52 protein-coding genes and 1 pseudogene are annotated in these 57182 nt (G+C 57.6%); 21 read left to right on the top strand and 32 right to left on the bottom strand.

All coding sequences use genetic code 11. From position 1 onward, the window contains the following. From AC3WN7_RS11570 to AC3WN7_RS11550, 5 genes and pseudogenes are all read right to left on the bottom strand, one after another. A partial coding sequence (locus AC3WN7_RS11570; RefSeq protein ID WP_492575280.1) for an anti-sigma factor occupies positions 1 to 231 on the bottom strand: 231 nt, incomplete at its 3' end. Next, entirely contained in the window at positions 231 to 713 is a 483-nt protein-coding gene (locus AC3WN7_RS11565) for an RNA polymerase sigma factor (protein WP_310650742.1), read from the bottom strand. The genes AC3WN7_RS11565 and AC3WN7_RS11570, both read right to left, overlap by 1 nt. A 66-nt stretch (positions 714 to 779) precedes the next feature. Beyond that, positions 780 to 1316 (bottom strand): tetratricopeptide repeat protein, encoded by a 537-nt coding sequence (locus AC3WN7_RS11560; RefSeq protein WP_102673757.1) that lies wholly within the window; start codon positions 1314 to 1316, stop codon positions 780 to 782. 261 nt (positions 1317 to 1577) lie between these two features. After that, positions 1578 to 2531 (bottom strand): D-2-hydroxyacid dehydrogenase family protein, encoded by a 954-nt coding sequence (locus AC3WN7_RS11555; protein ID WP_102673758.1) that lies wholly within the window; start codon positions 2529 to 2531, stop codon positions 1578 to 1580. A gap of 13 nt (positions 2532 to 2544) precedes the next feature. Further along, positions 2545 to 2826 (bottom strand): annotated as a pseudogene (locus AC3WN7_RS11550) (alpha/beta fold hydrolase); the annotation flags it as partial. Positions 2827 to 2899: 73 nt separating this feature from the next. Between AC3WN7_RS11550 and AC3WN7_RS11545 the strand changes: the two are divergent. From AC3WN7_RS11545 to AC3WN7_RS11535, 3 genes are all read left to right on the top strand, one after another. Further along, the gene (locus AC3WN7_RS11545) at positions 2900 to 4519 is read left to right on the top strand and encodes a recombinase family protein (protein ID WP_102673759.1); all 1620 of its coding nucleotides are present in this window, start codon (positions 2900 to 2902) and stop codon (positions 4517 to 4519) included. A 26-nt stretch (positions 4520 to 4545) separates the two neighbouring features. Continuing rightward, positions 4546 to 4926, top strand: a complete 381-nt coding sequence (locus AC3WN7_RS11540) for a Rap1a/Tai family immunity protein (RefSeq protein ID WP_102673760.1) — start codon at positions 4546 to 4548, stop codon at positions 4924 to 4926. A 208-nt stretch (positions 4927 to 5134) separates the two neighbouring features. Next, complete coding sequence (locus AC3WN7_RS11535; RefSeq protein WP_102673761.1) at positions 5135 to 5785, top strand: DUF5677 domain-containing protein; 651 nt, start codon at positions 5135 to 5137, stop codon at positions 5783 to 5785. A gap of 326 nt (positions 5786 to 6111) precedes the next feature. Here the strand turns inward: AC3WN7_RS11535 and AC3WN7_RS11530 are convergent, their stop codons facing one another. From AC3WN7_RS11530 to AC3WN7_RS11475, 12 genes are all read right to left on the bottom strand, one after another. Then, entirely contained in the window at positions 6112 to 6819 is a 708-nt protein-coding gene (locus tag AC3WN7_RS11530; protein ID WP_102673762.1) for a recombinase family protein, read from the bottom strand. A gap of 1442 nt (positions 6820 to 8261) precedes the next feature. Further along, the gene (locus tag AC3WN7_RS11525) at positions 8262 to 9551 is read right to left on the bottom strand and encodes a hypothetical protein (protein WP_146022354.1); all 1290 of its coding nucleotides are present in this window, start codon (positions 9549 to 9551) and stop codon (positions 8262 to 8264) included. 135 nt (positions 9552 to 9686) lie between these two features. Continuing rightward, on the bottom strand, positions 9687 to 9947 hold the full coding sequence (locus AC3WN7_RS11520) for a hypothetical protein (protein ID WP_102673764.1): 261 nt from the start codon (positions 9945 to 9947) through the stop codon (positions 9687 to 9689). A gap of 208 nt (positions 9948 to 10155) precedes the next feature. Then, positions 10156 to 10389, bottom strand: coding sequence for a hypothetical protein (locus tag AC3WN7_RS11515; protein WP_146022356.1), 234 nt, complete (start codon positions 10387 to 10389; stop codon positions 10156 to 10158). Further along, positions 10389 to 10682 (bottom strand): hypothetical protein, encoded by a 294-nt coding sequence (locus tag AC3WN7_RS11510; protein WP_102673765.1) that lies wholly within the window; start codon positions 10680 to 10682, stop codon positions 10389 to 10391. The genes AC3WN7_RS11515 and AC3WN7_RS11510 overlap by 1 nt, the downstream gene beginning before the upstream one ends. A 64-nt stretch (positions 10683 to 10746) precedes the next feature. Continuing rightward, on the bottom strand, positions 10747 to 12984 hold the full coding sequence (locus AC3WN7_RS11505; RefSeq protein ID WP_102673766.1) for a hypothetical protein: 2238 nt from the start codon (positions 12982 to 12984) through the stop codon (positions 10747 to 10749). Continuing rightward, positions 12981 to 13388 carry a hypothetical protein gene (locus tag AC3WN7_RS11500; RefSeq protein WP_146022358.1) on the bottom strand — a complete coding sequence of 136 codons (408 nt, stop codon included), beginning with the start codon at positions 13386 to 13388 and terminating at the stop codon, positions 12981 to 12983. Before AC3WN7_RS11500 ends, AC3WN7_RS11505 begins: the two co-directional genes overlap by 4 nt. 113 nt (positions 13389 to 13501) lie before the next feature. After that, positions 13502 to 14008 (bottom strand): hypothetical protein, encoded by a 507-nt coding sequence (locus AC3WN7_RS11495; protein ID WP_146022360.1) that lies wholly within the window; start codon positions 14006 to 14008, stop codon positions 13502 to 13504. Between the two features lie 108 nt (positions 14009 to 14116). Further along, entirely contained in the window at positions 14117 to 14389 is a 273-nt protein-coding gene (locus tag AC3WN7_RS11490) for a hypothetical protein (RefSeq protein WP_102673767.1), read from the bottom strand. Between the two features lie 746 nt (positions 14390 to 15135). Then, complete coding sequence (locus AC3WN7_RS11485) at positions 15136 to 16062, bottom strand: alpha/beta fold hydrolase (RefSeq protein WP_256585635.1); 927 nt, start codon at positions 16060 to 16062, stop codon at positions 15136 to 15138. Positions 16063 to 16147: 85 nt separating this feature from the next. Beyond that, positions 16148 to 16582, bottom strand: coding sequence for a YqaA family protein (locus tag AC3WN7_RS11480; RefSeq protein WP_095966659.1), 435 nt, complete (start codon positions 16580 to 16582; stop codon positions 16148 to 16150). Further along, a complete protein-coding gene (locus AC3WN7_RS11475) occupies positions 16582 to 17028 on the bottom strand; it encodes a DUF411 domain-containing protein (RefSeq protein WP_015094964.1) in 447 nt (148 codons plus the stop codon). Before AC3WN7_RS11475 ends, AC3WN7_RS11480 begins: the two co-directional genes overlap by 1 nt. Before the next feature lie 576 nt (positions 17029 to 17604). Between AC3WN7_RS11475 and AC3WN7_RS11470 the strand changes: the two genes are divergently transcribed. Next, entirely contained in the window at positions 17605 to 17793 is a 189-nt protein-coding gene (locus AC3WN7_RS11470) for a hypothetical protein (RefSeq protein WP_015094967.1), read from the top strand. Between the two features lie 8 nt (positions 17794 to 17801). Here AC3WN7_RS11470 and AC3WN7_RS11465 read toward each other — a convergent pair whose 3' ends face one another. Beyond that, positions 17802 to 18173, bottom strand: a complete 372-nt coding sequence (locus AC3WN7_RS11465; protein ID WP_015094968.1) for a hypothetical protein — start codon at positions 18171 to 18173, stop codon at positions 17802 to 17804. 249 nt (positions 18174 to 18422) lie between these two features. Here AC3WN7_RS11465 and pvdQ point away from each other — a divergent pair, with 249 nt between their 5' ends. Then, positions 18423 to 20771 (top strand): bifunctional acylase PvdQ, encoded by a 2349-nt coding sequence (gene pvdQ, locus AC3WN7_RS11460; RefSeq protein WP_102673768.1) that lies wholly within the window; start codon positions 18423 to 18425, stop codon positions 20769 to 20771. Positions 20772 to 20828: 57 nt separating this feature from the next. Here the strand turns inward: pvdQ and AC3WN7_RS11455 are convergent, their stop codons facing one another. Then, positions 20829 to 21830, bottom strand: coding sequence for a FecR family protein (locus AC3WN7_RS11455; RefSeq protein WP_102673769.1), 1002 nt, complete (start codon positions 21828 to 21830; stop codon positions 20829 to 20831). Between the two features lie 236 nt (positions 21831 to 22066). Beyond that, on the bottom strand, positions 22067 to 26893 hold the full coding sequence (locus AC3WN7_RS11450; protein ID WP_102673770.1) for a M35 family metalloendopeptidase: 4827 nt from the start codon (positions 26891 to 26893) through the stop codon (positions 22067 to 22069). A gap of 235 nt (positions 26894 to 27128) precedes the next feature. Here AC3WN7_RS11450 and AC3WN7_RS11445 point away from each other — a divergent pair, with 235 nt between their 5' ends. Beyond that, positions 27129 to 28169 (top strand): Ldh family oxidoreductase, encoded by a 1041-nt coding sequence (locus AC3WN7_RS11445; RefSeq protein ID WP_015094972.1) that lies wholly within the window; start codon positions 27129 to 27131, stop codon positions 28167 to 28169. A gap of 135 nt (positions 28170 to 28304) precedes the next feature. Here the strand turns inward: AC3WN7_RS11445 and AC3WN7_RS11440 are convergent, their stop codons facing one another. After that, positions 28305 to 28622, bottom strand: a complete 318-nt coding sequence (locus AC3WN7_RS11440; RefSeq protein ID WP_102673772.1) for an ElaB/YgaM/YqjD family protein — start codon at positions 28620 to 28622, stop codon at positions 28305 to 28307. A gap of 164 nt (positions 28623 to 28786) precedes the next feature. Between AC3WN7_RS11440 and AC3WN7_RS11435 the strand changes: the two genes are divergently transcribed. Then, the gene (locus AC3WN7_RS11435; protein WP_007970091.1) at positions 28787 to 29041 is read left to right on the top strand and encodes a hypothetical protein; all 255 of its coding nucleotides are present in this window, start codon (positions 28787 to 28789) and stop codon (positions 29039 to 29041) included. A gap of 9 nt (positions 29042 to 29050) precedes the next feature. Here the strand turns inward: AC3WN7_RS11435 and AC3WN7_RS11430 are convergent, their stop codons facing one another. After that, a complete protein-coding gene (locus tag AC3WN7_RS11430; RefSeq protein ID WP_095966664.1) occupies positions 29051 to 29959 on the bottom strand; it encodes a LysR family transcriptional regulator in 909 nt (302 codons plus the stop codon). A gap of 84 nt (positions 29960 to 30043) precedes the next feature. Here AC3WN7_RS11430 and AC3WN7_RS11425 point away from each other — a divergent pair, with 84 nt between their 5' ends. From AC3WN7_RS11425 to AC3WN7_RS11400, 6 genes are all read left to right on the top strand, one after another. Further along, complete coding sequence (locus tag AC3WN7_RS11425) at positions 30044 to 30967, top strand: carbon-nitrogen hydrolase family protein (RefSeq protein WP_095966665.1); 924 nt, start codon at positions 30044 to 30046, stop codon at positions 30965 to 30967. A gap of 136 nt (positions 30968 to 31103) precedes the next feature. Next, complete coding sequence (locus tag AC3WN7_RS11420; RefSeq protein WP_095966666.1) at positions 31104 to 32768, top strand: AMP-binding protein; 1665 nt, start codon at positions 31104 to 31106, stop codon at positions 32766 to 32768. A 13-nt stretch (positions 32769 to 32781) separates the two neighbouring features. Continuing rightward, entirely contained in the window at positions 32782 to 33543 is a 762-nt protein-coding gene (locus AC3WN7_RS11415) for an SDR family NAD(P)-dependent oxidoreductase (protein WP_095966772.1), read from the top strand. A 12-nt stretch (positions 33544 to 33555) separates the two neighbouring features. Continuing rightward, positions 33556 to 34749, top strand: coding sequence for an acetyl-CoA C-acyltransferase (locus AC3WN7_RS11410; protein ID WP_095966667.1), 1194 nt, complete (start codon positions 33556 to 33558; stop codon positions 34747 to 34749). 141 nt (positions 34750 to 34890) lie between these two features. Then, the gene (locus tag AC3WN7_RS11405; protein WP_015094979.1) at positions 34891 to 36018 is read left to right on the top strand and encodes an acyl-CoA dehydrogenase; all 1128 of its coding nucleotides are present in this window, start codon (positions 34891 to 34893) and stop codon (positions 36016 to 36018) included. A gap of 28 nt (positions 36019 to 36046) precedes the next feature. Continuing rightward, on the top strand, positions 36047 to 36820 hold the full coding sequence (locus AC3WN7_RS11400) for an enoyl-CoA hydratase (RefSeq protein WP_102673833.1): 774 nt from the start codon (positions 36047 to 36049) through the stop codon (positions 36818 to 36820). A gap of 116 nt (positions 36821 to 36936) precedes the next feature. On the opposite strand, the gene AC3WN7_RS11395 is transcribed toward AC3WN7_RS11400, so the two are convergent. From AC3WN7_RS11395 to AC3WN7_RS11385, 3 genes are all read right to left on the bottom strand, one after another. Then, on the bottom strand, positions 36937 to 38088 hold the full coding sequence (locus AC3WN7_RS11395) for an acyl-CoA dehydrogenase family protein (RefSeq protein WP_095966670.1): 1152 nt from the start codon (positions 38086 to 38088) through the stop codon (positions 36937 to 36939). Positions 38089 to 38091: 3 nt separating this feature from the next. Then, on the bottom strand, positions 38092 to 39198 hold the full coding sequence (locus AC3WN7_RS11390; protein WP_095966671.1) for an enoyl-CoA hydratase/isomerase family protein: 1107 nt from the start codon (positions 39196 to 39198) through the stop codon (positions 38092 to 38094). 164 nt (positions 39199 to 39362) lie between these two features. Then, positions 39363 to 40253, bottom strand: coding sequence for a LysR family transcriptional regulator (locus tag AC3WN7_RS11385; protein ID WP_095966672.1), 891 nt, complete (start codon positions 40251 to 40253; stop codon positions 39363 to 39365). A 101-nt stretch (positions 40254 to 40354) separates the two neighbouring features. Between AC3WN7_RS11385 and AC3WN7_RS11380 the strand changes: the two genes are divergently transcribed. Both AC3WN7_RS11380 and speB read left to right on the top strand, forming a co-directional pair. Next, entirely contained in the window at positions 40355 to 41446 is a 1092-nt protein-coding gene (locus tag AC3WN7_RS11380; protein ID WP_095966673.1) for a polyamine ABC transporter substrate-binding protein, read from the top strand. Between the two features lie 17 nt (positions 41447 to 41463). After that, complete coding sequence (speB, locus tag AC3WN7_RS11375) at positions 41464 to 42423, top strand: agmatinase (protein WP_095966674.1); 960 nt, start codon at positions 41464 to 41466, stop codon at positions 42421 to 42423. Between the two features lie 131 nt (positions 42424 to 42554). Here speB and AC3WN7_RS11370 read toward each other — a convergent pair whose 3' ends face one another. Beyond that, the gene (locus AC3WN7_RS11370) at positions 42555 to 43607 is read right to left on the bottom strand and encodes an aldo/keto reductase (RefSeq protein ID WP_095966675.1); all 1053 of its coding nucleotides are present in this window, start codon (positions 43605 to 43607) and stop codon (positions 42555 to 42557) included. 158 nt (positions 43608 to 43765) lie between these two features. Here AC3WN7_RS11370 and zapE point away from each other — a divergent pair, with 158 nt between their 5' ends. From zapE to AC3WN7_RS11355, 3 genes are all read left to right on the top strand, one after another. Then, positions 43766 to 44884 (top strand): cell division protein ZapE, encoded by a 1119-nt coding sequence (gene zapE / locus AC3WN7_RS11365; RefSeq protein ID WP_095966676.1) that lies wholly within the window; start codon positions 43766 to 43768, stop codon positions 44882 to 44884. A 15-nt stretch (positions 44885 to 44899) separates the two neighbouring features. Further along, on the top strand, positions 44900 to 45481 hold the full coding sequence (locus AC3WN7_RS11360; RefSeq protein ID WP_095966677.1) for a DinB family protein: 582 nt from the start codon (positions 44900 to 44902) through the stop codon (positions 45479 to 45481). 117 nt (positions 45482 to 45598) lie between these two features. After that, positions 45599 to 46090, top strand: a complete 492-nt coding sequence (locus AC3WN7_RS11355) for a GNAT family N-acetyltransferase (RefSeq protein ID WP_015094987.1) — start codon at positions 45599 to 45601, stop codon at positions 46088 to 46090. 569 nt (positions 46091 to 46659) lie between these two features. Here AC3WN7_RS11355 and AC3WN7_RS11350 read toward each other — a convergent pair. The 3 genes from AC3WN7_RS11350 to AC3WN7_RS11340 form a co-directional block, all read right to left on the bottom strand. Then, a complete protein-coding gene (locus AC3WN7_RS11350; protein ID WP_102673774.1) occupies positions 46660 to 46869 on the bottom strand; it encodes a hypothetical protein in 210 nt (69 codons plus the stop codon). A 153-nt stretch (positions 46870 to 47022) separates the two neighbouring features. Next, complete coding sequence (locus tag AC3WN7_RS11345; protein ID WP_102673775.1) at positions 47023 to 48759, bottom strand: phosphoethanolamine transferase CptA; 1737 nt, start codon at positions 48757 to 48759, stop codon at positions 47023 to 47025. Positions 48760 to 48957: 198 nt separating this feature from the next. Then, positions 48958 to 49140, bottom strand: a complete 183-nt coding sequence (locus tag AC3WN7_RS11340) for a DUF6026 family protein (RefSeq protein WP_095966680.1) — start codon at positions 49138 to 49140, stop codon at positions 48958 to 48960. Positions 49141 to 49413: 273 nt separating this feature from the next. Here AC3WN7_RS11340 and gnd point away from each other — a divergent pair, with 273 nt between their 5' ends. Both gnd and zwf read left to right on the top strand, forming a co-directional pair. Continuing rightward, positions 49414 to 50394, top strand: coding sequence for a phosphogluconate dehydrogenase (NAD(+)-dependent, decarboxylating) (gene gnd / locus AC3WN7_RS11335; protein WP_102673776.1), 981 nt, complete (start codon positions 49414 to 49416; stop codon positions 50392 to 50394). After that, a complete protein-coding gene (gene zwf, locus AC3WN7_RS11330) occupies positions 50391 to 51905 on the top strand; it encodes a glucose-6-phosphate dehydrogenase (RefSeq protein WP_102673777.1) in 1515 nt (504 codons plus the stop codon). The genes gnd and zwf overlap by 4 nt, the downstream gene beginning before the upstream one ends. Positions 51906 to 52005: 100 nt before the next feature. Here the strand turns inward: zwf and nhaB are convergent, their stop codons facing one another. The 3 genes from nhaB to AC3WN7_RS11315 all read right to left on the bottom strand — a co-directional run bounded on the left by nhaB (position 52006) and on the right by AC3WN7_RS11315 (position 55428). After that, positions 52006 to 53508, bottom strand: a complete 1503-nt coding sequence (nhaB, locus tag AC3WN7_RS11325; protein WP_102673778.1) for a sodium/proton antiporter NhaB — start codon at positions 53506 to 53508, stop codon at positions 52006 to 52008. A gap of 78 nt (positions 53509 to 53586) precedes the next feature. Further along, a complete protein-coding gene (locus tag AC3WN7_RS11320) occupies positions 53587 to 54876 on the bottom strand; it encodes an NHL repeat-containing protein (RefSeq protein ID WP_095966684.1) in 1290 nt (429 codons plus the stop codon). A 285-nt stretch (positions 54877 to 55161) separates the two neighbouring features. Then, positions 55162 to 55428, bottom strand: coding sequence for a hypothetical protein (locus AC3WN7_RS11315; RefSeq protein ID WP_057714735.1), 267 nt, complete (start codon positions 55426 to 55428; stop codon positions 55162 to 55164). Positions 55429 to 55770: 342 nt separating this feature from the next. Here AC3WN7_RS11315 and AC3WN7_RS11310 point away from each other — a divergent pair, with 342 nt between their 5' ends. Next, positions 55771 to 57096: a sigma-54 dependent transcriptional regulator gene (locus AC3WN7_RS11310; protein ID WP_102673779.1), complete on the top strand. Its 1326-nt coding sequence runs from the start codon at positions 55771 to 55773 to the stop codon at positions 57094 to 57096. Positions 57097 to 57182 lie beyond the last annotated feature (86 nt).

Raw genomic sequence — 57182 nt, 5'->3', positions numbered from 1 at the left:
GGCGGGTGAGGGCAGTGTGGCGAGCATGGCTTGCAGGCGATCCACCGGCGCCTGCCGGGCCAGTTCATCGTAGGCGTCCTTGAACGGCAGGCTGCTGCGATCCAGCCATTGCAGGCGCAGGCCCAGCATCGGGTCGGCGTTGATGGCCGCGTCGATGCGCGAGCGCTGCTCGGCATCGAGCTGGTTGTCGAGATAAGCCACCAGTTGTTCGTCCGAGGGTTTCGCGTTCATCAATGTTCTCCTCGGTAAGGGTGGGGCACCGTGTGCAACGGAGGATATTCGGCCAGTTTCGCCCGGGCGGCGGCCAGGCGACTCATGACCGTACCGATGGGCACTTGCAGCACGTCGGCGACTTCGCGGTAGGACAACCCTTCGACGTAGGCGAGAAATACCGTTTCACGCTGGGCCTCGGGCAATGCATCGACGCGGCGGATGACCTGTGCCGCCAACACGTGGGTCTGGGCCACGGACTCTCCATCGAACGACAAGGCCTGGTCGGCATCCACCTGGCCCTGGCCTTGCCGCACCCGCTGGGCACGGACTTCATTGAGCCAGATCGAGTGCAGGATGCTCAGCAGCCAGCGGTCCATGCGCGTCCCCGACTCGTATTGCCCGGCCCGCTCCAGCGCCCGCACGCAGGTGGCCTGCACCAGGTCATCGGCGATATGCCGTTGCCGGGACAACAGCAGGCCGTAGCGCCATAAACGCGCCAGATGCTGGTTCAGTTCCGTTCGTATTGCCTGATCGCTGGCGATGGCGACCTCCGTCCGCTCGGGTTGTCAGGTTTTCGATGATCCGTTGATGGCTTCGGCCAGGTCCTGGTACTCCTCGCACTGGGTATTGCCGCAGATGGATTTGATCTGCTGCAGTTGCTCCTGTGCAAGGTCCAGCCGGCCCTTGACCACATAGGCCTCGCCCAGGTATTCGCGGACTTGCGCGTATTGCGGGTCGAGTTTTACCGATTGCAGGTAATAACCGATACCTTCGTCGGTGCGTCCCAGTTTACGCGTGGCGTAGCCGCGATAGTTCAGCGCTTTTGCGGTATTTGGCTGTTTCAGCGTGTCGAGCAGGGCCAGGGCCTCTTCGTAACGTCCGTCCTTGGCCAGTTGATAGGCATAATTGGTGCGGTCTTCGTCAGGCACCAGGCTGCTGGTCTGTTTGACGCACCGCTGCGACCGGGTATCGAGCACCTGTCCTTTCGGGCAGTTGGGTCTGGCGGGCGGCTCGTCATCGCCGCCGTTGGCCAGGGCGAGGGAACCGGACAACGCAACGGTCAGCAAAAGCGGGGTCATCAGAACTGCACAACGAATATTCATGGGCTTTGCTCCAGAGCTTCATGGGGTTCAGATCAGGACGCGTCCCGCCAGACGCAGTGCAAGGTTGATGTGATGAGAACACCGCAGCATGAACAATTATTCATTATGTTCTGGCGGCCGATTGCGAACGGGCACGGTTTTGTGTGCGCTGAAGATCACTGTGGGAGCGGGCTTGCTCGCGAAGGCGGAGTGTCAGGCAGCATCAATGTTGATTGATCCACCGCTTTCGCGAGCAAGCCCGCTCCCACATGGGGTTCTCGTTCAACTCAGCAAACGAATCGGTGTACCCGCCGCCCAGGCCTGGATGTCCTCGATCATCTGCGAGAAAAACAGCCGGTAGTTCTGTTGGCTCACGTACCCGACATGGGGCGTCGCCAATACATTATCCAGGGTTCGGAACGGATGGTGCGCGGGCAGCGGCTCATGCTCGAAGACGTCCAGTGCGGCACCGGCCAGTCGTTGCTTCTGCAGTGCCTTGATCAGCGCCGCTTCATCGACGATCGGTCCGCGGGCGGTGTTTACCAGCAATGCCGTGGGCTTCATCCAGCCCAGGGCTTGTGCGTCCACCAGGCCCCGACTGCGGTCGCTGAGCACCAGGTGCACCGACAGCACGTCGGCCTGTTCGAACAGCTCCTGCTTGCTGACACGGGTCACACCGGCTTGTGCCGCACGTTCGGCGGTGAGGTTTTCGCTCCAGGCGATGACGCGCATGCCGAACACCTGGCCGAATTGCGCGACACGCTGGCCGATGCTGCCAAGGCCGAGGATCGCCAGCGTCTTGCCGTGCAGGTCGCCGCCCAGGCCTTGTTGCCACTGGCCGGCACGCAAGGCATTGGCTTCGGCCACCAGATTGCGGGTGGCAGCCATGATCAGCGCCCAGGTCAGCTCCGGCGCCGCGTGTTTGTAGCTGTCGGTGCCGCTGACCTGGATGCCCAGCGCGGCGGCAGCTTTCAGGTCCAGGGCGGCGTTGCGCATGCCGCCGGTCACCAGCAGTTTGAGCCTGGGCAGGCGGCGCAGCAGGTCTTCATCGAAGCGGGTGCGCTCGCGCATGACGCAGATCACCTCGAACCCGGCCAGACGCTCGGCCAGCGTCTGGTTGTCGGCGGGATAGTCATGGAGGAAACTCACCTGGCCGACGCTGTCCAGCGCCGACCAGTCCACCACATCCCGCGCCACATCCTGCCAATCATCAAGCACTGCAATCTGCACAGGCATCAGCCTTTCCTCTTCAACGCACGGGGTTGGTCTTGTTCAGCCAGGCGAGCAGGGCCTGGTGGAATTGTGCCGGTTCTTCCATTTGTGGCGCGTGGCCCATGCCGGGGAATTCAACCAGCGTGGACCGGGGAATGAGCTTGGCCACTTGTTTGCCGAGGACGTCGTAGTGCCCGATCTTCGCCTTGACCTCGGGCGGGGCGATGTCACTGCCGATGGCAGTGGTATCGGACGTCCCGATCAACAGCAGGGTCGGCATCTTCAGGTTCTGGAACTCGTAGTACACCGGTTGAGTGAAGGAAGCGGCAATGTGTAGAAGAGTGATAAACTCACTTCCATAGGCCGCAAGCCCAATAGATACAGAGGTCATCGTGAACAACGCCTACTCATACATTCGCTTCTCAACCGGTAAGCAGCTCAAGGGTAGCAGCCTTGAGCGCCAGCAAGCCATGTTGGATGAATGGGCTGAAGACAACCCCGCTTACACCCTGAATCGTGAGCTGACGTTCAAAGACTTGGGTATCTCTGGCCGTAGCGGAAAGCACCTCAAGAATGGGTTTGGCAAGCTGCTGGAGGCGGTTGAGCAGGGTGATATTGGCGCCGGGGACGTTGTACTGGTTGAAGCTATCGACCGGGCAGGACGGATGGAACCGGCCATGATGCTGCACATCCTGACGGGCATCCTGTTGAAGGGCGTCACTATCATCACTCTGGATGACAAGGCTGTTTACACAAGTGAGTCGCTGCAAGGCGGTAACGTCTACATTCTGGCAGGTAAGGTGCAGGCAGCTTTCAACTACTCAGAAGCCTTGAGCGTGCGCATGAAGGCCAGTTACAAGAGTCGTAACAAACTCGCCTTGGAAGGAACTCCACCAAAACGTAATACACCTGTGTGGCTGACTTCAAAGGGTGAACTCAGGGATGAAATCAAGCCATTCGTTGTACAAGCATTTGAAGACTTTGCAGCGGGATTGGGCGAACGTCGAATCTACGAACGTATAATGGAGAAAGTGCGCACTCTCCCTAATGATGAAGAGAGTGATAAAGTTCGTGCATATTTTGTAAGAATGGCCCCAAGCACTGTTAAGCGTTGGATGAGCAACAGAACAGCCATAGGAGAATGGCAGGGTATCCCAGAGATTTATCCTCGCGTTGTAGAGCCTGAGTTGTTCTATCGGGTACAGAAACGTATGGAGGCTAAATTTGCTCCTAGGGGAGCACCGACCAAACATAAGTACACTGGATTGGTGGTGTGTGGCGAGTGTGGCAAGAACTTCAACACCAAGGCTTACGGCGTAAGAAAGAAAGGAGTTACGCCGCCTGCTGTGATGGAGTGTTCTACACGTGCCCGTAGAGGCTCCACAGCTTGCTCTAACAGTAAAGGGATTCCTGAATCTGTGATTGCCCTTGTCTACTCTCTGTCGTTTAGCAAAGGCGCTCTGAGAGCTTTGCAGGGCCAGGTGTTATCTGCCTCACAAAAGCGTGAAGTTGAGATTGATGGTGAAGTGGCAGAACTTAACAAGAAAATCAAGATTGCAAACAAAGTCATTCTTGAGTTTGAAGATGATGATGAACACGATGATATGATCGTGACGTTAAGAAGCTTGAAGGCTCGCCGTAAGGAGTTGCTAGCTGAGAAGGAGGGGTTAACAGAATCTGCTGTCTCCGTGTATGACAAGATTGTCGATGTTACCAAGTTCAACCTCGATCCTGCCAAAGCTAACGCAATGCTACAGTCTGTTGGGTATAGGATTGTGTGCAACAAGGATTCTACAGTGGTGAGTGAGTCAGGCACTTTCAAGTATGAAGGCTGGGGTAGGGCTGAAGACGTACACAAGGTCGTTACACCTGAAGGAAAGCTAATAAAGCTGCCTATCCACCGTCTAGGCGTAGAGCGTAAACCAAGTAAAAGTGGAAGTGGAACTGCTGATAAAATTAAAGCTACACTGGATGGAATAGCCGCGAAGCGGGTTAAGATTACAATCAAATAAAAATTACAGGATAGGACGCGCACACCATGAAAGCACTGTTGATGGCGGTTGCAGTGGTAGGGATGCTGGGGAGTGGGGCTGTGATTGCAGCAACGCCTAGGTATGATGGTAATGAGTTGCTAGGGCAGTGCCAACAGTACATCAGGGCAGCAGATGGAGAAGCAAGTTTTAATCAAGTCGACGCTGGTGTGTGTGCTGGCTATGTGCAAGGGGTTGAAAGTACGGTAGGTTTTTACAGTGATGATCTAGCAAATGATGCCAAGTTTTGTGTGCCTAACGGTGTGACAAATGGCCAGCTTGTACGTATCGTGGTCAAATATCTGAAAGATAATCCAAAGCAATTGAATTTAACTAGGACGGGCTTGGTGTGGTCTGCACTTAAAGATGCGTACCCTTGCAACAAATAACGATTCCTGCACACTAAAAATGGCTGTGAGCCTTATAGTGTATAGCTTGCGTGCGGATCGGTCGGAGTAAAACCTCTCCTAAGAGCGGTGTGTACAATGTTGTTGTCAGGAATGATTAGAAAACAAAGCTCACGCACTTGAGAATGCGGTCGAGACGTTAGGTACACGGAATAATGAGCCCGTCCAACAACTTGCCATCAGGAAAATCATGAGCGATTCGACTCTGCAATATCTTACCACTCAAGAGAACGTATCAACGTCAATTGAGGTAATTAGGTCCTTTGTAGAAAGGCTTGGCGCCTTGCCATTCAACGAACTGAATGGCGCTTTGACAAATCTCTTCAAGCAATCGCTAAGGGAAATTAATCAATTTTCCGAAAAAAGAGACGACCTAGCACAGACAAGTCTGAACGTAAGAAACATTTTTGAGATTTATATAATCTCACTCCACATATATTCTGACCAAGATGCACTTAAATGCTGGTACGGCCAAATGCATAAGGACTTATTAGAAATAAACAAGTCTTTCAAGGCTCTACTAACAAATCGAGGTTTAGACACAAGCGAAATTGATAAGGCTCAAGCGCTTTCAGATGCAGCGCTCTCATCCAGCCAATATACATCCAAGGGCCAATTTAATATCAAAACATGTGCTACAAAATATGGGTACGAATTACACCATGACTTCGTTTATAAGTTATCATCAAAGCTAGTCCACCCAACCTCAATTAAAGTCAATTTCTTTGATGTGTTAACTGAAGATGAAACATACATTGAGGTAATAACTAATATCGGTGTCCATTTCGCAAAGAAATCTGAAGATTTTGCTATGAGATTGGCTGAAGAGCTTTTTGCCTAAAAATTTTCCCAAATCCCCACCGGGAGCAGGGGACCACTTCTGCACCAAAATCCAAATCCGCCGCCAGACAGGAACGACATTTCAGGATGTGAGCAGGTTTCTACGCTGGGAAATAAGACGGGGCGTTTTCTGTACGGATTTCAAATCCCGCGCCGCGAGCAGTGACCAACTTTGATGTTGGCTGAATTCCTGGCCCGAAAAGTAATAGACGGTGGGCGTTTGGAAACTGGGTTTTGTGCGAGAGGTGTTAAGCGGTGTGCGAGCGTCCCAATGGGAAACGTTCGTAATTCTAAAATAAGTTGTGCCCCTGTAAGTCCCTGTAAGCCTCAGAACGAGACGTTGAGAGCGATCATCAACCGACGTACTGCCGTTGGTGTGAACTCGCTACCACGGGCTGTACGAAGCCCCTTAGCGTTGAGGCAATCAGCTACTGACTGAAGCGTCTTCACCTTGTTGTACAGGCAAGCCTTTAGGTGTGGCTCTAGGGTTGTTTGATACGTGCTGACGTTAGCCATACGGATGTTATTAGCTGTTGTGATGTCAGCGACTGCACGACCTTTAGCCTGAGCATCAGAACGATTCTTCACCTTCTGGATACTCTCTGCATCACCAGCATCAGCCTTGCTCTTCAGTGCGGCCAGAGTTTCACGGGTGCGGCTTGAAATGAATTCTCGTTCCTGTTGGGCCAAGGCTGCATATAGGTGCAGTTCGAATGTCTGAGCTTGAGGCATGGTGGCAACTTTGAAATCAATCAGCTCCATCAATTGCGCAATATGAAGGACCGAGCGAGACAGGCGGTCCAGCTTTGCAACTACCAGTTGAGCGCCATGCTCCTTGCACATTGCCAAAGCCTTCGATCCTTCTGGACGGCCTTCAATGGCGAGCTTGCCAGATACAACATCAGTGAATTCGCCAATGATGTTCCAGTTGTTTTGTTTGGCTGCACGTTGGACGTACTCCTGTTGAGCTTCCAACCCAAGTCCTGAATCACCCTGACTCTTTGTGCTCACTCTGTAATACGCCACTACGTCCATTACCAGTCTCCAACATTGTGTGCCTTACGGCTGTTCTGTTGTGACGATTCTACAGCGGATTCTGGGAGTTGTCATTAGGGGAGACGAACGTCTGTGCAAATGATAATGACAAAAACTAAAGGGCTTGACTTTTATGGGATTCCATTAGCCAAAACCTGAAATGACCATTCGTCAGCTTCGATTGCGTTTCGATCATCATTTCTTGCACTGGCCAGAGATTTGTGAGTGTAGCGGTATCTTTCGATTCCGTTTTTCTCAATTTTTTCAAATTCCGCCGCGACGAGAGAGAAAGCATCGCGCTTAGCAATACTGGGAGAGAAAAGGGGTTTTAGAGTAATTAAACTAATAAACCCACTATGGATAAATCTGTCCGTATCGCCTGAAGGCCAATGAAATCAAGGGGGTTGCTCGCTAACGCTCATCCAGCCCCTGCCAAGACACCAATATGTACCATATAGTTACTACAGGGTTTAGGCTGGGTTAATTGGTTGTTTTTTGATCAATTTGAAAGTGTCGCATTATACAAGAGGCACACGTTCTGATTCCGTCGCAGTAATACATACAGGAGGATTGTGAATCCGACGCACTATACAAAAGGACACACCACCATCGGCCAAGGGCCAAGAATTTGATTCCGTTGCACAATGAAGAGAGCATCGCTGACGCTTGCGGAAGGGTGCTTCACTGGCGTTCAGGGTGGGCGTTTCCATTTCCGTTGCATAATACAAAGCAGGGACATGGATGCTGCGCATCGAAGGGTGACAACCGGGCAGGAAGCCCAAGGAGAGTACAACTGACAGTGTGTACAAGCCTGAACGGACGTTCAGAAGGTGACAAACTGCCAGTGTTCCAGATTGGGAGTGTACCCTGATAAAACAAAACAGATAATCCAGTACCCTAAGAACTGACGTTCTTGGAGAGTGTACACCTGACGATGAGTACAACTGTACGTCAGTACAATTCAGTCGTACCGACTATAAGAGCGTTAACTCTTCTTGTTCTGGTATGTTGGTTGTATTTTATTTTATAACACTTTGAACTACGTTCAGGAGCTGTACGATTCAAACCTAACGGTTTTGCTTAAAGCATTATCTCTTCAGTGCTGAAATCTGTCAAACGAATCATTCTCATGTTGCAAGCAACAAGTATGAGCAACTTTAATTATATTCATACTTCTCTAACACATACCCTCCCGCATCCTGCTGTCCGTGCAAACATTCGGCTGTTAGGCCGGGGGGTAAGTAACACTGTGAACGTCCGTTCACGGTAATACACTTGTCAGGATGTACGCTGCTGTACGGGAATATGACTTGAAATGGACACACTTTCTGACAGTGGTAAGTCGTCTGTAAGCCTTATAAATCAAGGCTTAGACTGTCAGAAGAGGTACTCTAAAAGGTGTCAAAACAGTACAGCAGCTATACGCTGCTTTTTGCAAATGATTAGAAAGGCGCCCACCCCGGAAGGTGCCACATTGGTTTGTTTGGGTCTGTAACACGATACTCAATACCATCTTCCTCATAGATGAGGCCAGAGAGCCTATCAGCGTCGTCCCGACGTTGTGCGTCAACGATTGCACGCTCATCACGGCTAAGAGCGTAGTAAGCGTTGTGCGCTTCCATACGGGCTTTATAAGCAGCATGCTCAGCAGCTTCATCATCCATCTTGCGAGAAGCAAAGTTGAAACCAAACACCAGCTCTTCAACTTCATCTTGCATATCATCAGCATCATGACCTTGCAGAAGGTTGAACAGGGTTTGCAGATGATCACCATCAAGAAGACCAACAAGGCGCTTATGGCTCTTGCCTTCGTCGTCAGTGTACACGGTGTACATCTGGTTGATTGGAGTCAGAAGGAATTCCAGTTCAGGACGGAAAGCAGAGTGGCGACGGATTTCAGAGAAGAGGATTTCTTGTTCTGAAGTGGCGTTGAGTTTCATGCTGAATACACGTTTGCCTTGAATCTCAGCACAGGCCATTTGCAATTCTACAGTTGTACTCTTTGGACTCTTCAGCACCTTGGCGAAACGATCATGATCAGGGTTTTCAGAATCAATCAACATTTCAAGGTTGGCGAGTGCCTGAGCTTTGGCAGATGGTTTAAGGCCAGCTTTGCGGCAAGCTTCAGTCAGTGTGTCCACGCCAACAAACTCTTCAATCATTGTCCAGATGTCAGCGTTGCTCATATTCTCAGCAACAAGCCATTTGGCTTTAAGTTCTAGGCGGCTGATACATTCGCCCATACCAGAGCTGAATGCTCCTGTTGCACGGTTACGAGTTCCAAGGCCAACGAATAGATTCTTGGAGGACAGAAGCCCCATACGGTACTTGTTATTGACTGCATCAACGTGGCAAGTGTGGAATGTGTTCTTGCCTGTCTTCAAGTTGGCTGTGTTGGTGGCTGTCAGGACATTGATTGTAGCTGTTGCTTCGTCTACGTCGTTTCTCCATGTTGTTAGCACTTGTACAGTCCCTGCTGCACGTACAGCGTCAAGAATACGATAACGTTGGTGAGCATCAAGAGGAATGCTGTAAGGCTTCTTGGAACGTGTTTTGGAACGATCAACCTTGCGTACAAGGGATTTACAATCACGCTTGTCATTCTTGCAGTAGCATTGATCAGAGCGATTCGGTGTGAAGGGCTTCTTGCATGTATCCAGAAGGCAGCGATGGCGACCATCAGATAGTTTTACAGGTTTTTGTTTAACGGCTGCTGTGGTGTTTGGTTTCATTAATTTGTGCTCCGACAAGGATAGCTGGGGATAGGGTTTGGTGTTCTAGGTGGTTGCGACGACATGCACCAGAACAGAAGGGTTTAACCTTTGTTACTGCGAATACATGGCCGCATTGCTTGCAGGTACATAGTTTCAATTTTTGACTCCATATTTGGCTTTCAGGATATTCATTGTCATATCAGCGCTATTGCCGCTCTTTGGCTTGTTCTGCTCTAACCCCTCCTCGAAAATCTTGTTGAGGTTGGTATGCTCAATCATTAGGAATTTGTACAGTTCAATAAACTGTTCGCTAGTGAAGTTGTCTGCTGCTTTCATAATTGCAGAAACAACTTCTTCTTCAGAAAAGAGAGTGGAAATCAGATGTGTGCGTGTTTTTGTAATCAGGTCATGCATTGGGGTTGCTCCTGTCATGTGTAGTAGTTTTTCTTGACGTATTGTTTAAACTCTTTCTCATCTACTCCGTTCTGTACGCACCAGACAAGGTATCTAACCAATGCTGGATTCAGATATGGAATGGATGGGTTCCACCAATCAGATAGATACTGAAATGCAGCTACATCTATTGGTACTTGTCTTTTAATCTTGTCATACTCTAATCTCATTATTGCCACCTTGATTCTTTGCGGTATTGTTCGACATGTTTGTCTTTACGACGTTTACGTCTTTTAGGTTCTACGTCTGCAATCTCTGGAATATCCCATTCAGGAAAGCGCTCTACATTGAATTCTGTAAAGTCTTGTGGGTGTTGTTCTTGCAGAATTGGCGTAGGAGCGGGGTTTGAAATGGGGATGTTTTTGCGGAGTGTCAGTCTTGCTTTTGGTTCTCGTTGTTCCATTAGTTTTCCTTGTAGAGTGGTCCTAACTCCTGTTCACATTCGTTCTTATCAAATTGTGATAGGCAGATAATCCGGGTGAGTAGTTTTGTGGTTTTGGTAACATCAGAGATTGCGGCTACCATGTTGGCTTGCTTCTCAATGATGCGTGTGTCGGTATAACGTTTAGAGTCTTCTAGCACTTGCATATCGTTTCTACGCAATTCGCTATAGCTGTTTACCGAGTAACCAAACATCAGTATTAAAGCCAGAATAAAAGCTCCTATAAGGGCTGTTATGGCTGTTCTATTGGTCATGTCGGTATTCCTGTAGGGATGTTAATTAGAATGCCTTAGAGGCTCTTGTGGAGCCTCTTGGCAGTTAGCGGCGTTCAGCCTGCAATGCTCTTGCTTGACCAAATGCGTTGTTAATAGCTTCTTTAGCAATTCCGGGCATTTGCAGTGTGAGTGCAGCAGTTTGCTCTCCAAGTTTTGATGTAACTGCATCCATAATCTTGGCTCTGTCTTCATCTGTGGCGCTACCGTGAAGTTCGATATGGATGTTGGAGCCTTCTACCGTTACTGGAGCGTTAATCTGTGTGCCAGCAGACGCACCAGATGTAGCGGCACCAGACATAGGAGAGATAGAAGAGGATTCGTACCTGTTGTAAAACCCTGCCATCTGTTTGATGGTGTCTGCACTGATTTGGAACTGTGGAGTGATTCCCGGCATTGCTCCAGTTTGTCCCAAAGTGTCAGGAGCCAAATCCCTTGCCTGTTGCTTATACTCTTCACGTTTGTCCTTGACGTTGAATAGCCAGTTCCACAAGCCACCAATAGGGCCGCCCTGATGTTGTGTGTTGCCATCAACATTGGAGTAGTCGTGTGTGCCAACCATGTCTAACGACACTGGCATATCTGCCGTTGTCATTCGATCTTGAGTTTGTTGGTTCTGAGACTTCTTACTCCCATCCATGTTTAGACCAAGGGCGAATCTAATCAAACCTGTCTGAGCTTGGGTTAAGCCTTCGTCAAAATCGCTTAGAAGTTGTTTGGTTGGCTGTAGAGCCTCGTTCAGTTCTTTATGAGCTTGGATGTTGTCCCGCATTGCCTCGTTAAGTTCAGCACTATTGTTAATACCAACTTCATTTAAGAAGGATTGACTATCAGCAAGAGTTTGAGAATAGGCTACACCCTTCTTCTTCGCGGCTAGAGTTTCTTGGTTTTCAGCAATCATCATTTCTTGAGCGCGTACTACCAAATCGTTACTAAAACCTTCACCCTTCTTGAGCTTTCTGTTGAACTCAGCAGCCGATTTATCATCGTCTTTAATGCCTGCCTTTTCGCCGTAAGCCTTCATTACATACTTGGCTAGGAGAGTATCGTTCTCAGAAATTTCATTCCAGTCGGCCTTGTCGCCTCGCTGATCGCCGCCAGACATTTGGTTAAGTTGGCGGTTAAGTCTTTGGCCCTGCTCTCTGTTTAAGCCTGAGATTGTCATTGCTGTTCTACGACGTTCGTATTCGGCTAGGATTTGGTCAGGAGTCTTCTTACTAGACTGCATCTGCACGAAACTGGAAAACTCTTTAGCAGAGTCGTTGTCGATTGGTGCACCAGTTTTGTTGGAGAGTTTGATATATTCGTCACGCCACATCTTGCGAGTTTCAGGAGTCTTACCCAGAGGTGTAAATACCCCTTCAAAAGCTTCAGCATCAACTACACCAGCTTTACGCTGTTGAATACGTTCATTCATGCTGCCAAGTGCCAGCGTCAAGCCTGTTAGGGCTGCACCAAGACCACCAAGGGCGAGCATTCCGCCAGACATACCCATACCACCAAAACCACCAAACATACCGCCTCTAGGAGCTGGAGCATTCTGTCGAGCTTGCCAAGCTGCATGGCGTTGTTGTGCCATCTGAAAGCGTGCTGCACTCTGATTAGCGTTCTGTGTTCTATTCTGGGCTGTCTGTTGTTGTGCTGCTGTTTTGTTAGCAGCTTGTTGTGCACGGATATGAGCCTGTTGTTTAGCATGGTTCATTTGCTGTTGCAGGCGTTGCAGTTTGGTCATCGAGGCCAAGTGTGCATCGTTTGCCTTCTGTGTAGCAGCTTGCAACTTCTGGTGGAGAGCAGCCAGCCTTGTTTGTTTGGCTACAGAAGCCGTTACAGCGTTCTGGGAGGCGAGTTGTTGTTTAGTGACGCCTGCGCTATTCATTTGTGCAGCATGAGCCTTAGCAGCGATTACAGCGGCGTCTTGCTGTGCTTTGAGTACACTGGATGCAGCCTGAGCTTGTTGCTTTGTACCTGCATACTTCAACTTCTGTTGAGTTAACTCTGCTCTGAATGTTTGTCGTTGTTGGTTACTAAGGGCAGCTTCTGTGCGGGCTTGTAGTTTCAATGCTGCATCAAGTTTCTGTCTGGCCCTCTCTGCATCACTAACATCAATTTTTAACTTCAGACCTTTCGTCATCTGGTTGGCAAGCTTTGTATAATCTTGCCCAAGCTTGGCCATCTTTTGTGAGGCGGCCTGCATCAACTGGTTGAATCGTTGCAACTGTGCTGGATTTACTTGGAAAACTAGCTTGCCAACTAGTTTTGCAATCTCTTCTGTATGGACTGTCATTTGTTATCTCCTGTTAGAGCACTACCGCCATACGAATGTTTGTTTGGAAGTGGTGTGTGACTTTCTGCCAGTCCATTCAGGGTTTTGGTTAGGGTCTTTACACTGCTGCCAATGTAGAGTGGTGATGCAGTTGTGATGTAGTTGCGTTCTACAGCCATTCTGTAAAATTCTTCAATGCTACGGCGTACAATCAAACCAGCGCTTAGGGTTACAACAAATCCTTCCGGGGTTGCAAACCAGAACAAATGATAATCAGGAATGTATCCAAGACGCTGTTGGAAGAATCTACGAAGGTAACGAGTGAATTTGATAATGTTGGTTGGTGTTACAAGGAACACACTGAAATGCGTCCCTGTATCCGTCATTACTGTTAGGTGCAGCTTCAGTGTGTCTTTATTAAGCACGTGTTTATAGCTCCATAAATTGGATATACCTTGTTAGGCGGGAATTGGTTGTGTTGTGTGCAGGTTGTAACTAAAGGGCGAATTGCTCGCCCCGGTCTTACCACTACACTGTATTAAGCGTGAAGCTTGGTACGGTCTGCACGTTCAAAGCGTGGGTTGTGGCGGGCTTCAACTTCTAGTTCGATTTCAGCCATTAGAGCAGCTTTACGTTCCGATTCACGACGTTCAAACTCTTCAAGCACTTCCTTTGCTCGTTGTTCTTGTTTCTTAAACAGCTCGTTGTGTTGAATAATCTCCTTCTCATATGCAGCTTCAGCGGATGCTGTGATCAAAGGAATATATGTTTCAAATACATGGTCGGGGGCAATAGCCACAAACGATAGTGGAACTTGAGGAGCGACTACCAAGGCTGTGGAGCTGTTACAAAGTTCCCAGCCTTCTGCTTTAAGCTGTGCGAAACGCTCTAGGGCTTCATGTGTTGTCTGAACATAGTAGATTGTTCGTCCTGTTGGCTGCCTGCTCCCTTCATGTTGAGGTAAGCCAATTCTTGCTGCCTGAATAGCTTGTTCAACATAGGCTGCTTTTTCTGCTTTGTTAGATTTGCGAATTTCCAGTTTCATATTTTTATTCTCCGTTTTATTAAATTGTGTGGGTGGTGTAATGTTGTGTGGCTGCGAATAGCAAGCCGAGTGATGCACTGCTGCTGATCATCCAAATGAAGAGGTCCATTAGAACTCTCCTGCCAAGAATTGATTGGCAGTATCATCACCAAACATACTGCGCATCTTGTCTGCAATACGTTGGCGGTATGCAAGACGTTTAATAATCATTGCCTTCTTAGCTAGAGCAGCTTCAGCGTTAGCCAGTTTGGCAACAGCAAGCTTGTGGCGTGCACCACGCATATTCTCTGTAGCTGATTCTCGGGTGAGTTGCTCTGGTGCTGTAGGTGCAATCTCTGGAACTGGCTGCACTGTGATGTTCACGTTGATGTTTATGTTCATTGGTATGGTGTCTCCTGTTATTGAGTTGGTGTTTCTGGTTGCGGTTGCTCTGGTAGCACAACGAGCTTTCGCTTATTGGCTCTGTGTAGTTTCATGTAGCACGTATGGCTACAGGTTCTTTTTGCAGTTGCTCGACGTGTCTCTACAGGTTTACCGCAGACCACGCACGGACATACAACAGTGTTTGCCATAATGGCCTCCTGTGATGTGAGTTAGAGTTGATTTGTGAGAATAAGAATCTGGAGGCAAGAGAAAGGGCAGATTTCTTAGGTCTGCCCTTTACGCCACCACACCAGATGACAACTTTGAATTTGTTCCATGTGGTCGCCAGCAACATGGGGTACTGCTTGAGGCTTATGGAGAGCCTTTGCGGAGGAACCCGTATGGTGAAATTGAAAACACCATACTGGAATCTAAGAATATGTCCCGGCTGGCGAGCGTCTGCCGGGGGAGACTGGAGGTGCATATAAGGAAGGATATGCGTTGCTCAGATGTACTGAAGAACAGTACAACTTGCTAAGACTGGAGGTGTCAGCAAATTTGGAATTCTGGAAGGAGGGGGCAGTTCTGAAGAGTTCTAAAACGTTTTATCCCTATCTGCTATTAGTATAGCACGGATATCCATTTTGTCAAGCACAGAATGCATTATGTAGTCAACATCTTTATATTAATTGTTGATTGATGTGCTGATAGGGTGGGGCTATGGCGGTTGGTTGGGTGTGGATATAGTCAGGGGCGGGAATGTACTAGCAGGACAACTCAGCTATGAAATGGACGTTGGTTGATAAGGTCAGATGATCCCACGCGGATAACCGGGGGCCGCAATCAGGCGCGTCCATGGCTTGGATGGTGTCTTGAATTGACGGCCTGTCGCGGGGTGGATACGATAATCCCCACATTGCTGCATGCTGGGTGAAGATCATGTCGTAGATCAGCGCCGAGTTCCACGCGACTTGCGTATGCCCCGGGCCTTTGTTGAGGCCGGCGAGCATGTCGACCCAGCGCTCGAATTCCGGCTTCCAGCGCCCGCCGTAATAGGTGGTGCGTTCGTAGTTGCGGATACCGTCGGCGCTGAGCTTGAGTTCGCGTTCGTACCATTGGTCTACCGTGCGATAGGGCACGCCGAGGGCTTTCCAGTCTTCCAGGCCGATGGGGTTGACCAGTGCCAGTTGCTCGACCTGTTCGGGGTATTGCAAGGCATAGCGAGTGGCGAGCATGCCGCCGGTGGAGTGTCCCAGCAGGGTGGCTTTCTGTATGCCCAATGCCTTGAGCAATTGCTGGGTGTTCGTCGCCAGTTGCTGGAATGTGTACTGATAGTGCGCCGGCTTGCTGGAGCTGCAGAAGCCGATCTGGTCCGGGGCGATGACCCGATAGCCGGCGTCGCTGAGGGCTTTGATCGAGCTGTCCCAAGTGGCGCCGCAGAAATTCTTGCCGTGCATCAGCACCACGCTGCGACCATTGGCCTTGCCGTGGGCGGCGACGTCCATATAGCCCATTTGCAGGGACTGGCCCTGGGATTCAAAGGCGAAATGCTTGAGTGTGTAGGGATAGTCGAACCCTTGCAGCTCAGGGCCGTATTCCGGCGCTTGGGCTTGGGCTTCGGCGTGGGCGATGGCGGGCAGGGCGGCAGTCAACAACAGGCCGGGTAACCAGCGGGGGAAGTGGCGCGACATGGGTGAGCTCCATGGAAAATCCGCCGATGCTGGATCGGCTCGATTAGGGCGGCATTAAACACAGGCAATCGCCGCCCTCGATGGTTCAACCCATCCAGCCCAGCGTCGCTACGGCCAACGCGCCGTAGCGGGCACCTTTGGCCAGGGTGACGATCAGCAGGAAGCGCCCCAATGGCTCGCGCATGACCCCGGCGACCAGTGTCAGCGGATCGCCGATCACCGGTAGCCAACTGAGCAGCAATGACCAATGGCCGTAGCGCTGGTAATGCAGCCGGGCTTTTTCCAGGTGCCGGGGGCTTACCGGAAACCAGCGCCGCTCTCGGAACCGTTCGATCCCGCGCCCCAGCCACCAGTTGAGCAGCGACCCCAGAACGTTGCCGAACGTCGCCATCGCCAGCAGTGCCCAGAGCCAGTAGCGGTCGCTGAGCAGCAGCCCCACCAACACGGCTTCGGATTGCAACGGCAGCAGCGTGGCGGCACCGAATGCCGCGAAAAACAGCCCGAGGTACGCGCCTGGCATCAATGGGCGGGGTAGTCCGCGACCACCAGGTCAGTGCCGTCCTTTTTCAGGCCGATGACCTGGTAGGCATCGCTCATGCCGTCCATTTCCATGCCGGGCGAACCCATGGGCATGCCAGGGGCCGCGACGCCCAACAGATCGTCGCGCTTGCTCAAGGCCAGGACCTGGTCGGCCGGGACGTGTCCTTCGACGAATTTGCCGTTGATCAACGCGGTGTGGCACGACGCCAGGCGTGGCGGCACGCCGTGCTGTTGCTTGAACTCGCTCATGTTGGCTTCGACGTGGTCTTCGACCTTGAAACCATTGGCTTCAAGGTGGCTGATCCATTTTTTGCAGCAACCACAATTGGCGTCGCGATGAACCTCGATCGGAATGAGGTCGGCGGCCTGGACCAGGGAGGACATGAACAGGGCGCTCAGGGCGATCAGACGCAGAGGGTTTCGCATGGGATTCGTCTCGGCTAACGGGCAAAAAAACGCATTCTGACCCTTTTTTCCGGTCAGGCATTCAAGGAGTGTTTCGAAATACTACAAAGATCCGCTATTCGATGATGGTAGATCAGTGCTGTCAGGCAGATGATGGGGACATTACAAAATCGTCAGGTTGAAATGGCGCAGGCGCGTGTTTACGTGATCCTCGGGTCAAAAAAGGCTCTTCACGCATACCTGTAGGAGCGAGCTTGCTCGCGATGGAGGTCAACGATGATGTGGGGAGCCTGACACCCCGCGGTGCTCTCAGGTTTTTCGTCGGAACGCCGCCCGGAGCAGGCTCACTCCTGCAGATATTTCGTTATCTCAGCGGTCGAGCAGTTTCATGACTTCCTCCGGATAACGCAGGCCAGCGGTGGCATTCGCCGCAAAGACCGACTCCAGCGCCTGATGGTTATCGCCGCAATGAAGCTAAAACTCTTCATCGGCTGTAACATGTGACCCCGCTTGTGGCCGCTTATCCCGGGAACAGGGTAAGTGCCTGGCAAGCGTCTTGATACAAACCGGATACATTTTCAGATTCAGGAACCCGCAATGACTCAGTCGCAACGTTTGAAATACTCGATTCTGATCTCCCTGGTGGTGCTGGGGATCATGTTTGGCCTTTCCTGGTTGCAGAACACCGGCGTCATCAGCGAAAAAATGTTCCAGTACATCGCCATTGGCGTGGCGGTGATTGTGGTAGTCATCAATGGCGTGATGCGCCGCAAGGTCAAGACCTGATCCTTCGCTCACTGGTTGCGCAGGATGGCGGCAGCCTGTGGATGCAGGCTGTAGCTTTTGTCGGGGTTCAGGACAATCACGCCTTCACTGCACAAGCGCTTGAGCACTTCGCGCACGCTGAGAAAGGACAGGGGAATGTCCAGGTCCAGCAATTGGCTGTGCACGCCACGCACGCCAAGACTGCGGTCGCTTTCGGCGGCCGTCAGCAGGGCATCGATGACTTTCAGGCGGATCAGGCTGGTGCGCAGGCCATAGCTTTTGAGCAGGATCCGGATCCGCTCGTTACCGTGGCGATCGGTACGCGGCTCGAACACGCCGACTCCCATGGAAGTACCCTTTGGCGCGTTGCTACCGTCCGTTGGCAGTTGCGAGTTGTACATTGCAAAACTCCTTTTCAGAGCCTGATCAGGAAAAATGGGGCGCTCTTACAAGATTAGACGTATGAGCTGCCCAAATCATGAAGGCGCGAATGTAGAAATTTTGTCGACGTCGTGTGATCAGCCTGTCAGTTCGCACGCCAATGTGCGGCAAAACCCTAAATTATTGATGTGAGCTTCGTCCCTACAGGGAGGCACTGCGCGCGTGGGTGCGCGCAACAGCGGCCATCGTTTTTTCGATCAGGAGCGAGCGTGATTATTTCCAGCCAGTTAACCAGGTTGAGCCTGGCGGGTGTGACTCTGGGGGTGAGCCTGGGGTTGAGCCTTGCGGCGAGCGCAAGCGATACGTCTGCGCCAACGAGCGCGGACATCCGCCGAACCAGTTTCGGTGTGCCGCACATCCGCGCCGACAACGAGCGCGGGCTGGGTTACGGCATCGGCTATGCCTACGCCCAGGACAACCTGTGCCTGCTGGCGAACGAGATCACTACAGTGAACGGCGAGCGTTCGCGCTATTTCGGACCGGATCAGTTCACCGTCGAGGCGCGCGAGAATCTGGTCAGCGATCTGTTCTTCACCTGGCTCAACACCCCGCAAGCCGTCGCCGGTTTCTGGCAGGCCCAGACTCCGCCAGTGCGTGAGTTGGTTGAAGGTTATGTAGCGGGGTACAACCGTTTCCTGAGCGAACGTCGTGCCCAGGGTCTGCCGCAACAGTGCCAGGGCGATTGGGTGCGGGACATCACGGCAATGGATCTGGTCAAACTGACCCGGCGCCTGTTGGTCGAAGGTGGCGTCGGCCAGTTCGCCGAAGCCCTGGCCGGTGCCACGCCACCCCAAGCCGTGGCCCGGGGGGCGAGCGCCCAGGCAGCGTTCCAGGTGGCCGCCACGCGCCTGCAAAGGTTTGCCCTGGACCGCGGCAGCAATGCTGTCGCGATCGGCAGCGAACGTTCCTTTAACGGACGCGGCATGTTGTTGGCCAATCCGCACTTCCCGTGGGTGGGCGGCATGCGTTTTTATCAGATGCACCTGACCATTCCCGGCAAACTGGACGTGATGGGCGCGGCGTTGCCCGGCCTGCCGCTGATCAACATCGGTTTCAATCAACATCTGGCCTGGACCCACACCGTGGATTCGTCCAGGCATTTCACACTGTACCGCCTGCAACTCGATCCCAAGGATTCGACCCGTTATCTGCTCGACGGCCAGTCCTTGCCGATGGACCAGCAGACTGTGACCGTCAACGTCAGGCAGGCGGACGGGCAGGTCAAGGCGATTTCCCGTGTGGTCTACAGCTCGAAGTTCGGTCCGGTGGTGCAATGGCCGGGAAAACTGGATTGGGATCATCAGTACGCCTTCAGCCTGCGCGATGCCAATCTGGATAACGATCGCGTCCTGCAGCAGTGGTACGCGATGAACCGCGCCGAAAACCTCAAGGATTTCCAGGACTCGGTGCACAAGATCCAGGGCATTCCGTGGGTCAACACGCTGGCGGCGGACGATCAGGGGCAGACGCTGTACATGAACCTCTCGGTGGTGCCCAACGTCAGCGTCGACAAGCTGGCACAATGCAGCGATCCGCGAGTCGGCCTGCAGATGATCATTCTCGACGGTTCCAACAGCGCCTGTGCCTGGGACATCGATCCGCAGGCGCCACAACAGGGCATCTATGCAGCGGACAAGTTGCCGCAACTGCTGCGCAAGGATTTTGTCCAGCATTCCAACGATTCGGCGTGGATGGCCAATCCGGCGCAACCGCTGACCGGCTATTCGCCGCTGATCAGCCAGGATGGCCAACCTTTGGGCCTGCGTTCACGCTTTGCCCTGGACCGTTTGAGTGCGCTGACCGGGGGCGGCAAGGTCGCGGTGGCGGACTTGCAGCACATGGTCATGGATGATCAGGTCTATCAGGCGGCTCAAGTGATGCCGGACCTGCTGCAATTCTGCGCCGCGGGTCTCGGTGCCGATGCCAAAACCCTCGCGCCACTGTGCGCCAGCCTCAAGGCTTGGGACCGCAAGGCCAACCTGGCCAGTGGTCTGGGTTTTGTGCACTTCCAGAATGTCATGGAGGCACTGGAGTCGGTGCCGGACGTATGGCGCGTGGCGTTCGATCCGCAGGACCCGCAACACACCCCGAGTGGACTCGCCGTCGATCACCCGCCAGTGGCCAAGGCGCTGCGCACAGCGATGCTGGCTTCGGCTGAGCAGGTCAAGGCGTCAGGCCTCAAGCCGGACACTCGCTGGGGCGACATCCAGGTGGTCAGCAGCGGCGGGCAACAGACGCCGATCCATGGCGGGCCGGGTACGTTGGGGGTCTACAACGCTATCCAGAGCGTGCCGCGCAGCGATGGCAAGCGCGAGGTGGTCAGTGGTACGAGTTACCTGCAAGTGGTGACCTTTGACGAAAAAGGACCGCAAGCCAAGGGGCTGCTGGCGTTTTCGTTGTCGAGTGACCCCGCTTCGAAATTTTCACGGGATCAGACGCAGGCCTTTTCGCAGAAGCAATGGAGCGTGCTGCCCTTCACCGAGCAACAGATCACGTCCGATCCGCAGTATCAGGTACAGACGATCCGCCAGCAGGATGCCAAGGTCGTCGCGCATTGAGGTAGTGGAGTTTTACGGGAGCACTGTAGGCCGCACCCCGCACGGGTGGCGGCCTTTTCAGCTTTTCGGGGGCTTTTGCGGGATCGCGTTGACCACCAGATTGCCGTTGTCATTGCGGGTCAGGTAGACCGGCAGGACCCGCGGCAGGGACTTCACCAGGCCGTTGATATCCTTGATGTTGTAGATGCCGCCGATATGGATCGAGCCGGTGCTGTTGTCGGCGACCATCAACGGTTTGTCCAGGTAGCGATTGATCAATGGCAGCGCATCGCTCAGTGCCAGATCGTCGAGCACCAGCTTGCCCTGGCGCCAGGCCAGCGAACTGTCATTGTCATAGGTCTGGCTGATGCGGGGAGTGAAGTCGCCGCGACGATAACTGGCCTGCATCGCCGGGTCGAGACGCAAACCGTCGCCGGGCAGGTCGGTGTTGCTGCTGACCAGTACCGAACCCTGGATCAGATTGACCTTGACCTGGTCTTCATACATCCAGACGTTGAATTGGGTGCCGGTCACGCGAATCCGTCCTTCGGCGGCCTTGACCACAAAAGGGTGGCGGGTGTCATGGCTGACCCTGAAGAACGCTTCGCCTTTTTTCAGCGTGACTTGCCGCTGATCCTTATAGTTGCTGTACGTCAGCTCGCTGCCCAGGTTCAGCTCCACCTGGCTGCCATCTTTCAAGGTGACCGTACGAACATTGTCGGTGGCTTGGAAATGCTGGTACGCGTTCGGTACCCAGCCCAGGTGCCAGCCGCCATATCCGGCCAAAGGCAGCGCCAGGGCACAGACTGCCGCGGCAATGGCCAGGCGGCGCCACGGAGCTTCGGGCTGGGGGCGAACCAGCGGCAGGACGGGTGCGGGGCGGGGCAGGTCGCCGGCCACATCCCATATTTCCAGCATCGCTTCGTACTCGAAGGCATGGAGCGGATGTGCATCACGCCATTGTTCGAACGCGTGGCGCTCCTGCTCTGTGCAGTCATTGGCGTGCAGACGCATGCACCAATGCGCAGCGGCATCGGTGATGGCGTCGTAGTCGGCTTCCGAGAGCGTGTGTTCGGTCATTGGCTCATCCTGATTTCGTGCATTCTAACCTTGGGGGCAGTCTGCGAGAACATCAGTCATGGCATTTAACTATCAATGTGTAACTTTTTTTCAACGCTCCGCCCCTGGATAGCCTGTTGTCGGCTTGCAGTATCCATAGGGCGCGTGAAAAAAGATCAAAAAAATCATCACAGTGCCATTGCGGCCGATGTGCTGCGCAGATCCGGGATCTGCGCTTTGTGATGTCAGAGTCAGGTTCAAGAGGCCGGTGTGACCGGCACCGGGTCCAGTTGCCGGCCCATTTCGCAGATCAGGAACGCGAGCGAATCGGCATTGTGCAAAATGACGTCAGCCCTGAAGTTCGCATTTTGCCCGTCCAGGAATGCATCCCTTGCCCTCTCCATGGTCCTGCTGCCCGTTAACCTCAGAATGGCCTTGCCGACGTGATAAGACTCCGGGATCGAATCCAGGCTGATCCACGATTGCAGGCTGCTGTTCCAACGCGCAAACAGTTCCTCCTTCGGCGTGTCCAGCGACAAGGCTTCGCGCTGGAATTTCAGTTGGGACTGTTTCATGGCTTCACCGTAGGCCGTGATCGGCGCTACCAGGTCGCTGAAAGGGCGCCGGGCTTCAAGGTATGCAATGTCCACGGCCGCGGAAAACAGGTGAGCGAATTCGTGTATCAGCGTGGCGGCCTGGCTGTGGCCGTCGACGTTGAAGGGCTCGGTCAGACAGGATTTGTACCAGTCGAGTTGTTGATCGAAGAACCTTTCGGTGAAATGCACGTGGCGCTGTCGGTCCTTGTCCAGGACAAACGCGATGAGGTTGTCCTGCGGGGCCCGGTTTGAACCCACGACAAAACGATGGGAGTTCATCCAGTCTTCATCAGGGTCGACCAGCGCGTTGCAGATGGGGAGGATGGCGTCCTTGATCTTGTCGAGCAGCGCTGCGTTGACCTCGCCGACACCAAAGAAATCTTTGAGGAAGGTGTCCAGCCGGGTACCGGGGGCGAATCTGCGCAGTTGCGTCATGTTGTGCAGGCTGTTGAACGCGTAATAGCGCGCCATGTCGATGGCCTGCACGATCATTCGGGCTTTTTCGGGATGCCTGGCGCGAATGTCTTCCATCCCCCGGGCCTCGATGTTCAGCACCTCCCCGGCGATACGGGCATGAGCAAACTGGTTGTGCATTTTCGACATGGCCTTGCCGAAGTGCACCGTATGGATGTCCGGGTCGATCACCAGTTGCTTGTCTGGCGCCGTCAGCAATACGGGGCCTTGTTCCTTGTCCTTGATCATTCGCCAGGCCGGCCCGGTCTTGTCTACGCCGTAGACCTTACCGGCGATGGGGGCGTAGGTTTTTTTGCTCGCCGCATCGAGGTAGGTGCCGTCAGCGCTGTTTTTCGTCAGGTTCTTGAGTTCGACCGTGGTTTCGAACGGTTGCAGCCGTGTGCGCAGCGGTGCCGTCGAATCGATCTCGGACCACTTTGGCGCGATGATCGGTGTGGCGATCGGTGCGCCAGGGTTTTCCTGGGTTGCCTGGGCCGTGTCGGTCCATCCTTCGAGCGACAGCCTGCCCAATGAGATGAGTTGCGCCGCACCGGCGATGAACTCCTCCAGCGCAACTTTCCAGTGATGATCCTGCAGGGCTTCTGCGGAGTTGAGGGCATCCTTGTAGGCGTTCCAGAGAAACTGCGCATAAGCGAGTTTGCCCGGCAACAGGCCAAGTATGCGGTGGATGTTGGCGCCGAACAGATGTTTGACGGCCTCCCAGTCCGCCTGGCTTGCCGTGTGTAACTGGCTGCCAAGCATTTGCGACAGCAGTCGGGTGTTGTCGTGGAACAGCTGGGTGAGCAAGTTGCCGTCGATGGGGTTGGACCCGAGGGTGATCTCACTCGATTGCCCAACGGTCGAGCTGAACAGGTTGCGGAAGGCGGACTGCTCGCTGTCCGGCAGGCGCCGTAGCAACATGTCCTGCAAGGGCCCCGGTGTGTTCAGCGCCGAGACAACGCTGGCCTCAGTGTCGAATTCGATAAAAGGCGAGCCGCCAGGGTGGTAAGGGGCATACAGGACCTGCGGCCCGGCCTTTGCGTTGCCGGGGCTCACCAGGTACAGGCCCAACGCTTTGACCGCGGCGGCGCCGGTGGTCTTGATCAGCTCCAGAGGTCGGGCAATCGCGTGTGCTCCCTGCACGGCTGCCCGGGCCGTGGCGTCCGGCATGTCGAGCACCTGTCGAAGCAAATCGAACGCGCTGCCGGATAGCCTTTGCAGCAGCTTCAGTTCGTGGGCGTGTTGCAGCAGTTGCCAGGGCAGTTGCTTGACGAAGCGCTGCATCCGGCTTTGAGCATCGGCCGTTGCACTGGACAATGTCTGCGTTACCTGTGCTGCGTAGCTTTGCACAATGTTCAATGACTGCAGCAGTTGACGGACCGCGGCCTGGTCCAGCCCCTCGGGCAGCGCCTGGGAGGTTGTCGGGGAAACCTGGAATCCGGAGCCTTGCGCGGCATTGACATGGTTCAGGGCGAACTCGGTAAGGCTGCGGGCGGGACCGGTCAGGTTGAGGTCGGGGATGATTTGAATATCGTCGGGGTCCAGCGTAATGGCCGGGAAGCGATTGCCGAGCAAGGTCGTCAGCCGTTCATGCACATACGACCTGAGGGGAGTGATCCCGTGCAGGTAGTCTTTGTCCTCCTCGACGCTGTTGCGGTATTGCTCCAGCAGTTCAACGTGCAGCCGCTGATCTTCAAGCGGGGCCATGCCAAGCCATGTGGGCAGTGACTGTTGCAGGGTGATCGCCCGGGCGATCGAGGTGGCTCTGCGCAAATGGGTGTTGATCCCGGCGGTGGTCAGCGCTTTCAGCGCCTTTTTCTGCTTCGTGTCGCTCAGTTCCAGGCTGCGCGCGTGTTCGCAGCGAGCCAGAAAGTGATCGATGGATGAGCGTGCGACTTGCTCCAGTACTGATCCTTCAATCAGCCGCAGCGCACCCAGTGAGTAGCTTTGGTGGAATTGGCGTTGGCTCGGGGTGAGGTTTTCCAGTAGCGCCATGCGTTGTTGCGGGTCGAGCAGGCGCCGGTTCAGTTCTTGCCTGGCACGGCTGATGTTGTCAAACACCTCCAGCCCCTCGGCGGGCGTCCACAGGATCGTTCGGCCGGAATGCGAGGGGTCGAGTCCGCCGCGCTCGGTCAGGAGCAGGCAATGGGCGAGCGGCAGGACATCCCGCACACCGGAGCACTCAAGGGTCAGTGAATAGGCATCGGGCCGGAAGCCCTTCAAGGAGCGACGGTTATGCCTTTCGGCCTGATCCGGGTTGAACACTGTATCGACTATGGCCCGGTCCGCATCCGTCAATGTCGTGCTGAGGGTGCGCAGGCTTGCCTCGCCGCGGATGCCGACGGAAAGTGCATGGGCCAGGCGTGGCTGCAGGTTTTCCAGGTAGACCCGCTGCAGCGCCAGTGAAGCGATCGGTTGTGCGGCGAAGTCGGCGTTGATCAGCGTTTCGATGTCACTGAAGCTCTTGATGAACGCTGCCGCCGTATCGGCCAGCACCATGGACGGATGCTGGTCGCCAGACAACACCGGCCGCGTGCTCCAGCGTCCGTCAGTCTCCAGCTTCAGCAGCCGCTCGTTGATCATCGAACGGATATCCAGCGCCTTGTCGAACAGGGCGTGGATGTCGACGGCACCGTCACTGTGGCGGAACACCTGCAGGCTGTATTCCGTGTTCTGCAGTTGCTTGGTGACGATGGCGTCGAAGAGCTTGCTGAAGATCGCGCCGGAGATCGCTTCCCCGGTCACATTCGGCCGGTCAAAACCAATGAATCGCTGGCGTTCGTCCAGGCTCAGCAGGCCATAGAGTTCGTCCTCGTGACCGGCCGCGCCGAACTTGCTCCGCACGGTATCGCGCAAGTCCTGATAGTCCTTGAGCACCTGCAAACCTTCGGTGGGCGTGTAGAGAAACGCATGACTGGCGCTGACCATCAGTGAACCGGCCAACTCAACATAGTTGGCCTGGTACTCCCACAGGCGCACGGTTTCGACCGTCATCGATGTGTTCGTCCGGCTGGCCGTCGAGATCAACGCGTGCAGGTCCTGGCTTTGCTCCGCAGTGATGATCCCGGCTTCGCGCTTGAGCAGCAGTTGCACGCGCGCCTGATCGGCGATGGCCCGGCCGAAGAGTGCGCGACGCGAGGGGCCATTGGCGCTCGCCGCGTTCCAGTATTGTTCGAGCTGCCCGATCAGCAGGCTGAGCAGTTTGCGCGAGACAGTCGTGACCGCCGTTTCCCAGTGTCCCTGGTCTGCGTTTGCCAGGGACTTTTTCGGGTGGGAAAATTCATGGGTCTGCCCGGAGGGCCAACGCTGATGGCGATAGTGCAGGAGCACGGCGTCACTCAGCGACAGGGAATTGACCCAAGGTCGCGCCGGATGACTTGCGTCCTCGTTCCCTGCAGTCGCTGCCAGATAGAAATTCACCCGGGTCTGGCTCTGATCCACGCCGGGAAAAGACGCGGTCAGTTGTTCAGCCAGCAAAGCATCGAGCAGCGACGTCAGGGACGGTAGCGCCTTGAGTTCGTCGAGCAGGGCCTGGTCGTTGAGTTGTTGATGGCGGGAAAGGGTGGTGCGCTGGTCCTCGAACACGTCGCCCTCAATGGTCTGATATTCCAGCCCGATATCGTCGGCAGCCACCACCGTCTTGCGTTGTGACAGCGCCATGAGGGCCAGCAGTTCATCGTCTTCGTCGGCTGCTTTGAGTTGTGCTGCCAGATGTTCGGTCAGGACCGAGCGGCTGGCGAGTTTCTGTATACCGGCGTACGGGGTGTAGAGAATCACGCCGTTGTCATCCGGTGTCGCGGTCAGCAAAAAACTGCCGGCCAGCGCCAGGGGTTCCTGGCCAGGGACCTTCAAAAGGATTTTTTTCGCCAGCATGGGCGGCGTCTGCTCATCGCGCAGTACCTGGCTGGCCAGTTCGATGTGGCGCAACCATTCGAAATCCTTTTGCGTCAGCCCGTGGGTTTGGCCCAGCTCTCGCCAGAGACCGGGCAACGTCAGTGCTTCGGGGAAAAACAGCGGAGTTACGGGTGTAGACATCGTCGAGTCTCGTTCAAGGGGCCACTCAAGGGCGCCTGTGGGTTGAGCATCGAGACTAAAAGCCAGTGCGTTGACGCAGGTGGTAAATAGATAACGCACGGGGCGTGGGCATTGGTGACACGGATATACCTCATCGCCCCCTGAGCGAAAGGTTGACAGGTCGCTCGTCGCGCGTTGTTAATCGGCGGGTCTTTGTACGCTGTTGTTCCCTCCAATAATCATTCTGGAGCTTCAGATGTCTGCGCCACACGATCACGCCTCTACTGCCGTCTCGTCACACCTGTCACTCGAAGCGCTGAGCGCTTTGCTGGAAAAGATTTTTCTGCGTCATGGCACCTCCGCCGAGGTTGCCAGGGTGCTGGCGCAAAACTGCGCCGGTGCCGAGCGCGATGGCGCCCACAGTCACGGGGTGTTCCGGATCCCGGGTTATGTTTCGACGCTGCAAAGCGGCTGGGTCAATGGCCAGGCCGTTCCGGTGGTCGAAGATGTGGCTTCGGGGTTTGTGCGGGTCGACGCCAATAACGGTTTTGCGCAACCGGCCCTGGCGGCGGCACGCGAATTACTGGTGCAGAAAGCCCGAAGTGCCGGCATTGCAGTGCTGGCGATCCGTAATTCGCACCATTTCGCGGCCTTGTGGCCAGATGTCGAACCCTTCGCGTATGAAGGGCTGGTAGCGTTGAGCGTGGTCAACAGCATGACCTGCGTGGTGCCCCACGGTGCCGACCGACCACTGTTCGGTACCAATCCGATTGCCTTCGCCGCGCCACGGGCTGGCGGCGAACCGATTGTCTTTGACCTCGCCACCAGTGCCATTGCCCATGGCGACGTGCAAATTGCCGCACGCCAGGGTGAACGCTTGCCGCAAGGGATGGGTGTGGACAGCCTCGGCCAGCCGACGACCGACCCGAAAGCGATTCTTGAGGGCGGCGCGTTGCTGCCTTTTGGCGGACACAAGGGCTCGGCGTTGTCGATGATGGTCGAGTTGCTCGCGGCGGCACTGACCGGCGGCAATTTTTCCTTCGAGTTCGACTGGAACAACCACCCAGGCGCCAAGACGCCCTGGACGGGCCAATTGCTGATCGTGATTGATCCGGACAAGGCCGCGGGGCAAAGTTTTGCCGAACGCAGCCAGGAACTGGTGCGGCAAATGCACGGTGTCGGCCTGAAGCGTTTGCCGGGTGACCGGCGTCATCTTCAGCGCGCCAGGTCGCTGGCCAATGGCATTGAACTGGATGCCCGGACGCTGGCGAACCTGCGGGAGCTGGCGGGGGATTGATCCTCTCGGCAGGTGCGATAGAACCTGTGGGAGCGGGCTTGCTCGCGAAGACGTCGTGTCAGCCAATATCCAAGTTGCTGACACACCGCCTTCGCGAGCAAGCCCGCTCCCACAGGGTTCAGTGTGTGTCTGTGGTTACCGACGCCCCAGCAACAACCCCACCACCAGACCAAACCCGGCGGAAATCGCCACGGTTTGCCATGGATGCCCGCCGATATAGGTTTCAGTGGCCTCGACCGCGGGCAGGGTGCGGTTGCGCACGTTGGTCACCGAATCCCTGGCCTGCTGGAGTTTCAGGGCGATTTGTCCGCGAAGGGTGTCCGCTTCTTCCCCGACCAGTGAGGCGCTGCTTTTCAGCAGTTTTTCCGACTCTTCGATCAACGATTGAAGTTCGCTGAACGCTTGATCCTTGATTTGATCTTCGGCAGCTTGCGCGGCGGTTTTGCGGGCCATTGAAGTACTCCTTGCGGGTAAGTGGACAGTGAACAATGGAGTCTGCGGCCGTCGGAAAAGTTGCAGCTATTTTGCCCGGGAAGGTCATCTTGCTGAAAAACCGGCGCAGGACATTTCGCCCTACAGTGTAAGATGTCGCCAATTTTACGCAGCAGGAAATTCCCATGAGCTTCAATCTGGCCGACAAACCCCTCGCCGAGCGCGCTGCGCTTGAAGACGAGAAATCCCGTCTGTTCGAACTCTGGCAAAACAACCTGGGCAAAGCCAAGGGCGAGGCCGCACGGTTGTTTGGTGAACGGGCCAAGCGCAAAGGCAAGTGGGCCGAATGGGTACGCGCCGAACTGGACGGCATGTCGCCCCCGGAATACGCCAACATGGTGCGCAGCGAAGTCAATCGCCTGATGGCGGCCAACAAATAACATCGGCTGTCAGGCGAAACTCGCGACAATCGCTTCGCGCACCTTCAACACGACCGGGTCAAGCTGGGTGCTGGTGCGCCAGCCCAGTTCGATCGGGTAGCGCGGCAAGGCCAAAGGGCAGGGCAGCAGTGCCAGGCCGCTGAGCGTCGCGATGCTTCGGGCGGCATGGGCCGGAATGGTCGCCACGGCCTGGCTGCCCTTGAGCAAATGCGGCAGCGCGGCAAAATGCGTGGTCGAGGCGCACACCCGCCGACTCAGGCCCAGCGCCGCCAATCCTTCATCGGTAATCCCGATAAAACCGCCGGAAGACACCAGAATGTGCTCGCGGGCCACAAACTCCTCAAGACCGATGCTGTGCTGGCCCTCGACCAGGCTCGACGGGTCCGCCAGGCACAAATAACCACCTTCTCCCAGCACCTGGCGGCTGAGCAGCCGCTCGGCAAACCCGCCCGCGGTGATCGCCAGGTCAATGCTGCGCTCCATCAACGCCTGGGCAACGATCTGGCTGTGGGTCTGGCGGAAAATCAGCCGCAACCGCGGCGCGCTCCGGGCGATTTCCTCGATAAGTCGTCGACCGTAGGCAATTTCGAAATCGTCCGACATTCCTACGGTGACCGAGCGACCTTCGTACTGCTGCGCAGCCGGATCGACCATCGCCAGGCTCTGTCGGCATTTGTTCAGGGCCTCGCTGACCACTGGCTTGAGCTGATTGGCCTTGAGCGAGGGCGCCAGGCCGCGTCCGGTGCGTACGAACAGTTGATCGCCATACACCTCGCGTAACCGGCGCAAGGCCGCGCTAACCGCCGATTGCGTCACCCCCAGGCGCAAGGCGGCCCGGCTGGCGCTGGACTCTTCGTGCAGCGCTTCGAAGACTTTGAGCAGATTGAGGTCGATGTTGGTGATATTCATTTGGTTCATATCATTCAGCAGTGAATCGGTCTTTATTGATGATCACGTGGCGCCGGAGAATGAGCAATCCCTGATGCGAATGGAGTTTTCGTGATGCCCAAATCAATCGTTGCGGCCTTGCAGATTGGCGCCTTGCCCGGTGGCAAGGCCGACACCCTGGAACAGATCCTGTCCTATGAACATGCGATCATCGAATCCGGCGCCGCGCTGGTGGTCATGCCGGAAGCGCTGCTGGGTGGTTATCCCAAAGGCGAGGGCTTTGGCACGCAGCTCGGTTATCGGCTGCCGGAAGGGCGCGAAGCCTTTGCGCGCTATTTTGCCAACGCCATCGACGTGCCCGGCGCGGAAACCGAGGCGCTGGCGGCGCTGTCCGCACGCACCGGGGCGAATCTGGTGATCGGCGTCATCGAGCGCGCCGGCAGCACCTTGTACTGCACCGCCTTGTACTTTGATCCGCAGGCCGGGCTGGTGGCCAAACACCGCAAACTGATGCCCACCGGGACCGAACGGCTGATCTGGGGCAAGGGCGATGGTTCGACGCTGCCGGTGATCGACAGCCAGGTCGGGCGCATCGGTGCGGTGGTGTGCTGGGAAAACATGATGCCGCTGCTGCGCACGGCGATGTACGCCAAGGGCGTGGAGGTGTGGTGCGCGCCGACCGTGGACGAACGGGAGATGTGGCAGGTCAGCATGCGCCACATCGCCCATGAGGGGCGTTGTTTCGTGGTCAGCGCCTGTCAGGTCCAGGCATCGCCCCACGCCCTGGGACTGGACATCGCCAACTGGCCGGCGGATCGGCCGTTGATCGCCGGCGGCAGCGTGATCGTAGGACCCATGGGCGACATCCTCGCCGGACCGATGCGAGATGGCGCTGGTCTTCTGACCGCGCAGATCGATACTGACGACCTGGTGCGCGCCCGCTACGACTATGACGTGGTCGGTCACTACGCTCGCCCGGATGTGTTCGATCTGACCGTGGACGAGCGCGCTAAACCGGGGGTGCGCTTCACTTCCTGATGCCTTAGGGCTTTGGCCAAACCAGTCAGGCAACTTGATAACTTTGACCATTGCCCGCCACCCCTGGCAGAGCGAGTATTTCCCTGTTGATTACGGTTCCCCCCAACCTAATAAGAAACACAAAGGGATTCTGGCAATGCGCGATTACTTGTCTGTTACAGATCAGTTCAACTATCAGCACACCGTCGACGCCACACTCGCAGGCGATCTGACGGCACTCAACGCCTGTGTCGAATGCTGTGACCGGCATGCCTTGCCGGGTCGCATCGCGCTGTTCTGGGAGGGGCGCGACGGCGCCAGTGCGACCTACACCTTCACTGATTTGCAGGACAAGGCCGCGCGTTTCGCCAATTACCTGTTGGCCCAGGGCGTGAAGAAGGGTGACAAGGTCGCCGGCCTGCTGCCACGCAACATCGAATTGCTGATCACCGTGTTCGCCGCCTGGCGCATCGGCGCGGTGTATCAACCGCTGTTCACCGCGTTCGGCCCCAAAGCCATCGAGCACCGCCTGAGCTGCTCTGGCGCCAAAGTGGTGGTGACCGATGCGGTGAACCGGCCAAAACTTACCGAGGTCGCCGACTGCCCGACCATCGTTACCGTCACCGGCCCCAAAGGGCAGGGCCTGGTGGGTGGCGATTGCAGTTTCTGGGCCGAACTGGCCAACTATTCTTCCCACTGCGAACCCGTGCTGCTGACTGGCGAAGATCCGTTCCTGATGATGTTCACCTCGGGCACCACCGGCCCGTCGAAAGCGCTGTCGGTGCCGCTCAAGGCCATCGTTGCGTTCCAGAGCTACATCCGCGACGCGGTTGACCTGCGCCCGGAAGACGCCTTCTGGAACCTCGCCGATCCGGGTTGGGCCTACGGCATTTACTACGGTGTCACCGGGCCCATGTCGATGGGGCATCCAATCACCTTTTACGATGGCCCGTTCACCCTCGAAAGTACCTGCCGGGTGATCAACAAGTACGGGATTACCAACCTCGCGGGCTCCCCGACGGCCTACCGTTTGCTGATTGCCGGCGGCGATGAGTTCGCCAGGTCGATCAAGGGCAAGCTGCGCATCGTCAGCAGCGCCGGCGAGCCGCTGAACCCGGAAGTGATCCGCTGGTTCGCCGACAACCTCGGCGTGGTCATCCACGACCACTACGGCCAGACCGAGTTGGGCATGGTGCTGTGCAACCACCATGGCCTTGAACACCCGATTCACATGGGCGCCGCCGGTTTTACCTCGCCGGGCCACCGCATTGCGGTCCTCGATGACGAATACAAGGAACTCGGCGTTGGCCAGCCCGGCATCCTGGCCATCGACCGCAGCCAGTCGCCGATGTGCTGGTTCGCCGGCTACGAAGGCGGGCCGACCAAGGCCTTTGTCGGCAACTACTACTTGAGTGGCGACACCGTCGAGTGGAACCCGGACGGCAGCATCAGCTTCGTCGGTCGCAGCGATGACGTGATCACCACCTCCGGCTACCGGGTCGGCCCGTTCGACGTGGAAAGTGCGCTGATCGAACACCCGGCTGTGGTCGAGGCCGCCGTGGTTGGCAAACCCGATCCGGAGCGCACCGAACTGGTCAAGGCGTTCGTCGTGCTCAGCGCGCAATACCGCGCAGAACCTGCGTTGGCCGAAGAGCTGCGCCAGCACGTGCGCAAGCGCCTGGCGGCGCATTCCTACCCCCGTGAAATCGAATTTGTCAGCGAGTTGCCGAAAACCCCAAGCGGCAAATTGCAGCGCTTTATCTTGCGCAACCAGGAAATCGCCAAGGCTCAAGAGGCTGCGGCGAAGAACCTTCCAGCTTGAAAGGGAAACAATGATGCAGATCCAGAACAAGATTTTTATCGTCACCGGTGGTGCTTCCGGCCTCGGCGCAGCGACGGCCGAGGTGCTGGTCGCCGCAGGCGCGAAAGTGATGCTGGTGGACATGAATGCCGAGGCCGTTGCAGCCCAGGCCCAGCGCCTTGGCGCGCACAGCGTGGTGGCGGACATCAGCAACGAAGCGGCGGCCGAAGCGGCCGTGCAGGCGACGGTCGAAGCCTTTGGCGGCCTCAATGGTCTGGTCAATTGCGCCGGCATCGTGCGTGGCGAGAAGATTCTCGGCAAGAACGGTCCGCACTTGCTGTCCAGTTTCAGCCAGGTGATCAACGTCAACCTGATCGGCAGCTTCAACATGCTGCGCCTTGCGGCAGCGGCGATTGCGCAAACCGAAGCGGATGCCGATGGCGAACGCGGCGTGATCATCAACACTGCTTCTGCCGCGGCTTACGACGGTCAGATCGGTCAGGCGGCCTACTCGGCGTCCAAAGGGGCTATCGTCAGCCTGACATTGCCGGCGGCCCGTGAACTGGCACGCTTCGGCATCCGTGTAATGACCATTGCACCGGGCATTTTCGAGACGCCGATGATGGCTGGCATGACCCAGGAAGTCCGCGATTCTCTGGCCGCTGGCGTGCCATTCCCGCCGCGTTTGGGCAAACCGGGCGAGTATGCCGGGCTGGTCAGGCATATTATTGAAAACAGCATGCTCAACGGCGAGGTGATCCGTCTCGACGGTGCCTTGCGCATGGCCGCCAAATAAGGAGGATTTGTCATGACAATGTCCAACGATCCGATTGTAATCGTCAGCGCCGTCCGCACCCCCATGGGTGGATTCCAGGGCGAACTGAAAAGCCTGACCGCGCCGCAACTGGGTGCCGCCGCTATCAAGGCCGCCGTTGAACGTGCCGGCGTTTCCAGTGACGGCATCGACGAAGTGCTGTTTGGCTGCGTACTGCCGGCTGGCCTTGGCCAGGCCCCTGCGCGCCAGGCGGCACTGGGTGCCGGGCTGGATAAATCGACCCGCTGCACCACCCTGAACAAGATGTGCGGTTCGGGCATGGAAGCGGCGATTCTGGCCCACGACATGCTGGTGGCTGGCAGTGCCGACGTGGTGGTCGCCGGTGGCATGGAAAGCATGTCCAACGCGCCTTACCTGCTGGACCGTGCCCGTGCCGGCTACCGCATGGGCCATGGCCGGGTGCAGGACTCGATGTTCCTGGACGGCCTCGAAGACGCCTACGACAAGGGCCGCCTGATGGGCACCTTCGCCGAAGACTGCGCCGAAACCAACAGCTTCAGCCGGGAAGCTCAGGACGCGTTCGCCATCGCCTCGACCACCCGTGCGCAACAGGCGATCAAGGACGGCAGCTTCAAGGCCGAAATCGTCCCGCTGACCGTGACGGTCGGCAAAGAGCAAGTGGTGATCAGCAACGACGAGCAGCCGCCAAAAGCCAAGCTGGACAAGATCGCTTCGTTGAAACCGGCGTTCCGTGAAGGCGGTACGGTGACGGCGGCCAACTCCAGTTCGATTTCCGACGGTGCGGCGGCATTGGTGCTGATGCGCCAGTCCCAGGCACAGAAACAAGGCCTGAAGCCGCTGGCGGTGATCCATGGCCACGCTGCGTTCGCCGACACCCCGGGCCTGTTCCCGGTGGCGCCGATTGGTGCGATCAAGAAGCTGATGAAGAAAACCGGCTGGTCGATCAATGACGTCGATCTGGTGGAAGTCAACGAAGCCTTCGCCGTGGTTGGCATGGCCGCGATGACCCATCTGGAAATCCCTCACGAGAAACTCAATGTGCACGGCGGAGCTTGCGCCTTGGGCCACCCGATCGGGGCGTCTGGCGCGCGGATTCTCGTGACCTTGCTGTCGGCCCTGCGCCAGAAAGGCCTGAAGCGCGGCGTCGCGGCGATCTGCATCGGTGGCGGTGAAGCGACGGCGATGGCCGTGGAATGCCTGTACTGAACCTGACGCTATCCCATGTGGGAGCGGGCTTGCTCGCGAAAGCGGTGTGTCATCCGACGATGATGTCGACTGACACGGCCTCTTCGCGAGCAAGCCCGCTCCCACAGGGGGCTGCGTCGTAACCAGATTCAAGGATTCACCATGATCCCCAATGACGACCAACAACAAATCCGCGACATGGCCCGGGACTTTGCCCAGGAACGGCTCAAACCCTTCGCCGCCGAGTGGGACCGCGAACACCGCTTCCCCAAGGAAGCCATCGGCGAGATGGCCGGCTTGGGCTTCTTCGGCATGCTGGTGCCGGAGCAGTGGGGCGGGTGCGACACCGGTTACCTGGCCTACGCCATGGCGCTGGAAGAAATCGCCGCCGGCGATGGCGCCTGCTCGACCATCATGAGCGTGCACAACTCCGTGGGTTGTGTGCCGATCCTCAACTACGGCAACGACGAGCAGAAGGAGCGCTTCCTCAAGCCGTTGGCCAGCGGCGCGATGCTCGGCGCTTTCGCCCTGACCGAGCCCCAGGCGGGTTCCGACGCCAGCGGCCTGAAAACCCGTGCGCGTCTGGAAGGCGATCACTACGTGCTCAACGGCTGCAAGCAGTTCATCACCTCCGGGCAGAATGCCGGGGTAGTGATCGTGTTTGCGGTGACCGATCCGAACGCCGGCAAACGTGGCATCAGCGCGTTTATCGTACCGACCGATTCGCCGGGTTATAAAGTCGCGCGGGTCGAGGACAAGCTCGGCCAGCACGCGTCCGACACCTGCCAGATCCTCTTCGAAGACGTGAAGGTGCCGGTGGCCAACCGTTTGGGTGAGGAGGGCGAAGGCTACAGGATCGCCCTGGCCAACCTGGAAGGTGGCCGCGTCGGCATCGCCTCGCAATCGGTGGGCATGGCCCGTGCCGCGTTTGAAGCGGCTCGCGACTACGCCCGTGAGCGCGAGAGTTTCGGCAAGCCGATCATCGAGCATCAGGCCGTGGCGTTCCGCCTGGCGGACATGGCCACCCAGATCGCCGTGGCGCGGCAAATGGTGCACTACGCCGCGGCCCTGCGCGACAGCGGCAAGCCGGCCCTGGTCGAGGCATCGATGGCCAAGTTGTTCGCCTCGGAAATGGCCGAGAAGGTATGCTCCTCGGCGCTGCAAACCCTCGGCGGTTATGGTTACCTCAACGACTTCCCGCTGGAGCGGATCTACCGCGACGTGCGGGTGTGCCAGATCTACGAAGGCACCAGCGACATTCAGCGCATGGTCATCTCGCGCAATTTATAAGAAGGAGTCCCCTGTGAACGACAAAGAGCTGAACTACGAAACGATTTTGCTGGAAACCCACGGCCGCGTTGGCCTGATCACCCTCAACCGCCCTCAGGCGTTGAACGCGTTGAACGCGCAGATCGTCAGCGAGCTGAACCAGGCCCTTGATGGTTTCGAGGCGGATGCGAACATCGGCTGTATCGTCCTGACCGGTTCGAAAAAGGCGTTTGCCGCGGGTGCCGACATCAAGGAAATGGCCGAGCTGACCTACCCGCAGATCTACCTCGACGACCTGTTCAGCGACAGCGACCGCGTCGCCAACCGCCGCAAGCCGATCATCGCGGCGGTCAACGGTTTTGCCCTGGGTGGCGGTTGTGAGCTGGCGCTGATGTGCGACTTCATTCTGGCCGGCGACAACGCCAGATTCGGCCAGCCGGAAATCAACCTGGGCGTGTTGCCGGGCATGGGCGGCACCCAACGCCTGACCCGCGCCGTGGGCAAGGCCAAGGCCATGGAAATGTGCCTGAGCGGGCGTTTGATCGATGCCGTGGAAGCGGAGCGTTGCGGCATCGTGGCGCGGATCGTGCCAAGCGATGAGCTGCTGGACGAAGCGCTGAAAGTCGCGGCGTTGATCGCCAAAAAGTCGCTGCCGATTGCGATGATGGTCAAGGAAAGCGTCAACCGTGCCTTTGAAGTGAGCCTGTCCGAAGGCGTGCGCTTTGAGCGTCGGGTGTTCCATGCGGCGTTTGCGACGCAGGATCAGAAGGAAGGCATGGCGGCGTTCATTGCCAAGCGTGAGGCGCAGTTCGTCGGTAAGTAATGCGGCGTATTTGCTGACGCCTTCGCGAGCAAGCCCGCTCCCACAAAGGGATCTCATAAACGCCGGGATCCAGTGTGGGAGCGGGCTTGCTCGCGAAGCTTTTGATTTTTACCGGGTCAAACCAGATAGTTCTTCAGTTCACGGGCAATCACCATCCGCTGAATCTCGCTCGAGCCTTCGTAGATCTGCGTGATCCGCGCATCCCGGTAGTACTTCTCCACCGGGTAGTCTTCCAGATACCCGTACCCGCCATGAATCTGAATCGCGGACGAACAGACCTTTTCCGCCATTTCCGACGCAAACAGCTTGGCCTGTGATGCCTCCGACAGGCAGGGCTTTCCAGCTGTGCGCAGGCGCGCAGCGTGCAGGATCATCAACCGTGCGGCGTTCAGTTGCATGTGCATGTCGGCCAGCAGGTTGGCGATGCTCTGGTGCTCATTGATCGTCTTGCCAAATTGCACCCGGTCACGGGAATAGGCCAGCGCCGCTTCGAACGCCGCGCGGGCGATGCCCAGCGCCTGGGCGGCGATGCCGATGCGGCCGCCTTCGAGGTTGGACAGGGCGATGGCCAGGCCTTTGCCGCGTTCACCCAGCAGATTGGCTTCGGGGATGGCGCAGTTGTTCAGGGTGACGGCGCAGGTGTCGGACGCGCGGATACCCATTTTGTGTTCAGTGCGGTCAACGATAAAACCGGCGGTATCGGTCGGTACCAGGAACGCCGAGATGCCACGTTTGCCCAGGTCCGGATCGGTCACGGCAAATACAATCGCCAGCTTGGCGCGCTTGCCGTTGCTGACGAATTGCTTGGCGCCGTTGATCACCCATTGGCCGTTGCGCAGTTCGGCGCGGGTGCGCAGGTTGTGCGCTTCGGAACCGGCCTGGGGTTCGGTCAGGCAGAAGCAGCCAATGACCTTTCCGCTGGCCAGGTCCGCCAGCCAGGTCTGTTTCTGTTCTTCGCTGCCGTAGTTGAGCACCGGCCCGCAGCCCACGGAGTTGTGGATGCTCATGAAAGCGCCGGTAGCGCCGTCGCCGGCGGAAATCTCTTCTACCGCCAGTGCATAGGCCACGTAGTCGACATAGGTGCCACCCCATTCCTCGGGGACCACCATGCCCAGCAGGCCCAGCTCACCCATCTTCGCCACCAGACCGTCATCGATCCAGCCGGCCTTTTCCCAGGCCTGGGCATGGGGCGCGATTTCGCCACGGGCAAAATCCCGGGCCATGTCGCGGATCATCACTTGCTCTTCGCTCAATTCGATATCGTGCATGGCTCAGCCCTCGTTCCGGTCAAATCCGCTGAAGAAACTCGCCACGTGTTCGGCGTCCAGCGCCTGGAGGGTGGGCGGGTTCCAGCGTGGTGTCTTGTCTTTGTCGATCAGCAAGGCGCGCACGCCTTCGATCAGGTCACCGCGCTCGAACCACTGGCGGTCCAGGTGCAGCTCAAGGGCGAAACATTGTTCAAGGGGCAGTTCGCGTCCGCGACGGAGCATTTCCAGGGTGACGCCCATGGCCAGCGGCGAACGGGTTTCCAGCAGGTCGGCGGTGGTGACGGCCCACGCATGGCTGTCGGCGACCGAGACCTGGCGCAGTTGCTCCACAATACTCGGCACGTCGGGTTGGGCGAAGAAGTGGTCGATGGCCGGGCGCAAAGTCGCCAGTGGCGCATCAGGCAGTTGCTGCACGCCGAGTTTTGCCAGCAAGCTTTGCAGATCCTTGAGTGGTGTGTCGTGCCATTCGAGCTGGTCGAGTTTTTCGTCCAGCGTGCCCAGTTTGTCGCTTTCGAGGTACCAGTCGGCCAGGCCGCAATACAGCGCATCGGCGGCGCGAATCTGCACGCCGCTGACGCCCAGGTAAATCCCCAGTTCACCGGGGATGCGCGGCAGGAAGTAGCTGCCGCCGACGTCGGGGAAATAGCCGATACCGACTTCCGGCATGGCCAGGCGGCTTTTCTCGGTGACCACCCGCAGGTCCGCGCCTTGCACCAGGCCCATGCCGCCGCCGAGGACAAAACCGTCCATCAGGGCCAGCACCGGTTTGCGGTAATGGTGGATCGCCAGGTCAAGGGCGTATTCCTCGACGAAGAAATCTTCGTGCAGGGTGTCGCCGCTTTTGAAGCTGTCATGCAGCGAACGAATGTCGCCGCCGGCGCAGAAGGCTTTTTCGCCGGCACCGCGCAGGACCACGGCATACACTTGCGGGTCGTGGGCCCAGGCGTCGAGCTGGCGGTGCAGGTTGCGCACCATGTCCAGGGTCAGGGCATTGAGGCCGGCGGGGCGGTTGAGGGTCAGGTGACCGATGTGGTTGCGAACCTCGGCCAGCACTTCGTTTTGCATGGCATCCATGGACAGCGGCCCATTCGATGTAACCTGAGCAGTCATCACTAACTCCCTGCTTTTATTGTTCTTTATCGAGATGCTCGCGCGCGAGCGATGGCGGATCGTAACAGTGCAAATTTGCCGTGTACAAGCCGGATAAGTGCAGGTCATCTGTGCATTTTTGCATGTAGATGTCCGGCATTGTTACAGCGTAGACCACGGTGGATTCAGACAAACGCCGCGAGCAGATCCTCTTCGAAGGCCTTCTGCGCATCCCCGGCCACCTGCGCCCGGTGCCGGGCCAGGTGAAACGCGACGTCGAAACTCATGTCGCTGCGCACCGACCGCAGCAATCCCTTGTCTTCCCAGGTGCGGGCAAAGTGGCTGGGCAGATAACCGATATGCTTGCCGGACAGGATGAAGGCGAGGGTGCCTTCGACCTGTTCCGAACGGGCCGAACACCGCTCGCCCTGAAAGGGCTCGTCACTGCGCAGGAAACGGTAGGGGTGACCAACCCGGTCGCTGGCCTGCAGGTCCTGATCGTCCGGGTTTGCGTTGGTGAACAGCGGATGGCCGGGAGCGCAATACAGGTGCTGGGTTTCAATGAACAGTTCGCGGTAGTCAAACGCGCTTTGCACCTGCGAGAAGTAGCCGATGGCCAGGTCCAGCCGCTGTTGCAGCAGCAAGCGCTCCATCTCGCCGGGCATGGCGCTGATCAGCTCGATGCGCACCGATTCGTCCCGTTCACGAAAACGCCGGATCGCCTCGGCCACCCGCTGCAGCACCGATTGATCCAGCGCCTCGGACAGGCCCAGGCGCACTTCGCCGATCAAGCGCCCGGCTACGCCGTTGGATTGATGGCGGAAGGCTTCGATGGACTGGAACAAGCCACGGGTCGCGCTGAGGAGTTGTTCGCCCTTGGGCGTGAGCCTGAACCCGCCTTTACCGCGACTGCACAGTCGATAGCCGAGGCGGGTTTCCAGCTTGGCCATCTGCTGGCTGATGCTCGACTGGCTCAACCCCAGCTGGCCCTGGGCGGCGCTGAATCCGCCGCACTCCACCACGCTGACAAACAGACGCAACAGGTGCAGGTCCAGATCATGCAGTTGGCCGAGCATCAAACATTACTCCGTCATAAAGTCAGGTTAATTAACTTGATATTTCACCAATGTAACCGACGACGCATCCTGCAACCACTTCCTCCGGTCAGGTGTTCGTCATGGCTCCCATGTTCAAGCTGTGTTTACCCGCGTTATTCCTTGCCATGGCCGCATCGGCCCAGGCCGAGGACAAGGTGGTCAATCTGTACAGTTGGGCCGATTACGTCGCCCCCGAAACCCTGCAACGGTTCGAGGAGGAAACCGGCATCCATGTGCGCTACGACACCTTTGACTCTTCGGAAGTACTGGAGACCAAATTGCTCACCGGCGGCAGCGGTTATGACGTGGTGGTGCCGTCCTCCAGCGTACTGGCGCGGGGGCTTGCGGCCGGGGCGTTGAAACCGATTCCCCACGAAGGCCTCAAGGGTTACGCCAACCTCGATCCGGATTTGCTGGAAAAGCTCGCCGCCGTCGATCCCGGCAACCGCTACGGTGTGCCTTATACCTGGGGCACCCTGGGTTTGGGCATGAACGTCGAGGCGCTCAAGCAGCGCTTGCCGGACGTACCGCTCAACAGCCTGGATCTGCTGTTCAAGCCCGAGTACGCGAGCAAGTTGAAGGATTGCGGCATCGCCATTCTCGATTCGCCCCAGGAGGTGATCGGGCTCGCTCTGCATTACCTGGGTAAAGATCCCTACAGCACCGACAAGAACGATCTGTCAGCCGCCGAGGCATTGTTGCATCAGCTGCAGCCTAACGTGCTGTACGTCGCCACCGGGCGGCAGATCAGCGACCTGGCCAATGGCAGCGTGTGCCTGGCATTGACCTACAACGGAGACGCGAGCATGGCCGCCGACCAGGCACGCAAGGCCAGCAAACCCTATGAAATTGCCTACCGGATTCCCAGGGAGGGCACCCTCGTCTGGCAGGACAACCTGGCGATTCCCATGGACGCGCCGCACCCCGAAGCCGCCCGTGCCTTTATCGAGTTCATGTTGCGCCCCGAGTCCGTGGCGGCACTGACCAACACCCTGTTCTTCGCCACGGCGAACCAGGCCGCCACGCGGCTGGTGGATGAAGCGGTGCGCACCGATCCGGACATCTACCCCCTGGCTGATGTACGTGAGCGGCTGTACGCCGATCGCAGCATGAACCTCAAGGACCTGCGTCAGCGCACCCGCCTGTGGACCACTTTCCGTAGTCGCCAATAACAATAAAGGAGCCTTCAATGGACGTCCCGATGCAGAACGATCAAGCCCTTACCCGTGACAGCCTCTATGGCACGGCCGCCGAAAGCACTTACGCCGGTATCACCAGTTTCATGCGTCGCCGCTACAGTCGTGACTTGCGCGGGGTCGACGTGGCGGTCAGCGGTGTGCCGTTCGACACCGCCACCAGCAACCGCCCCGGCGCACGCTTCGGACCACGGGGCATTCGCGCCGCCTCCGCCGGGATCGCCTGGGAACGGCACTGGCCGTGGGCCTTTGATCCGTTCGACCATCTGGCGGTGATCGATTTTGGCGATTGCAAATTCGATTACGGTTCGCCGCAATCGACGCCGGAATGCATCGAGGCCCACGCCGAGCACATCCTAAACGCCGGCACGGCCATGCTGACCTTTGGCGGCGACCATTTCATCACCTATCCGCTGCTCAAGGCCCATGCCCGCAAGCACGGGGCATTGTCGCTGATCCACTTCGACGCCCACAGCGACACCTGGCCGGACGAAGAGGGCAAGCGCATCGACCACGGCACCATGTTCTGGCACGCGGCCAGGGAAGGGCTGGTGGATCCGTCGCGCTCGGTGCAAATCGGCTTGCGCACCACCAATGACGATCACCAGGGCTTTCAAGTGCTGGATGCGCGACAGGTGCATCGCCGTGGCTGCGAAGCGATTGTCGAGGCGATTCGCGCGCGGGTCGGCGATAACCCGGTGTACCTGACCTTCGACATCGACTGCCTCGATCCGGCATTCGCTCCGGGTACCGGAACGCCGGTGTGCGGCGGCCTGAGCACGGTGCAGGCGCTGGAGATCCTCGGCGGCCTGCGCGGGATCAATCTGGTGGGCATGGACGTGGTGGAAGTGGCGCCGGCCTATGACAGTGCGGAGATCACCTCACTGGCGGCGGCAACATTGGCGATGGAGATGCTGTGTCTGTATGCGGCCAGGCATAAGGTCGATAAGTAGTACAGGGTCGAAATGTGGGAGCGGGCTTGCTCGCGAAAGCGGTGTGTCATTCAACAACCATGTCGACTGATACGACGCCTTCGCGAGCAAGTCGGATCGCCGCACCGCCGCTCCCACAGTTTGGATTGGTGTCAGGCGACTGGAACGATTGGCAGGTCGAGGACCTGACCACCACTGAACCGCGCGAACGAACCGGCAATGGATTCGTGCGGCACGCCTTGGGCCACCTCGCTGACACCGTCCAGCCGTGCCACCTGCTCAGCACTCAACTGCACATTCAGCGCGCCCAACGTGGCGTCCAGTTGTTCACGTGTCCGCGAACCCAGGATCGGAATCAGCGCCGTGGTCGAGCGGCTGGCCTTTTCTCGCAACCAGGCAATCGCCACGTGGGTCGGGCTGGCGTCGAGTTCTGCGGCGACGTCGATCAAGGTGTCGAGCAGGGCGGTTTCGCGGGCGCTTTTTTCAGCATGAATCAGCACGCCGAGCTTGTTCGCGCGGTTGTCGCCTTCGCTGTTGCGATATTTACCGGTCAGGAAGCCGCCACCCAGCGGCGACCACAGCGTCGCGGCCAGGCCAAGGGCTTCGGCCATCGGCAGTTGTTCGCGCTCGGCGGTGCGTTCGGCGAGGCTGTACTCGACCTGGATCGCAGCGATCGGCGCAAAACCACGGACTTCAGCCAGCAGGTCGGCGCGGGCGATGCGCCACGCGGGGAAGTTCGACAGCCCGGCATAGTGGATCTTGCCGGCACTGACCAGGTCGTCGAAGCCGCGCAGGATCTCTTCCATGGGGGTGACGCCGTCGCTCATGTGGGCCCAGAACAGGTCGATGTGATCGGTCTTCAGCCGTTTCAGGCTCTCTTCGACGGCGCGCACCATGTTCTTGCGGCTGTTGCCCGTGTGGGAAATACCGGCCGCCGGTGTAGTCCCCAGGGTGTATTTGGTGGCGATGACCAGGCTATCCCGTTCGCTATTGATGAATTCGCTGAGCATGGCCTCGGACTGCCCGCCCTGATAACCATTGGCGGTATCGATGAAGTTGCCGCCGGCTTCCAGGTAACCATCAAAAATGCGCCTGGCTTCGTCACGCTCGGCACCATGGCCCCAGCCGGTACCGAAATTGCCGGCGCCCAGGGCCAGTTCGGACACTCTCAAGCCGGTTTTACGACCGAATACTTTGTAATGCATGGGATAGCTCCAGAGGGATGACGGCAGGATTTATAAATGATGCATGACATGTATAAAATATGATGCTAATCATTTAAGTCGTCAAGGTGCATTTCTTTCCAGCACAAAACCGCCGATCGCCGGTCACGCCATCACTGCGCAATGGCATACTGCCGCCCATGACTTTCGAATCCCCCTTAAGCGCCTGGCAGCACGCGATCGAGCAAAAGGGCTTCGTCCAGGACGAGGCCCAGGAGCATGCCGTGTGGGCGCTGCAAAAATGCCACGAAGCGCTGCATGAAGGCCGCTCTCCCGTTTGCGGCGTGTACCTGTGGGGGCCGGTGGGGCGGGGTAAAACCTGGTTGATGGACCAGTTCTACCAAAGCCTGCGAGTACCGGCGCGGCGCCAGCACTTTCACCACTTCATGGGCTGGGTGCACCAGCGTTCGTTTCAACTGACCGGCACCGCCGACCCGCTCAAGGCGTTGGCCCGCGAGTTGTCCGAAGCCGTGCGCGTGCTGTGTTTCGACGAGTTGTTCGTCAATGACATCGGCGACGCGATCATTCTCGGGCGCCTGTTCCAGGTGATGTTCGAGCAGGGTGTGGTGGTGGTCTGCACCTCCAACCTGCCGCCGGACCAGTTGTACGCCGACGGTTTCAATCGCGACCGTTTCATGCCCGCCATCGCCGCGATCAAGCAACACATGCAGGTGATCGCGGTGAATGGCGCAGAAGACCATCGCCTGCATCCGGGGGCCGTTTCGCAGCGCTATTGGGTGGCTGAACCAGGCAAGCCCGGTGCGCTGGGTGAGGTGTTCCAGACGTTGAGCGACGGCCAGTGGGCATCGTGCGAGCCGGTCCCGGTCGGTTACCGCTCGCTGGAAGTGGTCAAGGCCAGCCCGACCGTGCTCTGGACCCGCTACGCCGCGCTGTGCGAGCAACCCTTCGCGGCCATGGATTTCATCGCCCTGTGCGATACCTACGACGCTATTCTGTTGGGGGATGTACCCAACCTCAGCGCGCAAAAACGTGCCGGGCGCATCGCCCGCGGTACCGAGGACGGTGTCGAGCGGGTGGAAGCGGGGGACCGCGAGCTGCCACAATTATCGGTGCATGACGACGGCGTAAGACGTTTCATCGCGCTGGTGGACGAGTGCTACGACCGCAAGGTGCCGCTGTACCTTGAGGCACAAGTGCCGATGGCAGCGCTTTATACCGAGGGTTATCTGGAATTCCCGTTCCGCCGCACCCTCAGTCGATTGCAGGAAATGCAGTTGCAACGGTTTGCCGACCTCTGATCGGGAGCAGCACACATGAATCAGCCCCTGTCGCACCACCTGCTGACCATGGCTTATCAGAATGCCTGGGCCAACCACCGACTGGCCAAGGCTTGGAGGCAGTTGAGCCCGCAGGAGTTGATCGCCGCCCGGGTCAGCTTCTTCCCCAGCATCCGCGCAACCCTCAACCACATCCTCACTTGCGACTGGTTTTATGTGGATGCGCTGGAGCGCGAAATGCGCGGCGACGATCCGCATCCCGATTGCCGGGTGTTTTTCAAGGAAGACGAACCCTGCCTCATCGCGGCGGACCTTGTTCGTGAACAGGCCCATGTCGACCGCCGATTGATCGCTTACTGCGAGCAGCTGCGCGACGCCAGCCTTGGCAAAATCGTGACCATCGCCCGCGACACACCGCAACACGACAGCCGTTTGCGCCTGCTGTCCCATTTGTTCGAACACCAGATCCATCATCGCGGTCAGGTTCACGCCATGCTCAGCGGCACTTCGGTCAAGCCACCGCAACTCGACGAGTTTTTCTGCGCCGGCGAGTCGCACTTGCGGGCCGAGGATTTTGCCGAGCTGGGGTGGACGGAAGCATTGATCTGGGGCGTTTGAACGCCAAAGAATTGCGCGGTGGTGATTGTAGATACCCGGGTGCTCGCGCTATGGTCCGCCGGTACTTCAGCGTGAAATACAGGCTGGGGGCTACTTCATGTGTGATCGAGGATGGAAATGGACTCCGCAGAAATTCTTGTGCTTCAGGCCAGCTACACCAATCCGGTGCATGCCGAGGCTATTTGTCTGGTGTTGAACCACTACGCCGAGGACCCGATGGGCGGCGGCCAGCCGTTGCCGGCCCATGTACTGGAGCAACTCCCGGCAGAGCTTGCCAGGCGTCCCCACGCTTTCAGTGTGCTGGCCTTTGTCGGGGGCGAGCCGGCCGGGCTGGTCAATTGCTTCGAGGGGTTCTCGACCTTTGCCTGCCGGCCGTTGGTCAATGTGCACGACGTGTCGGTGGTGAAAAAATTTCGCGGCTTGGGCTTGAGTCAGAAGATGCTGCAAAAGGTCGAGGACATCGCCCGTCAGCGTGGCTGCTGCAAGCTCACCCTGGAAGTGCTGGAAGGCAATGCAGTGGCGCAGGGCTCGTATGAAAAAGCCGGTTTCGCCGCCGGCATGTTCGACCCGGCCCATGGACGCATGCTGTTCTGGACCAAGAGCCTCTAACTCGACAGAGCGTTTTTTTGGTTGCACTCCCTTGTGGGAGCTGGCCTGCCAGCGATGGTCGTTAACGATAACGCGTTTGGACTGGATGAACGCGGCGCGCTTGAGTCCATCGCCAGCAGGCTGGCTCCTACAGTTTCAGCGTGGGCTTGGCCCCTTGTGGGAGCTGGCTTGCCAGCGATGGTCGTTAACGATTACGCGTTTGGGCTGGTTAAACGCGGCGCACTTGAGTTCATCGCCAGCAAGCTGGCTCCTACAGTTTTAGCGTGGGCATGGCCCCTTGTGGGAGCTGGCCTGCCAGCGATGGTCGTTAACGATTACGCGTTTGGACCGGATGAACGCGGTGCGCTTGAGTCCATCGCCAGCAGGCTGGCTCCTACAGTTTCAGCGTGGGTATAGCCCCTTGTGGGAGCTGGCCTGCCAGCGATGGTCGTTAACGATGACGCGTTTGGACTGGATGAACGCGGCGCATTTGAGTTCATCGCCAGCAGGCTGGCATGCGTGAAGAACCCAAAAAAAGGGCGTCCATCAGGACGCCCGACCTTTGCGACTGTAGAGCCGCAGTCAGAGGATCATTTCGGTCTGTAGGTTTCCGTCATTTGTGCGGTTTGATCGTCAGGCACCCGTAGTTCGGTGCTCTGGATCGGATGGCCGAGGGCTGCTTGCTGGGCCAGTCGCAGACTTTCGAAGTAATAGCGCATGCGTTCGGCTCCACCTTCGGCGAATGCGCTGGTCGAACCCAGCGCCATCAGGCCGGCGAGGATCGCGGCGGTGCGTTTCATGGTATGCCTCCCACTAAAGATGTCGGATGCCTTTCGTCCATGAATCAATGAAGCAGTGTCGAAATGGCATTATCCGCCGATTCGCTTAAATGGGAATTAACTTCACCGCTGGCCTTACCATGAAAAAGGGGCCGCAAGCGGCCCCTGAAAGGATTACTGCTGAACGACCGCGGGTGACGTTTTCGGCTTCATCAGGCTGAAGTCGATCAACGCGCGCTGCTCGCGCTCATAGGGGTTGCCGATCATCAATGGCCGGGGCTTGAAACCGTCGCTGACCAGACTCTTGCTGCGATCGAGTTCGTCGAAGCTCAGGCCTGCCAGATCGGCCCAGGTGTGGATCAGGTGCGAGCTGCTGTAAGGACGCGACAGATCGCCGGCGAGGTTCCAGTCATGGCTTGCCCGCCATTTCGGCGAAGCCCAGGCCATGAACGGAATGGTGTACATCGGTGCCGTCGGCTTGTTCTCGTTACGCCCCAGGGTGTTGTGACCTGCGGAATCGAACACGTCTTCGCCATGGTCGGAGAGGTACAGCAGAAAGCCGTTCGGATCGGTTCTGGCGTAGTCCTTGATCAGGCTGGACACCACGAAGTCGTTGTACAGCACAGCATTGTCATAGCTGTTGTACGTCGGCACCTGATCGTCACGTACGCCGGCCGGTACGCCATTGCGGTCCTGGAACCTGTCGAATGCCTGCGGGTAGCGGTACTGGTAGCTCATGTGCGTGCCGAGCAGATGCACGACGATGAGTTTGCGCGGTGCCTCGTCGGCCAGGGCCTTGTTGAACGGCTCGATCACGTCGCCGTCGTACTGCGCGGCGTTCTGGTTGCGGTTGTTGTTCAGGTACACCTGCTCGTCGGCCTGTTCGGAGAAGGTCGTGAGCATGGTGTTGCGCTTGGTCATGGTCTGCTGGTTGGTGATCCAGAAGGTTTTGTAACCGGCCTGTTTCATCATGCTGACCAGCGATGGCGTCGACAGGTACAGGTCCGGGTTTTCTTCGTCGGCGAAGGTCAGGACCTGTTGCAGCGCTTCAATGGTGTAGGGGCGCGGGGTGATGACGTTGTCGAAAACGTCCAGTTGATCCTTGAGCTTGTCCAGTTCCGGCGTGGTTTGCCGTGGGTAACCGTACAGGCTCATGCGCTGACGGTTGGTGGACTCGCCGATCACCAGCACCAGGGTCGCAGGCGTGTTGGCCATGGCGTCCTTGAGGTTGTGCAGCGGTGCAATCCTGCTGGCGCTGTTGAGCATGTCCTGCATGCCGGCCAGGGTTTCCAGATAACGGTGATAGGCCACGGCCATCTGCCATGGCACCGCCGGCTCGATGCGGGTTTCGAACTTGTCGAAGCCTTCGGCGAAACTGCCGGTGCGCAAGGTTTGCTTGATCAGCGGATAACCGACCACCGCTACGACAATGCCCAGCGCCGCCACGATAGCCTTGCCACGGGGCAGGTACACCGGGCGCAGGCGAGTCCAAAGGAAATAGGCAAATGCGGTGTGGGCCAGGAACGCCGGGATCATCCACCAGGCAAAGTACTGGGTCATGTACTCGCCGGCTTCAGCCACGTTCGACTCGAACATGATGAAGATGACGCTCTGGGAAAATTCCTGCTGGTAAATGAAGAAGTAGCCCAGGCTCGCCATGGAACACGCCCACAGCACGATGCCGATCACGGCGGCCATGACACGGGTCTGTTTGGGGAACAGCAGCATCGGCGCCAGCCAGATCGCGCTCATGACGAAGGCCTGGCGGAATCCGGAAAACCCGGAGGTGCCCGTCAGCTGGATCAACAGTTGGGTAATGCCGGAAAAGTACCAAAAGAATACAAACAGCCAGACGAGTCCGGCCCAATCAAAACCTGCCGCAGTCGTTTTGCTGCGTTCGAACAAAGACATTCAGCGCTCCAGCCGAGAATTCACTACACCGCCGGGACTTGGAGATCGCGGACGACGAACGAGGGCCGCACGGAACCGGGCAGCCTGGAACTTGTAATTATCGTGAGACAATTGTGAAAATTTCGTGAGTTGCCGGAGGCGGCAGGGCGTGAGCCGGTGCGGAAGCAGTGCAGACTGCTCCCGCTTGAGACGGGGGAATCAGGCGAGTGGGGCGCGTTGCACCGCAACCAGGGGTTGCGTCTGACCTGTTTGCAGCAGCAGTCGCAACTGCGCCAGCTCCTGTTTCAATTGATCGCGTTCGTCCTTCAACTGACGCAATTCATCGCGACGGATAGTGACGTAAAGGGTTTGTGCTGGCAGTGCGGTATGTACTGTGCCCATTGCTCACCTCGCAAATGGCGTGTCTCAACTGTAGAGCCGCGTCGAAATCAACGGCTGATCTACTATCGGCGCCAATTTTGATTTCTTTTGCTCCCGAAGGGAACTTTTTTATTTTTCATTGTCGTTGTGTCTTCGGGTTGATTCCCGACGTTATCCATCAGGATCGGGCACAATGCCCGGAAACTTCACGCCAACGCTCTGGACTAACCTCATGAGTCGCGTTGGGCTATAACCTTTGACACACTTTTTATTTGTAGTAGGGAGCATCAGCACATGCAACTCGGGATTATTGGACTGGGCCGCATGGGCGGCAATATTGCGCGGCGCCTGATGCTCAACGGGCACACCACCGTTGTTTACGACCGCAATACCGCCTTTGTCGAAGCCTTGTCCGCTGAGGGTTCCACCGGCGTCACGGATCTGCCTGCGCTGGTCGCTGGCCTGGCCAGGCCGCGTGCGGTGTGGGTCATGCTGCCGGCAGGCGCGCCGACCGAAGAGACCATCGACACCCTGAGCAATTTGCTCGAAGCCGGCGACACCATCATCGACGGCGGCAACACCTTCTATAAGGACGATATCCGCCGGGCCAGGACCCTGTCGGAAAAGGGCCTGCATTACATCGACGTCGGTACATCCGGCGGCGTCTGGGGCCTGGAGCGTGGCTACTGCATGATGATCGGCGGCGATGCCGCGACCGTTAAGCGTCTCGACCCGCTGTTTGCAACCCTGGCCCCGGGCATGGGTGACATCCCGCGTACCAAGGACCGCAAGTCCGACGACGATCGTGCCGAGCGTGGCTACATTCACGCCGGTCCCGCCGGCGCCGGGCATTTCGTGAAGATGATCCACAACGGCATCGAATACGGAATGATGCAGGCCTTCGCTGAAGGCTTCGACATCCTGCAAACCAAAAACAGCGAGAGCTTGCCAGCCGACCAGCGTTTCGACCTGAACGTCGCCGACATCGCCGAAGTCTGGCGTCGTGGCAGCGTGGTGTCCTCGTGGTTGCTCGACCTGACGGCCGACGCCCTGGCCAGTGATCCGAAGCTCGACGGTTTCTCCGGGTCGGTGGCCGACAGCGGTGAAGGCCGCTGGACCATCGAGGCGGCAATGGAGCAAGCGGTGCCGGTGCCGGTGCTGTCGAACTCGCTGTTTTCCCGCTACCGCTCGCGCGGCCAGGGCACCTTTGGCGACAAGGTTCTCTCGGCCCAGCGCTTCGGCTTCGGCGGCCACGTGGAGACCTCGAAAAAATGACCCACGTGATCCGCAGGAAATCCAAGGCTGAGCCTGCACCCGCGACGACGCTGTTTCTGTTTGGCGCCCATGGCGACCTGGTCAAGCGTCTGTTGGTGCCGGCGCTGTATAACCTCAAGCGCAACGGGTTGCTCGGGGATGGACTGCGGATCATCGGCGTTGACCACAACGCCATCAGCGATGAGGGTTTTGCGCAAAAGCTCGAAGACTTCATTCGCAACGAGATGGCTGGCAAGGGCGATCACACCCTTGATCCAGCGGTCTGGTCCAGACTTGCCAAAGGCATCAGCTACGTCCAGGGCGATTTCCTGGACGACAGCACTTATCAAGCGCTGGCGGCGAAAATCGCCGACAGCGGAACCGGCAATGCGGTGTTTTACCTGGCCACCGCGCCGCGTTTCTTCAGTGAGGTGGCGCGCCGACTCGGTGCCGCCGGCTTGCTGGAAGAGACCCCCGAGGCCTTCAGAAGGGTGGTGATCGAAAAACCCTTCGGCTCCGACCTGCAAACGGCTGAGGCCTTGAATGCCTGCCTGCTCAAGGTGATGACGGAAAAGCAGATCTACCGGATCGATCACTATCTGGGCAAAGAGACCGTACAGAACATTCTGGTCAGCCGGTTCTCCAACAGCCTGTTCGAAGCGTTCTGGAACAATCACTACATCGACCACGTGCAGATCACCGCCGCGGAAACCGTCGGCGTGGAAACCCGTGGCAGTTTTTATGAGCACACGGGCGCGCTGCGGGACATGGTGCCCAATCACCTGTTCCAGTTGCTGGCGATGGTGGCGATGGAGCCGCCCGCTGCGTTTGGCGCCGATGCGGTGCGTGGCGAGAAGGCCAAGGTCGTCGGCGCGATCAGGCCCTGGACGGTCGAGGAGGCCCGTGCCAACTCGGTGCGCGGTCAATACGCCGCGGGTGAAATCGACGGCAAGGTGCTGCCGGGCTATCGCCAGGAAGACAAGGTCGCACCCGACAGCAATACCGAAACCTATGTGGCCCTCAAGGTCATGATCGATAACTGGCGCTGGGTCGGGGTGCCGTTCTACCTGCGCACTGGCAAGCGCATGAGCGTGCGTGACACCGAGATCGTCATCTGTTTCAAGCCGGCGCCCTATGCTCAGTTTCGCGATACCGAGGTCGATGAACTGCAGCCGACTTATTTGCGCATTCAGATACAGCCGAACGAAGGCATGTGGTTCGACCTGTTGGCCAAGCGTCCCGGTCAGGCCCTGAAAATGGACAACATCGAACTGGGGTTTGCCTACAAGGATTTTTTCGAGATGCAGCCGTCCACGGGCTACGAAACCCTGATCTACGATTGCCTGACCGGCGATCAGACGTTGTTCCAGCGCGCCGACAACATCGAAAACGGCTGGCGCGCCGTGCAGCCCTTCCTCGATGCCTGGCAGCAGGACGCCAGCGTGCAGAGCTATGCTGCCGGGGAAAACGGCCCGAAGGCCGGCGAAGAATTGCTCACCCGTGACGGTCGCGTCTGGCACCGACTCGGGTAATGTGGGAGCGAGCTTGCTCGCGAAAGCGGTCTGTCAGGCACTTGGATGTGAATGTGCCGACGCCATCGCGAGCAAGCTCGCTCCCGCAGGGCTGGCGGGGTTACAGCCAGTAGCTCACCGCATACCACCCGAGCAAGCCCATGACCACGGTGTAGGGCAACGCCATCCAGACCATCCGACCGTAAGACAGGCGCACCAGCGGTGCAATCGCCGAGGTGAGCAAGAACAGGAACGCCGCCTGGCCGTTGGGCGTCGCCACGCTTGGCAGGTTGGTGCCGGTGTTGATCGCAATGGCCAGCGTCTCGAAATGTTCGCGGGTCATCTCACCTGCCATGAATGCGCGCTTCACTTCGGTGATGTAAATAGTCGCGACGAACACGTTGTCACTGATGGCTGACAGCAGGCCGTTGGCAATGAACAGCATGCCCGGTTGTTGGTCCGCCGGCAGCGCGAGTACCCATTGGATCAACGGCGAGAACAATTGCTGGTCGTGAATCACCGCGACCACGGCGAAAAACACCACCAACAAGGCGGTAAACGGCATGGCGTCCTTGAACGCGGTGCCGAGGCGATGTTCGTCGGTGATGCCGGTAAACGCGGTGATCAATACGATCACCATCAAACCGATCAAGCCCACTTCGGCGATGTGAAACGCCAGCCCGGCGATCAGAATCAATGCGGCAGCGCCCTGTACCAGAAGCGCGGCACGTTGGCGGGCGGTGCGCTCGGCATTGTCTTCGGCGGCGTAGTTGGCCAGCACCGCACGGACGTTATCCGGCAGCAGCGTGCCGTATCCGAACCAGCGCAGCTTTTCCAGCAGGACGCATGTCACCAGGCCTGCAACCAGTACCGGCAGGGATACCGGTGCAACCTTGATGAAGAATTCGTAGAAATGCCAACCCATTTCATGGCCGATCAGCAGGTTCTGCGGCTCGCCGACCAGCGTACACACACCGCCCAGTGCGGTGCCTACGGCACCGTGCATCAGCAGGCTGCGCAAAAAGGCGCGGAACTGTTCGAGATCGCCCTGATGCAGGGTGGGCAGATGTTTGTCGTCGCTGTACTCGCTGTCCTGGCGCGGGTCGTTACCCGAGGCGACGCGGTGATACACCGAGTAAAAGCCTACGGCGGCACTGATGATCACGGCGGTCACGGTCAAGGCATCGAGGAACGCCGACAGGAAGGCCGACAGGAAGCAGAACATCAGGGACAGCGCGGCCTTGGAGCGAACCCCCAACAGCAGGCGCGAGAACAGGTACAGCAGCAAGTCCTTCATGAAGTAGATACCGGCCACCATGAACATCAGCAGCAGGATCACCGGGAAGTTGTGCAGCAACTCGTCATACAGCGCCTGGGGCGTGGTCATCTTCAGCAGCAGGGCTTCGACCAACAACAGGCCGCCGGGCATCAACGGATAACACTTGAGCGCCATGGCCAGGGTGAAGATGAACTCCAGCACCAGCAGCCAGCCAGCCGCCACCGGGCCTGCGGTCCACATTACCAGGGCATTGAGAATCAGAAAGCCGACGATGCAGGCCTTGTACCAACGGGGCGAATGCCCGAGAAAGTTGTGCGCGAACGCCTGGGCCATTGAACCGGACATCGGCTGCTCCTTGTTTTAAGAAGCGCGCAAGTTGCCGCAAGCGGGTGAGAAGATCAAGCGCAGGAAAAATGCATGTGCCTACCCCTGATAGCGAGCGATGACCGCCTTGTAGTTTCCATGCAGTGAATAGCCGCCGACGACGATGTTTCCGTCGGCCTGCGCCGCGACACAGGTGGCGGTATCCAGGCTCGGGCCCAGGCGAGTACGTGTATAGCCGCTGCCTTTGCCGAAACGGCGATCGGGAAGGCCGTTGGGCAGGTATCGCCCGACAATGAAGTCTGCTTCGATGCCGCCGAAGGTTGCGCCCGCCGTCAGCACACCGCCATCGGGCTGTAACTGCGCGGTATTCCACTGGCAGCCTTTGTGGCCAATTACCAGACGTTGCGGCTGGCCTGCGTTGCAGTGGTTGTCGGGGCGGCCGTTGCTGTGCATCTTGAAAGTCAGGCAGTGCATCGGTTCGCGACTGCTGCCAAAACACAAGACGTCACCGTTGCTTTGCTGGACCACCTGACTGACCCGGGCGCCATACCCACGCGCCTTGAACGTCAGGAATCCATCCACGGCAAAACTGTCGTCGAGGCGGCCGTCGGCGTGGTAGCGCGCCAGCAAGCCTTCTTCAGGAAAGTTGATCGACCCACCCACCAGAACCCGGCCGTCACCTTGTACCGTCAGGCTGCTGAGCCAGGTATTCATCAGCAGGTGCCGGACCACCACAAAGCCACGGCCATTGAACGAGCAGTCCAGCGAGCCTTCGACATCCAGTCGTATCAACAGGCCCACGTGATCGGCCTGTTCGAAGTGATGGTTGGCCAGAATCAGGATCCGGCCGTCTCGCTGTACGCCCACATCGCAGGCTTCAGCGCCCGGCACACCGGGAGGCAGCCAGATATCGCGCATACCGAGGGACAGACCACCAGGCAATCGCACGACGCGGTGGCCATTATCGCCAAAGCTTCGAACCAGGCGCCCCTCTTGATCGAACAGTGCCAGACCCGGGAGCGTGCGGTGTGCGTTATCGTATTGCAGGCCGGCCAACAGGATATTGCCGTCGGGCATGACCAGAACCCTGGCGCCCATGGCTTCGAATCCGGGTTCGAATTGCCCGATGACGCTGCCTTGCCTGCCGAACGCAAGGTCTGCCGAACCATCCTCCAGCAAGCGGGCCAGACCAAAGCGGCTGCCCTCGGCCATGACGACCTTTGCCGCCACCAGCATACGGCCCCGGGCATCGATTGCGACGTCGTTGGCCATGCTGCAAAGGCTGTCGGCGAAATACACCTGGGTTTTACCGTTGCCTGCAAACGTCGTATCGAGAGTGCCGGCAGTGTTCCGGACGGCGGGGCGGGCAATGGCGGACTGGATTGGCATGAACCGCATCTCCTTGCGAGTCGTCCTTATCCAGAAGTTTGGGTGGCGACTTTATAAGAAGAATATTCAATCCCTGAATGGGGAGATGCACAACGGTATGAACTAACAGACGGAGAGTCGCTGTGTGCCACAACAGTGTCTTTTCGAACCAATGGCAAGCCTGCAAAGTATCAGGCGCACAAAAGCTCAAACTAACGGGGCAATGAGTGCGTATGGGCGAGAACCATCAGCCCAACTAAAAGACGGGGGAGGGCGCGGATTACTCCGGAGTAATCCGCAAAACGATTAGTGCGGCATCGACCACGACTGCAGTGTGTAACCTTCCTCGCTCAATTCGGCGCGGGCCTGTTCCAGCAACAGTTCGAGTTGTGCAGGATCGGAATAAGCACTGCTCGGGATCTGCTTGCGGCCAATGCGGGTGCTGGTGCGATCGATAACGGTCAGGCTGAGTTCGCCATTACCGTCTTGTGGAGCCCAGGCCACGCATTTGAATGGTTTGAATGCGCGGTCGGCAATCAGAAGTGCCTCGTTGATACGGAGCGGGGCGTTCATAGGGTCTTCTCTCTGTATGCCCAATCAAGTGATGTGCCGTCGGTTGGGCTTACCGTTCGGCTGGTTACTTGTACTGATGCCCGCAACCGGGGTCCGGGTCACACACAATCAAAAGAAATTTCGACTTTATTTCATTGGCTCAAGAATGAGTCCGGCATTGAAAGCTGAATGAAAGGAAGGAGTCGTTAGGTAACTATCAAAGGCGTTTTTTATAACTGTATTTCTTTCAGTCCTATAGTCAAACGGTACAAGGGGCTGTCAAGTTCTTGCTAACGTTACAGTCAGGTCCGCCAAATGATTGTTTTTAATAAATTTTCTAAAATTTGGCGTCAAGGAACAGTCATGAGCGATGCGCCAGCTTCACGACGTCTATTAGTGGTGGACCCCTGTGACGATTGCTATCGTCTGCTCCCTGGACTGCGCGAAATCGGTTGGGAGGTTGACAGCTGCACGCTGGAGCACGCCGCTGAGCGAACCTGTGACGTGGGCTTGATACGCCTGCAGCCGTATCACCTTGAGCACCCGGAGCCCGTCAAGGAGTTGATCAGCCGCAGTGGCGCAGAGTGGATAGCCGTACTCAACCAGGAAGTGCTGCGACTGAAAAATGTCGGCGACTTTGTCTGTGAGTGGTTTTTTGACTTTCATACCTTGCCATTCGATGTGTCCAGGGTTCAGGTAACGCTGGGCCGGGCATTTGGCATGGTGCGGTTGCGTGGGCAGGGTACGGTGCATGTTGACCAGTCCGAGCACGAATTGCTCGGCGACAGTAAACCTGTGCGTGAACTGCGAAAACTGTTGAGTAAACTGGCCCCGACCGAATCTCCGGTATTGATTCGCGGTGAAAGCGGCACTGGCAAGGAATTGGTCGCACGAACCCTGCATCGCCTGTCCCAGCGTCACAGCAAACCCTTCATCGCGATCAATTGTGGTGCGATTCCCGAACACTTGATCCAGTCCGAGTTGTTCGGTCATGAGAAAGGTGCGTTTACCGGCGCACATCAACGCAAGGTCGGACGAATAGAAGCCGCTAACGGTGGCACCCTGTTTCTCGACGAGATCGGTGACCTGCCGCTGGAGTTGCAGGCCAATCTGCTGCGGTTCCTCCAGGAAAAGCACATTGAGCGGGTGGGCGGCAGTCAGCCGATTCCGGTCGATGTGCGGGTGCTGGCGGCGACGAATGTCGACCTTGAAGCCGCTATCGCGAAGAAACGCTTTCGCGAAGACTTGTATTACCGCCTGAACGTACTGCAAGTGCTGACCGTTCCGCTGCGCGAGCGCCATGGCGACTTATCGATGCTGGCCAATCACTTTTCCCACTTCTACAGCCGTGAAACCGGACGTCGCCCCCGCAGTTTCAGCGAAGACGCCCTGATTGCCATGGGCAAACACGACTGGCCAGGCAATGTGCGTGAACTGGCCAATCGCGTACGTCGCGGACTGGTATTGGCCGAAGGCCGGCAGATCGAGGCTCGTGACCTGGGGTTGATCAGTCAACACGCAATTGCCGCGCCGATGGGCACCCTCGAAGAATACAAGACCCGGGCCGAACGCCAGGCGTTGTGCGATGTATTGAGCCGTCACAGCGATAACCTGAGTGTCGCCGCCAAAGTATTGGGCGTGTCGCGCCCGACTTTCTACCGGTTGTTGCACAAGCATCAGATTCGTTGAACTCCTGCTTCAAACAAAAAGACCGCTGCAATGGAAATTGGGGGCGCGGCGCGCTTGAGTCCATCGCCAGCTGGCTCCTACAGTTT

The organism is Pseudomonas sp. FW305-70 (assembly GCF_058783925.1).
Note: the sequence above shows the minus strand (reverse complement) of the source record. Positions and strands in the feature narration are given on the sequence as shown.

What these genes read in the sequence shown, in the direction of transcription:
- AC3WN7_RS11560 (WP_102673757.1), bottom strand. Translation starts at nt 1,316, where the DNA reads ATGAATATTCGTTGTGCAGTTCTGATGACCCCGCTTTTGCTGACCGTT.
- AC3WN7_RS11555 (WP_102673758.1), bottom strand. Translation starts at nt 2,531, where the DNA reads ATGCCTGTGCAGATTGCAGTGCTTGATGATTGGCAGGATGTGGCGCGG.
- AC3WN7_RS11540 (WP_102673760.1), top strand. Translation starts at nt 4,546, where the DNA reads ATGAAAGCACTGTTGATGGCGGTTGCAGTGGTAGGGATGCTGGGGAGT.
- AC3WN7_RS11535 (WP_102673761.1), top strand. Translation starts at nt 5,135, where the DNA reads ATGAGCGATTCGACTCTGCAATATCTTACCACTCAAGAGAACGTATCA.
- AC3WN7_RS11530 (WP_102673762.1), bottom strand. Translation starts at nt 6,819, where the DNA reads ATGGACGTAGTGGCGTATTACAGAGTGAGCACAAAGAGTCAGGGTGAT.
- AC3WN7_RS11525 (WP_146022354.1), bottom strand. Translation starts at nt 9,551, where the DNA reads ATGAAACCAAACACCACAGCAGCCGTTAAACAAAAACCTGTAAAACTA.
- AC3WN7_RS11520 (WP_102673764.1), bottom strand. Translation starts at nt 9,947, where the DNA reads ATGCATGACCTGATTACAAAAACACGCACACATCTGATTTCCACTCTC.
- AC3WN7_RS11515 (WP_146022356.1), bottom strand. Translation starts at nt 10,389, where the DNA reads ATGGAACAACGAGAACCAAAAGCAAGACTGACACTCCGCAAAAACATC.
- AC3WN7_RS11510 (WP_102673765.1), bottom strand. Translation starts at nt 10,682, where the DNA reads ATGACCAATAGAACAGCCATAACAGCCCTTATAGGAGCTTTTATTCTG.
- AC3WN7_RS11505 (WP_102673766.1), bottom strand. Translation starts at nt 12,984, where the DNA reads ATGACAGTCCATACAGAAGAGATTGCAAAACTAGTTGGCAAGCTAGTT.
- AC3WN7_RS11495 (WP_146022360.1), bottom strand. Translation starts at nt 14,008, where the DNA reads ATGAAACTGGAAATTCGCAAATCTAACAAAGCAGAAAAAGCAGCCTAT.
- AC3WN7_RS11490 (WP_102673767.1), bottom strand. Translation starts at nt 14,389, where the DNA reads ATGAACATAAACATCAACGTGAACATCACAGTGCAGCCAGTTCCAGAG.
- AC3WN7_RS11485 (WP_256585635.1), bottom strand. Translation starts at nt 16,062, where the DNA reads ATGTCGCGCCACTTCCCCCGCTGGTTACCCGGCCTGTTGTTGACTGCC.
- AC3WN7_RS11480 (WP_095966659.1), bottom strand. Translation starts at nt 16,582, where the DNA reads ATGCCAGGCGCGTACCTCGGGCTGTTTTTCGCGGCATTCGGTGCCGCC.
- AC3WN7_RS11475 (WP_015094964.1), bottom strand. Translation starts at nt 17,028, where the DNA reads ATGCGAAACCCTCTGCGTCTGATCGCCCTGAGCGCCCTGTTCATGTCC.
- AC3WN7_RS11470 (WP_015094967.1), top strand. Translation starts at nt 17,605, where the DNA reads ATGACTCAGTCGCAACGTTTGAAATACTCGATTCTGATCTCCCTGGTG.
- AC3WN7_RS11465 (WP_015094968.1), bottom strand. Translation starts at nt 18,173, where the DNA reads ATGTACAACTCGCAACTGCCAACGGACGGTAGCAACGCGCCAAAGGGT.
- AC3WN7_RS11455 (WP_102673769.1), bottom strand. Translation starts at nt 21,830, where the DNA reads ATGACCGAACACACGCTCTCGGAAGCCGACTACGACGCCATCACCGAT.
- AC3WN7_RS11450 (WP_102673770.1), bottom strand. Translation starts at nt 26,893, where the DNA reads ATGTCTACACCCGTAACTCCGCTGTTTTTCCCCGAAGCACTGACGTTG.
- AC3WN7_RS11445 (WP_015094972.1), top strand. Translation starts at nt 27,129, where the DNA reads ATGTCTGCGCCACACGATCACGCCTCTACTGCCGTCTCGTCACACCTG.
- AC3WN7_RS11440 (WP_102673772.1), bottom strand. Translation starts at nt 28,622, where the DNA reads ATGGCCCGCAAAACCGCCGCGCAAGCTGCCGAAGATCAAATCAAGGAT.
- AC3WN7_RS11435 (WP_007970091.1), top strand. Translation starts at nt 28,787, where the DNA reads ATGAGCTTCAATCTGGCCGACAAACCCCTCGCCGAGCGCGCTGCGCTT.
- AC3WN7_RS11430 (WP_095966664.1), bottom strand. Translation starts at nt 29,959, where the DNA reads ATGAACCAAATGAATATCACCAACATCGACCTCAATCTGCTCAAAGTC.
- AC3WN7_RS11425 (WP_095966665.1), top strand. Translation starts at nt 30,044, where the DNA reads ATGCCCAAATCAATCGTTGCGGCCTTGCAGATTGGCGCCTTGCCCGGT.
- AC3WN7_RS11420 (WP_095966666.1), top strand. Translation starts at nt 31,104, where the DNA reads ATGCGCGATTACTTGTCTGTTACAGATCAGTTCAACTATCAGCACACC.
- AC3WN7_RS11415 (WP_095966772.1), top strand. Translation starts at nt 32,782, where the DNA reads ATGCAGATCCAGAACAAGATTTTTATCGTCACCGGTGGTGCTTCCGGC.
- AC3WN7_RS11410 (WP_095966667.1), top strand. Translation starts at nt 33,556, where the DNA reads ATGACAATGTCCAACGATCCGATTGTAATCGTCAGCGCCGTCCGCACC.
- AC3WN7_RS11405 (WP_015094979.1), top strand. Translation starts at nt 34,891, where the DNA reads ATGATCCCCAATGACGACCAACAACAAATCCGCGACATGGCCCGGGAC.
- AC3WN7_RS11395 (WP_095966670.1), bottom strand. Translation starts at nt 38,088, where the DNA reads ATGCACGATATCGAATTGAGCGAAGAGCAAGTGATGATCCGCGACATG.
- AC3WN7_RS11390 (WP_095966671.1), bottom strand. Translation starts at nt 39,198, where the DNA reads ATGACTGCTCAGGTTACATCGAATGGGCCGCTGTCCATGGATGCCATG.
- AC3WN7_RS11385 (WP_095966672.1), bottom strand. Translation starts at nt 40,253, where the DNA reads ATGCTCGGCCAACTGCATGATCTGGACCTGCACCTGTTGCGTCTGTTT.
- AC3WN7_RS11380 (WP_095966673.1), top strand. Translation starts at nt 40,355, where the DNA reads ATGGCTCCCATGTTCAAGCTGTGTTTACCCGCGTTATTCCTTGCCATG.
- speB (WP_095966674.1), top strand. Translation starts at nt 41,464, where the DNA reads ATGGACGTCCCGATGCAGAACGATCAAGCCCTTACCCGTGACAGCCTC.
- AC3WN7_RS11370 (WP_095966675.1), bottom strand. Translation starts at nt 43,607, where the DNA reads ATGCATTACAAAGTATTCGGTCGTAAAACCGGCTTGAGAGTGTCCGAA.
- zapE (WP_095966676.1), top strand. Translation starts at nt 43,766, where the DNA reads ATGACTTTCGAATCCCCCTTAAGCGCCTGGCAGCACGCGATCGAGCAA.
- AC3WN7_RS11360 (WP_095966677.1), top strand. Translation starts at nt 44,900, where the DNA reads ATGAATCAGCCCCTGTCGCACCACCTGCTGACCATGGCTTATCAGAAT.
- AC3WN7_RS11355 (WP_015094987.1), top strand. Translation starts at nt 45,599, where the DNA reads ATGGACTCCGCAGAAATTCTTGTGCTTCAGGCCAGCTACACCAATCCG.
- AC3WN7_RS11350 (WP_102673774.1), bottom strand. Translation starts at nt 46,869, where the DNA reads ATGAAACGCACCGCCGCGATCCTCGCCGGCCTGATGGCGCTGGGTTCG.
- AC3WN7_RS11345 (WP_102673775.1), bottom strand. Translation starts at nt 48,759, where the DNA reads ATGTCTTTGTTCGAACGCAGCAAAACGACTGCGGCAGGTTTTGATTGG.
- AC3WN7_RS11340 (WP_095966680.1), bottom strand. Translation starts at nt 49,140, where the DNA reads ATGGGCACAGTACATACCGCACTGCCAGCACAAACCCTTTACGTCACT.
- gnd (WP_102673776.1), top strand. Translation starts at nt 49,414, where the DNA reads ATGCAACTCGGGATTATTGGACTGGGCCGCATGGGCGGCAATATTGCG.
- zwf (WP_102673777.1), top strand. Translation starts at nt 50,391, where the DNA reads ATGACCCACGTGATCCGCAGGAAATCCAAGGCTGAGCCTGCACCCGCG.
- nhaB (WP_102673778.1), bottom strand. Translation starts at nt 53,508, where the DNA reads ATGTCCGGTTCAATGGCCCAGGCGTTCGCGCACAACTTTCTCGGGCAT.
- AC3WN7_RS11320 (WP_095966684.1), bottom strand. Translation starts at nt 54,876, where the DNA reads ATGCCAATCCAGTCCGCCATTGCCCGCCCCGCCGTCCGGAACACTGCC.
- AC3WN7_RS11315 (WP_057714735.1), bottom strand. Translation starts at nt 55,428, where the DNA reads ATGAACGCCCCGCTCCGTATCAACGAGGCACTTCTGATTGCCGACCGC.
- AC3WN7_RS11310 (WP_102673779.1), top strand. Translation starts at nt 55,771, where the DNA reads ATGAGCGATGCGCCAGCTTCACGACGTCTATTAGTGGTGGACCCCTGT.